Annotated in this window: 59 protein-coding genes, 5 tRNA genes and 3 pseudogenes (1 of these 67 only partly in view); 27 read left to right on the top strand and 40 right to left on the bottom strand. The window is 55.2% G+C overall.

The features are described from left to right. The first annotated feature begins 154 nt into the window (after nt 1-154). Nucleotides 155-379 carry a DUF2594 family protein gene (locus V3W49_RS02200; protein WP_138098100.1) on the top strand — a complete coding sequence of 75 codons (225 nt, stop codon included), beginning with the start codon at nt 155-157 and terminating at the stop codon, nt 377-379. A gap of 163 nt (nt 380-542) precedes the next feature. On the opposite strand, the gene tcyN is transcribed toward V3W49_RS02200, so the two are convergent. From tcyN to yedD, 5 genes and pseudogenes are all read right to left on the bottom strand, one after another. Further along, entirely contained in the window at nt 543-1,295 is a 753-nt protein-coding gene (gene tcyN / locus V3W49_RS02195) for an L-cystine ABC transporter ATP-binding protein TcyN (RefSeq protein WP_500143403.1), read from the bottom strand. Beyond that, entirely contained in the window at nt 1,292-1,960 is a 669-nt protein-coding gene (tcyL, locus tag V3W49_RS02190) for a cystine ABC transporter permease (protein ID WP_500143401.1), read from the bottom strand. Before tcyL ends, tcyN begins: the two co-directional genes overlap by 4 nt. Before the next feature lie 21 nt (nt 1,961-1,981). Beyond that, the gene (gene dcyD / locus V3W49_RS02185; RefSeq protein WP_500143400.1) at nt 1,982-2,968 is read right to left on the bottom strand and encodes a D-cysteine desulfhydrase; all 987 of its coding nucleotides are present in this window, start codon (nt 2,966-2,968) and stop codon (nt 1,982-1,984) included. Between the two features lie 182 nt (nt 2,969-3,150). Next, nucleotides 3,151-3,951: a cystine ABC transporter substrate-binding protein gene (gene tcyJ, locus V3W49_RS02180; RefSeq protein WP_500143399.1), complete on the bottom strand. Its 801-nt coding sequence runs from the start codon at nt 3,949-3,951 to the stop codon at nt 3,151-3,153. 250 nt (nt 3,952-4,201) lie between these two features. Then, nucleotides 4,202-4,609, bottom strand: a pseudogene (gene yedD / locus V3W49_RS02175) (lipoprotein YedD); the annotation flags it as partial. A gap of 185 nt (nt 4,610-4,794) precedes the next feature. Between yedD and yedE the strand changes: the two are divergent. Both yedE and yedF read left to right on the top strand, forming a co-directional pair. Next, complete coding sequence (gene yedE, locus V3W49_RS02170) at nt 4,795-6,006, top strand: selenium metabolism membrane protein YedE/FdhT (protein WP_500143398.1); 1,212 nt, start codon at nt 4,795-4,797, stop codon at nt 6,004-6,006. Continuing rightward, complete coding sequence (yedF, locus tag V3W49_RS02165) at nt 6,003-6,239, top strand: sulfurtransferase-like selenium metabolism protein YedF (protein WP_500143397.1); 237 nt, start codon at nt 6,003-6,005, stop codon at nt 6,237-6,239. Before yedE ends, yedF begins: the two co-directional genes overlap by 4 nt. On the opposite strand, the gene V3W49_RS02160 is transcribed toward yedF, so the two are convergent. From V3W49_RS02160 to V3W49_RS02140, 5 genes are all read right to left on the bottom strand, one after another. Then, the gene (locus V3W49_RS02160) at nt 6,236-7,276 is read right to left on the bottom strand and encodes a C45 family autoproteolytic acyltransferase/hydrolase (RefSeq protein WP_500143395.1); all 1,041 of its coding nucleotides are present in this window, start codon (nt 7,274-7,276) and stop codon (nt 6,236-6,238) included. The genes yedF and V3W49_RS02160 overlap by 4 nt on opposite strands. Beyond that, on the bottom strand, nt 7,273-7,842 hold the full coding sequence (locus V3W49_RS02155; RefSeq protein ID WP_500143394.1) for a carboxymuconolactone decarboxylase family protein: 570 nt from the start codon (nt 7,840-7,842) through the stop codon (nt 7,273-7,275). Before V3W49_RS02155 ends, V3W49_RS02160 begins: the two co-directional genes overlap by 4 nt. Further along, nucleotides 7,842-9,182: an aspartate aminotransferase family protein gene (locus V3W49_RS02150; RefSeq protein WP_500143393.1), complete on the bottom strand. Its 1,341-nt coding sequence runs from the start codon at nt 9,180-9,182 to the stop codon at nt 7,842-7,844. Before V3W49_RS02150 ends, V3W49_RS02155 begins: the two co-directional genes overlap by 1 nt. An 819-nt stretch (nt 9,183-10,001) precedes the next feature. After that, nucleotides 10,002-10,208: a hypothetical protein gene (locus V3W49_RS02145; RefSeq protein ID WP_500143391.1), complete on the bottom strand. Its 207-nt coding sequence runs from the start codon at nt 10,206-10,208 to the stop codon at nt 10,002-10,004. A gap of 419 nt (nt 10,209-10,627) precedes the next feature. After that, entirely contained in the window at nt 10,628-11,497 is an 870-nt protein-coding gene (locus V3W49_RS02140; protein ID WP_500143390.1) for a MurR/RpiR family transcriptional regulator, read from the bottom strand. Nucleotides 11,498-12,083: 586 nt separating this feature from the next. Between V3W49_RS02140 and rcsA the strand changes: the two genes are divergently transcribed. Further along, the gene (gene rcsA / locus V3W49_RS02135) at nt 12,084-12,707 is read left to right on the top strand and encodes a transcriptional regulator RcsA (RefSeq protein ID WP_500143388.1); all 624 of its coding nucleotides are present in this window, start codon (nt 12,084-12,086) and stop codon (nt 12,705-12,707) included. Nucleotides 12,708-12,888: 181 nt separating this feature from the next. On the opposite strand, the gene dsrB is transcribed toward rcsA, so the two are convergent. Further along, a complete protein-coding gene (gene dsrB / locus V3W49_RS02130) occupies nt 12,889-13,077 on the bottom strand; it encodes a protein DsrB (protein ID WP_500143387.1) in 189 nt (62 codons plus the stop codon). Nucleotides 13,078-13,318: 241 nt separating this feature from the next. Here dsrB and V3W49_RS02125 point away from each other — a divergent pair, with 241 nt between their 5' ends. After that, a complete protein-coding gene (locus V3W49_RS02125) occupies nt 13,319-13,531 on the top strand; it encodes a YodD family protein (RefSeq protein WP_500143386.1) in 213 nt (70 codons plus the stop codon). A gap of 397 nt (nt 13,532-13,928) precedes the next feature. Here V3W49_RS02125 and dgcQ read toward each other — a convergent pair whose 3' ends face one another. The 8 genes from dgcQ to V3W49_RS02085 form a co-directional block, all read right to left on the bottom strand. Next, nucleotides 13,929-15,593, bottom strand: a complete 1,665-nt coding sequence (gene dgcQ, locus V3W49_RS02120; RefSeq protein ID WP_500143384.1) for a cellulose biosynthesis regulator diguanylate cyclase DgcQ — start codon at nt 15,591-15,593, stop codon at nt 13,929-13,931. Nucleotides 15,594-15,849: 256 nt separating this feature from the next. Continuing rightward, nucleotides 15,850-16,035: a YodC family protein gene (locus tag V3W49_RS02115; protein ID WP_500143383.1), complete on the bottom strand. Its 186-nt coding sequence runs from the start codon at nt 16,033-16,035 to the stop codon at nt 15,850-15,852. Between the two features lie 90 nt (nt 16,036-16,125). Continuing rightward, nucleotides 16,126-17,040 (bottom strand): DUF808 family protein, encoded by a 915-nt coding sequence (locus V3W49_RS02110; RefSeq protein WP_500143382.1) that lies wholly within the window; start codon nt 17,038-17,040, stop codon nt 16,126-16,128. 97 nt (nt 17,041-17,137) lie between these two features. Beyond that, on the bottom strand, nt 17,138-17,626 hold the full coding sequence (locus V3W49_RS02105; RefSeq protein ID WP_500143381.1) for a very short patch repair endonuclease: 489 nt from the start codon (nt 17,624-17,626) through the stop codon (nt 17,138-17,140). Continuing rightward, entirely contained in the window at nt 17,592-19,043 is a 1,452-nt protein-coding gene (locus V3W49_RS02100) for a DNA cytosine methyltransferase (protein WP_500143680.1), read from the bottom strand. Before V3W49_RS02100 ends, V3W49_RS02105 begins: the two co-directional genes overlap by 35 nt. A gap of 104 nt (nt 19,044-19,147) precedes the next feature. Further along, the gene (gene drpB, locus V3W49_RS02095) at nt 19,148-19,411 is read right to left on the bottom strand and encodes a cell division protein DrpB (RefSeq protein ID WP_500143380.1); all 264 of its coding nucleotides are present in this window, start codon (nt 19,409-19,411) and stop codon (nt 19,148-19,150) included. 141 nt (nt 19,412-19,552) lie between these two features. Next, nucleotides 19,553-19,726: a GhoT/OrtT family toxin gene (locus V3W49_RS02090; protein WP_500143379.1), complete on the bottom strand. Its 174-nt coding sequence runs from the start codon at nt 19,724-19,726 to the stop codon at nt 19,553-19,555. 293 nt (nt 19,727-20,019) lie between these two features. Continuing rightward, nucleotides 20,020-20,208 (bottom strand): YdiH family protein, encoded by a 189-nt coding sequence (locus V3W49_RS02085; protein ID WP_500143378.1) that lies wholly within the window; start codon nt 20,206-20,208, stop codon nt 20,020-20,022. A gap of 352 nt (nt 20,209-20,560) precedes the next feature. Between V3W49_RS02085 and tssD the strand changes: the two genes are divergently transcribed. Next, on the top strand, nt 20,561-21,070 hold the full coding sequence (gene tssD / locus V3W49_RS02080; protein WP_500143377.1) for a type VI secretion system tube protein TssD: 510 nt from the start codon (nt 20,561-20,563) through the stop codon (nt 21,068-21,070). 33 nt (nt 21,071-21,103) lie between these two features. On the opposite strand, the gene V3W49_RS02075 is transcribed toward tssD, so the two are convergent. The 4 genes from V3W49_RS02075 to V3W49_RS02060 all read right to left on the bottom strand — a co-directional run bounded on the left by V3W49_RS02075 (nt 21,104) and on the right by V3W49_RS02060 (nt 22,921). After that, on the bottom strand, nt 21,104-21,367 hold the full coding sequence (locus V3W49_RS02075; RefSeq protein ID WP_500143375.1) for a hypothetical protein: 264 nt from the start codon (nt 21,365-21,367) through the stop codon (nt 21,104-21,106). Continuing rightward, nucleotides 21,348-21,863: a DUF2778 domain-containing protein gene (locus tag V3W49_RS02070; protein WP_500143374.1), complete on the bottom strand. Its 516-nt coding sequence runs from the start codon at nt 21,861-21,863 to the stop codon at nt 21,348-21,350. Before V3W49_RS02070 ends, V3W49_RS02075 begins: the two co-directional genes overlap by 20 nt. Before the next feature lie 75 nt (nt 21,864-21,938). Further along, on the bottom strand, nt 21,939-22,466 hold the full coding sequence (locus V3W49_RS02065) for a tail fiber assembly protein (RefSeq protein ID WP_500143373.1): 528 nt from the start codon (nt 22,464-22,466) through the stop codon (nt 21,939-21,941). A gap of 365 nt (nt 22,467-22,831) precedes the next feature. Further along, nucleotides 22,832-22,921: transfer RNA gene (locus tag V3W49_RS02060), tRNA-Ser, on the bottom strand. A 91-nt stretch (nt 22,922-23,012) separates the two neighbouring features. On the opposite strand from V3W49_RS02060, the gene mtfA reads away from it, so the two are divergent. Beyond that, nucleotides 23,013-23,798 carry a DgsA anti-repressor MtfA gene (gene mtfA / locus V3W49_RS02055; protein ID WP_500143372.1) on the top strand — a complete coding sequence of 262 codons (786 nt, stop codon included), beginning with the start codon at nt 23,013-23,015 and terminating at the stop codon, nt 23,796-23,798. 100 nt (nt 23,799-23,898) lie between these two features. Then, nucleotides 23,899-23,974: transfer RNA gene (locus V3W49_RS02050), tRNA-Asn, on the top strand. A 55-nt stretch (nt 23,975-24,029) separates the two neighbouring features. Here the strand turns inward: V3W49_RS02050 and V3W49_RS02045 are convergent. Both V3W49_RS02045 and V3W49_RS02040 read right to left on the bottom strand, forming a co-directional pair. Next, on the bottom strand, nt 24,030-25,454 hold the full coding sequence (locus tag V3W49_RS02045) for a heavy metal sensor histidine kinase (protein ID WP_500143370.1): 1,425 nt from the start codon (nt 25,452-25,454) through the stop codon (nt 24,030-24,032). Beyond that, nucleotides 25,451-26,122, bottom strand: a complete 672-nt coding sequence (locus tag V3W49_RS02040; RefSeq protein ID WP_500143369.1) for a heavy metal response regulator transcription factor — start codon at nt 26,120-26,122, stop codon at nt 25,451-25,453. Before V3W49_RS02040 ends, V3W49_RS02045 begins: the two co-directional genes overlap by 4 nt. A gap of 138 nt (nt 26,123-26,260) precedes the next feature. Between V3W49_RS02040 and V3W49_RS02035 the strand changes: the two genes are divergently transcribed. Genes V3W49_RS02035 through V3W49_RS02025 form a run of 3 tightly spaced genes read left to right on the top strand, consistent with a single transcriptional unit; the run spans nt 26,261 to nt 28,264 of the window. Next, complete coding sequence (locus V3W49_RS02035; protein ID WP_500143368.1) at nt 26,261-26,884, top strand: hypothetical protein; 624 nt, start codon at nt 26,261-26,263, stop codon at nt 26,882-26,884. 14 nt (nt 26,885-26,898) lie between these two features. Beyond that, nucleotides 26,899-27,507, top strand: coding sequence for a cytochrome b/b6 domain-containing protein (locus V3W49_RS02030; protein WP_500143367.1), 609 nt, complete (start codon nt 26,899-26,901; stop codon nt 27,505-27,507). After that, entirely contained in the window at nt 27,497-28,264 is a 768-nt protein-coding gene (locus tag V3W49_RS02025; RefSeq protein ID WP_500143366.1) for a molybdopterin-dependent oxidoreductase, read from the top strand. Before V3W49_RS02030 ends, V3W49_RS02025 begins: the two co-directional genes overlap by 11 nt. Nucleotides 28,265-28,404: 140 nt before the next feature. Here the strand turns inward: V3W49_RS02025 and V3W49_RS02020 are convergent, their stop codons facing one another. Next, nucleotides 28,405-28,536 carry a hypothetical protein gene (locus tag V3W49_RS02020; protein ID WP_500143365.1) on the bottom strand — a complete coding sequence of 44 codons (132 nt, stop codon included), beginning with the start codon at nt 28,534-28,536 and terminating at the stop codon, nt 28,405-28,407. 431 nt (nt 28,537-28,967) lie between these two features. On the opposite strand from V3W49_RS02020, the gene V3W49_RS02015 reads away from it, so the two are divergent. Further along, complete coding sequence (locus V3W49_RS02015) at nt 28,968-29,906, top strand: LysR family transcriptional regulator (protein ID WP_500143364.1); 939 nt, start codon at nt 28,968-28,970, stop codon at nt 29,904-29,906. A 46-nt stretch (nt 29,907-29,952) separates the two neighbouring features. Here the strand turns inward: V3W49_RS02015 and V3W49_RS02010 are convergent, their stop codons facing one another. Next, nucleotides 29,953-30,309 carry a hypothetical protein gene (locus tag V3W49_RS02010; protein WP_500143363.1) on the bottom strand — a complete coding sequence of 119 codons (357 nt, stop codon included), beginning with the start codon at nt 30,307-30,309 and terminating at the stop codon, nt 29,953-29,955. A 126-nt stretch (nt 30,310-30,435) separates the two neighbouring features. After that, on the bottom strand, nt 30,436-31,386 hold the full coding sequence (gene cbl / locus V3W49_RS02005) for an HTH-type transcriptional regulator Cbl (protein WP_500143362.1): 951 nt from the start codon (nt 31,384-31,386) through the stop codon (nt 30,436-30,438). A 252-nt stretch (nt 31,387-31,638) separates the two neighbouring features. Here cbl and inaA point away from each other — a divergent pair, with 252 nt between their 5' ends. Next, nucleotides 31,639-32,289, top strand: coding sequence for a lipopolysaccharide kinase InaA (inaA, locus tag V3W49_RS02000; protein WP_500143361.1), 651 nt, complete (start codon nt 31,639-31,641; stop codon nt 32,287-32,289). Nucleotides 32,290-32,334: 45 nt separating this feature from the next. Here inaA and nac read toward each other — a convergent pair whose 3' ends face one another. Next, a complete protein-coding gene (nac, locus tag V3W49_RS01995) occupies nt 32,335-33,252 on the bottom strand; it encodes a nitrogen assimilation transcriptional regulator NAC (RefSeq protein ID WP_500143360.1) in 918 nt (305 codons plus the stop codon). A gap of 302 nt (nt 33,253-33,554) precedes the next feature. Here nac and V3W49_RS01990 point away from each other — a divergent pair. Together V3W49_RS01990 and V3W49_RS01985 are read left to right on the top strand one after the other, a co-directional pair. Continuing rightward, nucleotides 33,555-33,630, top strand: a tRNA-Asn gene (locus tag V3W49_RS01990). Nucleotides 33,631-33,791: 161 nt separating this feature from the next. After that, nucleotides 33,792-34,202: pseudogene (locus V3W49_RS01985) on the top strand (Arm DNA-binding domain-containing protein); the annotation flags it as partial. Between the two features lie 39 nt (nt 34,203-34,241). Here the strand turns inward: V3W49_RS01985 and proR are convergent. The 3 genes from proR to V3W49_RS01970 all read right to left on the bottom strand — a co-directional run bounded on the left by proR (nt 34,242) and on the right by V3W49_RS01970 (nt 36,586). Further along, entirely contained in the window at nt 34,242-34,544 is a 303-nt protein-coding gene (gene proR / locus V3W49_RS01980) for a transcriptional regulator ProR (RefSeq protein WP_000533827.1), read from the bottom strand. A 4-nt stretch (nt 34,545-34,548) separates the two neighbouring features. Next, nucleotides 34,549-34,902: a type II toxin-antitoxin system RelE/ParE family toxin gene (locus V3W49_RS01975; RefSeq protein ID WP_500143358.1), complete on the bottom strand. Its 354-nt coding sequence runs from the start codon at nt 34,900-34,902 to the stop codon at nt 34,549-34,551. A gap of 715 nt (nt 34,903-35,617) precedes the next feature. Next, nucleotides 35,618-36,586: a hypothetical protein gene (locus tag V3W49_RS01970; protein ID WP_500143357.1), complete on the bottom strand. Its 969-nt coding sequence runs from the start codon at nt 36,584-36,586 to the stop codon at nt 35,618-35,620. Nucleotides 36,587-36,948: 362 nt separating this feature from the next. Here V3W49_RS01970 and shiA point away from each other — a divergent pair, with 362 nt between their 5' ends. Beyond that, a complete protein-coding gene (gene shiA, locus V3W49_RS01965; RefSeq protein WP_500143356.1) occupies nt 36,949-38,268 on the top strand; it encodes a shikimate transporter in 1,320 nt (439 codons plus the stop codon). A 39-nt stretch (nt 38,269-38,307) separates the two neighbouring features. On the opposite strand, the gene V3W49_RS01960 is transcribed toward shiA, so the two are convergent. Then, nucleotides 38,308-39,393, bottom strand: coding sequence for an NAD(P)-dependent alcohol dehydrogenase (locus V3W49_RS01960; protein ID WP_500143354.1), 1,086 nt, complete (start codon nt 39,391-39,393; stop codon nt 38,308-38,310). Between the two features lie 161 nt (nt 39,394-39,554). Here V3W49_RS01960 and V3W49_RS01955 point away from each other — a divergent pair, with 161 nt between their 5' ends. Together V3W49_RS01955 and V3W49_RS01950 are read left to right on the top strand one after the other, a co-directional pair. Next, nucleotides 39,555-41,012, top strand: coding sequence for an AMP nucleosidase (locus V3W49_RS01955; RefSeq protein ID WP_500143353.1), 1,458 nt, complete (start codon nt 39,555-39,557; stop codon nt 41,010-41,012). A 123-nt stretch (nt 41,013-41,135) separates the two neighbouring features. Further along, nucleotides 41,136-41,211, top strand: a tRNA-Asn gene (locus V3W49_RS01950). A gap of 171 nt (nt 41,212-41,382) precedes the next feature. Here V3W49_RS01950 and V3W49_RS01945 read toward each other — a convergent pair. Next, a complete protein-coding gene (locus tag V3W49_RS01945; RefSeq protein WP_500143352.1) occupies nt 41,383-42,846 on the bottom strand; it encodes an EmmdR/YeeO family multidrug/toxin efflux MATE transporter in 1,464 nt (487 codons plus the stop codon). A gap of 191 nt (nt 42,847-43,037) precedes the next feature. Between V3W49_RS01945 and V3W49_RS01940 the strand changes: the two genes are divergently transcribed. Continuing rightward, nucleotides 43,038-43,113, top strand: a tRNA-Asn gene (locus tag V3W49_RS01940). Between the two features lie 16 nt (nt 43,114-43,129). Here the strand turns inward: V3W49_RS01940 and V3W49_RS01935 are convergent. Continuing rightward, a pseudogene (locus V3W49_RS01935) lies at nt 43,130-43,376 on the bottom strand (hypothetical protein); the annotation flags it as partial. A 98-nt stretch (nt 43,377-43,474) separates the two neighbouring features. Between V3W49_RS01935 and V3W49_RS01930 the strand changes: the two are divergent. Both V3W49_RS01930 and V3W49_RS01925 read left to right on the top strand, forming a co-directional pair. Continuing rightward, nucleotides 43,475-43,813, top strand: coding sequence for a carboxypeptidase-like regulatory domain-containing protein (locus V3W49_RS01930; protein WP_500143350.1), 339 nt, complete (start codon nt 43,475-43,477; stop codon nt 43,811-43,813). 182 nt (nt 43,814-43,995) lie between these two features. Further along, nucleotides 43,996-44,715 (top strand): 4'-phosphopantetheinyl transferase family protein, encoded by a 720-nt coding sequence (locus tag V3W49_RS01925; protein ID WP_500143349.1) that lies wholly within the window; start codon nt 43,996-43,998, stop codon nt 44,713-44,715. A 36-nt stretch (nt 44,716-44,751) separates the two neighbouring features. Here the strand turns inward: V3W49_RS01925 and V3W49_RS01920 are convergent, their stop codons facing one another. Both V3W49_RS01920 and V3W49_RS01915 read right to left on the bottom strand, forming a co-directional pair. Beyond that, nucleotides 44,752-45,087, bottom strand: a complete 336-nt coding sequence (locus V3W49_RS01920; RefSeq protein ID WP_500143348.1) for a DUF496 family protein — start codon at nt 45,085-45,087, stop codon at nt 44,752-44,754. Between the two features lie 189 nt (nt 45,088-45,276). Then, nucleotides 45,277-46,335: an FUSC family protein gene (locus tag V3W49_RS01915; protein WP_500143347.1), complete on the bottom strand. Its 1,059-nt coding sequence runs from the start codon at nt 46,333-46,335 to the stop codon at nt 45,277-45,279. Nucleotides 46,336-46,603: 268 nt separating this feature from the next. Between V3W49_RS01915 and V3W49_RS01910 the strand changes: the two genes are divergently transcribed. From V3W49_RS01910 to V3W49_RS01900, 3 genes are read left to right on the top strand one after another with little or no spacing between them, the layout of a single operon-like run. Then, the gene (locus tag V3W49_RS01910) at nt 46,604-47,356 is read left to right on the top strand and encodes a gluconate 2-dehydrogenase subunit 3 family protein (RefSeq protein WP_500143346.1); all 753 of its coding nucleotides are present in this window, start codon (nt 46,604-46,606) and stop codon (nt 47,354-47,356) included. Nucleotides 47,357-47,362: 6 nt separating this feature from the next. After that, nucleotides 47,363-49,123, top strand: coding sequence for a GMC family oxidoreductase (locus V3W49_RS01905; protein WP_500143345.1), 1,761 nt, complete (start codon nt 47,363-47,365; stop codon nt 49,121-49,123). Further along, nucleotides 49,120-50,340 carry a cytochrome c gene (locus V3W49_RS01900; protein ID WP_500143344.1) on the top strand — a complete coding sequence of 407 codons (1,221 nt, stop codon included), beginning with the start codon at nt 49,120-49,122 and terminating at the stop codon, nt 50,338-50,340. Before V3W49_RS01905 ends, V3W49_RS01900 begins: the two co-directional genes overlap by 4 nt. 30 nt (nt 50,341-50,370) lie before the next feature. Here V3W49_RS01900 and sbmC read toward each other — a convergent pair whose 3' ends face one another. Next, the gene (gene sbmC, locus V3W49_RS01895; RefSeq protein ID WP_500143343.1) at nt 50,371-50,844 is read right to left on the bottom strand and encodes a DNA gyrase inhibitor SbmC; all 474 of its coding nucleotides are present in this window, start codon (nt 50,842-50,844) and stop codon (nt 50,371-50,373) included. Nucleotides 50,845-51,026: 182 nt separating this feature from the next. Beyond that, nucleotides 51,027-52,187, bottom strand: coding sequence for a serine-type D-Ala-D-Ala carboxypeptidase DacD (gene dacD, locus V3W49_RS01890; RefSeq protein WP_500143341.1), 1,161 nt, complete (start codon nt 52,185-52,187; stop codon nt 51,027-51,029). A 383-nt stretch (nt 52,188-52,570) separates the two neighbouring features. Between dacD and V3W49_RS01885 the strand changes: the two genes are divergently transcribed. Beyond that, nucleotides 52,571-52,846, top strand: a complete 276-nt coding sequence (locus V3W49_RS01885) for a hypothetical protein (RefSeq protein ID WP_500143339.1) — start codon at nt 52,571-52,573, stop codon at nt 52,844-52,846. A gap of 2 nt (nt 52,847-52,848) precedes the next feature. Here the strand turns inward: V3W49_RS01885 and V3W49_RS01880 are convergent, their stop codons facing one another. After that, entirely contained in the window at nt 52,849-53,853 is a 1,005-nt protein-coding gene (locus V3W49_RS01880; protein WP_500143337.1) for an acyltransferase family protein, read from the bottom strand. A gap of 223 nt (nt 53,854-54,076) precedes the next feature. Between V3W49_RS01880 and sbcB the strand changes: the two genes are divergently transcribed. Together sbcB and V3W49_RS01870 are read left to right on the top strand one after the other, a co-directional pair. After that, on the top strand, nt 54,077-55,504 hold the full coding sequence (gene sbcB, locus V3W49_RS01875) for an exodeoxyribonuclease I (protein ID WP_500143336.1): 1,428 nt from the start codon (nt 54,077-54,079) through the stop codon (nt 55,502-55,504). A 54-nt stretch (nt 55,505-55,558) separates the two neighbouring features. Continuing rightward, nucleotides 55,559-55,589: the 5' portion of a putative quinol monooxygenase gene (locus V3W49_RS01870; RefSeq protein WP_500143335.1), read on the top strand. Its footprint extends 263 nt past the window's final position; only the first 31 of its 294 coding nucleotides appear in the window; its start codon is at nt 55,559-55,561; the stop codon falls past the right edge of the window.

Here is a 55,589-nt window from a genome sequence, read left to right as displayed (position 1 = left end):
CCCACCAGCGGCAAGGCGTAAAGTGCGATCGCCCCCCTGCCCGCCTTCGCTTCGCCCCGCGCCTCGCATGGTTTCATCTGAGTTTGTGGTATACTCAGGGGCTTGCGTCGACCGCCGTTAAGCGCGGTATCAATCGAAAGAAAGAGGAATAGAAATGAGCACGCCGGATTTTTCTACCGCGGATAACGCCCAGCAGCTGGCCCTTGAAGTGAGCTGCCTGAAAGCGCTGTTTACCCAGATGCTGAAAGCAATGGGTCAGGCAGACGCAGGAAAAGTCATTATCAAAATGGAAAAAGAGATTGCGCAGATGGAAGATAAAGCGCATGCCGAAGTGTTCACCAATACGGTTAACCAGATAAAACAGGCGTACCGTCAGTAACCTTATCGTTGCGCTGAAGGCGTTTCGCCTTCAGCCTTTACCATTAGTTACAAATAAAAACCGATTTATTTCCAGATAAGGAAAAATAACAAATCGTATTTTCCTTTCCCGCCCTTACGTCAAATCAGTAAAATCGGAGCCGCCTGCAGACGGCTGCCACCATTTATTGCATCAGAAATTTTTCCAGAAACTGCTGAGTACGCGGCTGTTGCGGACTGGAAAATAACTGCTTCGCTGGCCCCTGTTCAATAATACGCCCCTGATCCATAAAAATGGCGCGATCGGCTACATCCCTGGCAAAGCTCATTTCATGCGTCACAATAACCATGGTACGTTTTTCTTCGGCCAGCTGACGCATCGTACTCAGTACCTCACCCACCAGTTCGGGATCGAGCGCCGACGTCGGTTCATCGAACAGAATGACTTCCGGGCGCATCGCCAGCGCACGGGCAATAGCCACCCGCTGCTGCTGGCCACCGGACAGTCGCCGCGGATAGCTCTCTTCTTTACCGCTCAGCCCCACCTTCGCCAGCAGTTCCCGGCCCCGGGCACAGGCATCCTGCTTTGATTCCCCTTTAACGATGACCGGCCCTTCAATAATGTTCTCCAGTACAGTACGGTGCGGGAACAAATTAAAATTCTGGAATACGAATCCGACGTGCTGGCGCAGCAGACGCACCTGCTCACGCTGTTTACCGAGAGAGCGTCCGATATCTATGGCAATATCCCCCACCCGAATGCTACCGCTGTCCGGCTGCTCCAGCAGATTGATGCTGCGCAGCAGCGTGGTTTTACCTGAACCACTTGGGCCGATAATCGCCACCACTTCGCCGCTTTCTACTTCCAGATCGATGCCGTGCAGCACCCGCTGGCCGTGGAAGGATTTGACCAGCGCTTTGACCTCTATCGCACTCATTTCGGTTCTCGCTCCTGACGGTTAAGCTGATTTTCAAAGTAGTTCTGCAGCGCGGACAGCGCCGTCGCCATCACCCAGTAGATCAGCGAAGCCGCCAGGTACATGGTGAACACCTCCAGGGTACGTGAAGTAATCAACTGCGCCTGGCGGAACAGCTCCGGTACCTGAATGGTGGCCGCCAGCGAGGTATCCTTCACCAGGCCGATAAAACTGTTACTGAGCGGCGGCAGCGCCACGCGCCCCGCCTGGGGCAGAATCGCCCGGCGCATAGTCTGCCAGCGAGTCATCCCCAGGCTGGCCGCCGCTTCCCACTGCCCTTTCTCAATGGAGGCAATAGCGGCGCGCAGCGTTTCAGAGGTATAGGCCGCGGTATTCAGCGACAGGCCAATCATCGCCGCCGGCATCGGATCCAGTTCGATACCGAACTGCGGCAGGCCGTAGTAGATCATAAACAGCTGGGCGATAAGCGGCGTGCCGCGGAAGATCGAAACGTAAAAACGCGAAATCCACGACAGGGGCCAGAAGCTGGACAAGCGCATCAGCGCCAACAGGAATCCCAGAAGCAGCCCAAAGAACATGCCACCCAGGCTCAGTTGCAGCGTAAAGACGGCGCCTCTGAGCAGAAACGGCAGCGATTCAATGACCAGATGAAAACTTTCTTGCATTGTTATGTGATTTCCTGAGTGTTAAATGTGGGGATGATAGGCGAACAAGGCGGGCGCTCCACCGGTATGAACGAACAGGATGGGCCCATCGTCCGGAAAGCGTCCCTGGATAATGCCGTCGATCAGTCCCGCCATTGCTTTCGCGGTATAGACCGGATCCAGCACAACGCCTTCCAGGGCGGCAAGCAGCTTGATCGCCTCCTGCCCGGCATCGTTTGGGAATCCGTAGCCCGGGGCGAAATAGTCATCCCACAGGTGAATCGGCGCCTGCGGTACCAGTTCCAGGCTGGCGCCGATATCATGCTGAAGCTGTACCACTTTCGGCAGCTGTTGCTCGACGCTGCGCGACACGGTAATGCCGATCAGCCAGGTTTCCGGCATCAGCTGCTCCAGCCCTACCGCCAGACCCGCCTGAGTGCCGGCGCTACCGGATGCCACCACCACCGAGGAAAGAGACACCGCGCCTTCGCACTGATCGGCTATCTCCCGGGCGCAGGCCACATAGCCCAACGAACCCAGCGCGCTGGAGCCGCCGACTGGTACCACATAAGGGCGAAATCCCTGAGCTTCGATGCGCGTCGCCAGTTCATCCAACTGCGCTGCGGGATCGTGCAGAGCATCGCACATTTCTACCTGGACCTGGAACAGATCCAGCAGCAGGCGGTTGCCGTTGGTCAGGTAGTTATCCTGACGGGTAGCGATGGGGTTTTCCAGCAGCGCCACGCAATGCAATCCCAGTTTGGCTGCCACCGCCGCCGTCTGGCGAACGTGATTAGACTGAATGGCGCCAGCGGTGACCAGCGTGTCCGCCCCTTCGCGCAGCGCCTGGGCCGCCAGAAACTCCAGCTTGCGCAGTTTATTGCCGCCCATGGCCATCGGCGTCACATCATCACGTTTAATATAGATCTCCCGACCCAGGTGGTCGGAAAGACGCGGCAGGAACTCCAGCGGCGTTGGCGCGCCAACCAGTTCCAGGCGCGGGAAAAGGGCGAGTTGATCGATGGACATGTTTCCTCCGCAGGCGCGCTTTGATCGCGGCTGGCAGCCGGGTTCGTCGGCCTGTATAACTTGCGAATAAGGTAAAAAACGCGCGCTACTGTAACCCAGTCCCGGCCAGATGAAAAATCAGCGCGCGCCATATGCGGCTACAAAAAAGGCGCTGTACCAGCGCCTTTTGTTCTGTGTGGCGATTATTTGGTCACGTCAGTGCCAAACCACTTATCAGAGATTTTCGCCAGACTTCCGTCCTGTTTCATCTCTTCGATAGCCTTGTTAATGGCCGCCAGCAGTTCCGGGTTTCCCTTACGCAACGCCACGCCGGACTCCAGACGCGAGAACGGCTGACCAGCCACCGCCAGCGTATTGTGCGTCTTTTTCACCAGATCCAGCGCCGCCAGGCGATCTACCAGAATCACGTTGATACGACCGACGCGCAGATCCTGATATTTGGTAGGATCATCATCGTAGGTGCGCACATCCACGCCGGGTACGTTTTCACGCAGCCAGACTTCGTAGTTGGTGCCAAGGCCCACGCCGACTTTTTTGCCTTTCAGATCCGCAGGTTTGGTTACGGTTCCTTCATTACCCTTTTTCACCAGCGCCTGAATGCCGGATACAGTATAAGGGGTAGAAAAATCATACTTCTTCTGGCGTTCCGGGGAGATAGTTACCTGGTTTATCGCCACGTCAATACGCTTCGAATCCAGCGAAGCCAGCATACCGTCCCATTTAGTGGGCTTCAGCGAGGCTTTAACCCCCAGATGCTTCGCCAGATCCTCAGCAAATTCAACTTCAAAGCCGGTCAGCTTGCCGTCATCGCCCTGGAAACTGAAGGGAGGATAAGTCCCTTCCAGTCCAACAATCAGACTACCGCGCTCTTTGACTTTATTGAGCAGATTTTCCGCCGCGAAAGCCTGGGTATTGATACCCGCGACCAGAGCAACCGCCATCACGCTCATCAGCGCCCGGCGGCCAAAGTGTGCAAATGTCATATTCACCCCTACAAAAACAGAATGGTTACATTGTCGAAGGTAACGCGCAGAAATCAAAATCACCGCGGGTTATATGTTATTCCATTACGAACTAAGGGACTCAGGGGCCAACGCTCTGCACATCGTTCTCATCGTCGGGCTGGCTGGTAGCCGTAGCGCTGTTGCGACCGCCGCCCAGCCCCAGGGTTCCACCAGACTGCACCGCCGCCGGTTTAGTCGCCTCGATGGCCGCTTTGGCATCCTGTTCGCCAATCGGCTGGCCCAGCGGGTGCTTTTCCAGGTAGTCGGCGCACTCGTCGGTTAGCCTCTCCACCCGTCGCAGCGTCATACCGGCATATTCCAGCGTATCGCCATGGCGCTCCACGTCATAGACTTCTCGCTTAATCGTCACGTTATAGAGCGAATCCGAATGCTGCATCAGCTTGCCGGGTAGCGCGATCAGCCGCTGCCACTGGCGGCACTCCAGGGTGTCCCCTTCCGGCGTCACCACCAGGCTCGCGATAGCCTCCGGACTCACCATCTCGCTTTGCGGCCCCTGAGACTGCCAGTAACCCGCCAGTCCAGCCGGCGCCGGGTGTTTGATCACCTCGTTGTAATTATCCACCTGCACACAACCGCTCAACGCCACCAGCGCCAGCGGTAGAAGTAACTTTTTCATGATTCGTCCCGAATGCGGCAAAATTTCATTTTGGCATTAAAGCGTTAGCCCTGCCAGCCCCAACCGCGCCGGGATAAAAATTGATCGCGCGCGGCTTTTTTTCATTTTTTACTATATCAGCGTCGCCACCGGCGTATGATGCACTGCTTTTAGCAAAATCCTTCTGAGTTCAGAGGTTATTGACTATGTCATGGCACGACTTTCGACAACATTATCTGATCAAATTCTGGTCCCCTTTCCCCGCCGTTATTGCCGCCGGCGTCCTGTCGACCTGGTATTTCGGTATTACCGGCACCTTCTGGGCCGTAACCGGCGAATTTACTCGCTGGGGCGGAGAACTGCTGCAGCTGTTCGGCGTTCACGCCGAAAACTGGGGCTACTTTAAGTTAATCAGCCTCGAAGGCACTCCCCTGACCCGTATCGACGGTGTGATGATTATCGGCATGTTCGGCGGCTGTTTCGCGGCTGCGCTATGGGCCAATAACATCAAGCTGCGTCTGCCTCAGCACCGGGTGCGCATTATTCAGGCGCTGCTGGGCGGTATTATCGCCGGTTTCGGCGCCCGCCTGGCAATGGGTTGCAACCTGGCCGCCTTCTTTACCGGCATTCCGCAGTTTTCGCTCCACGCCTGGTTTTTCGCGGTGGCGACGGCTCTTGGCTCCTGGGCCGGCGCCCGCTTTACGCTGCTACCGATATTTCGCGTGCCGGTGAAGCTGCAAAAAGTCAACGCGCCCGCTCCGTTAACTCAGCGCCCTTACCAGGCGAAACGCCGCTTTTGGTTCGGGATGCTGGTGTTTATCGGTATGCTGGGCTGGGTCGGGCTTACGGCCATGAATCAGCCGAAACTGGGGCTGGCGATGCTGTTCGGCATCGGGTTCGGCTTACTGATCGAACGGGCGCAAATCTGTTTTACCTCCGCTTTCCGCGATCTGTGGATAACCGGCCGCACTCAGATGGCGAAAGCCATTATTCTGGGAATGGCCGTCAGCGCCATTGGCATCTACAGCTACGTGCAGCTCGGCGTGGCGCCGAAAATTATGTGGGCCGGCCCCAATGCCGTGCTGGGCGGTTTGCTGTTCGGTTTCGGCATTGTACTGGCGGGCGGCTGCGAAACCGGCTGGATGTACCGGGCCGTAGAGGGACAGGTGCATTTCTGGTGGGTCGGTATCGGCAACGTGTTGGGTTCAACCCTGCTGGCGCTGGTCTGGGACGATATATCCCCTACCCTTGCCACCTCATGGGATAAAGTGAACCTGCTGACGATCTTTGGCCCCCAGGGCGGGTTGGTGATGACCTGGCTGCTGCTGTTTGTCGCCCTGATGTTAGTTATCGTTTGGGAAAAACGCTTTTTCCGCCTTCAGAAGGCCGGCGCCCGTCCGGCTAAGGAGAGCCTGTGAGTCAGTCAATCATTCCCGACTACCGTCTGGATATGGTAGGCGAACCCTGCCCTTATCCCGCCGTCGCCACCCTTGAGGCAATGCCCCAGCTCAAGAAAGGTGAAGTGCTGGAAGTGGTAAGCGACTGCCCGCAGTCAGTCAATAATATCCCGCAGGATGCCCGAAATCACGGCTATACCGTGCTGGACATCCAGCAGGATGGTCCAACGATTCGCTATCTGATTCAGCGCTAATCTTCTCGGGCCGCCGCCACTCTACCGCTCAGCGTTGGGGTGGCGCGGTCGCTTTCCCAGATACTCCAGCTTACCGCCTCCCCGCTCAGGCTAAAAATCGCCGTCGCCAGGGTATTTTCCTCATCGGGATCGTCCGGCGCCTGGCGCCATATCGGCAGCGAAGGATTCGCGGTATCGCTTAACAACGCCAGCGCCTCCTGCTCGCTGAATTCCTTTTCCGTACGGGCCGCCAGCCAGGCGTCTACCCGCCGCTGGCGCGCGGCGGAACTGTCGGTAATACGCTGTGCTACGCGCCCCTGCGCACAGTGCGTCAGATGGTTGGCGTGACCGCCCACATCGACCACTTCTTCAACCGAGCAGCTCTCGCCACAGGCCTCCACGCTGTAGAGCAAGGGCGAACCCGCCTGTGCCAGAGTGTGATGGAAAGCACCGGCCCGCGCCTCGCTGGTCAGGATCGCCAGCGCGCCGTTCAGATCCCGGGCGTTTAGCGCAGCCCGCCCCAAAACCTGGCGCGGCAGCCCCTGGGGGCGATAGCTGGCGCGAATATTATTGACGGTATTCACCAGCCCGGCATCATTGACCGCAAAGGTATGACCGCATAGCGAGCCAGGATAAGCAAAGCTGGTAAAACCGATCCCTGCCGTGGGCTCGACCCTGACCAACGCACAGTCATCGCGCAGCGGCGGCAGGCCGTCTTCATTGTGCGCAACGATAATCCGCCCCTGCCCATCGCGCCCGAACACCGTGGTACAACCATCGGACGTTGACGGCAGCAAGTCGCCGCGACAGTTCCAGGCAAAAACCGCCTGCGGATCGGCCTGCAACCCTTCAGCCATGCCCTCCAGCTCGGCCATGATTTCCGGAAAGCGCGCCCGGGTGACCGCCGCCATCGCTATCGCCTGGGGCGAGCCAATTACCGGCATGATTCGCTGCCACAGCCCGGTCGCCACGATCTTCTGATGCCAGGCATCGCGCCCAAACTCACCGAGCCGGCGTCCGATCTGATAGCCCGTTCCCCGTATCCGCAGTTGTTTCATTTCCCCTCCTCTACAATCAGCGGCGCCGCCGTACTGGCGGGAGCGGGCGTCCGGGCGGCGTTCATCACCATTGACAACAACGCGTAATAGCCACACAGACCGACCAAATCCATCACCCCTTTTTCATCAAACTGCTCCACTGCCTCCTGCCAGGTCTCGTCGCCAATGCGCCGCTCCCCGTGCAGCTCCTGACAAAAGCGCCATACCAGCCGCTCGTCGGCCTTCAGCGTCTGCGGTTCCCGTCCGGCGTTGATAGCATCGATAGCCCGGGCATCAATGCCCTGCGCTTCGGCAATCGGGGCGTGAATAGCCCACTCCACCTGCTGGGACCAGTGACGCGCAGTCACCAGGATAGCCAGTTCCGACAGGCGCTGGCCAATGGCGCTGCGGTAGCGCAAATATTCCCCCATCCGCTGGGCGTGGCCCATCAGTTCCGGGCTGCGCAGCAGCGGTTCAAACGGTGGCAACAGCGCGCCGCGTGGGCCGTTAATTATCTCCTGCGCCAGCGCGCGCTGTTCATCGCTCCACGCGTTTTCCACCAGCGCTGGCATACGGTTGGTCGTCATTATTGCCCCCCGGCTGCTTTCTCTGTCTCTTCGTGGATCGCCGCCGTCAGATGCATAACCACCAGCTCGATTTGCTGCGGCGAAATAATAAAGGGCGGTGCCAGCAGCACGTGATCCCCCTGTCGACCATCCACCGTGCCGCCCATAGGGTAGACCATCAGCCCCCGGGCCAGGCAGTTACGTTTTACCGCAGCGTGCAGCTTCAGTGCCGGGTCGAACGGTGTTTTAGTCGCGCGATCCCGTACCAGTTCTACCCCCATAAACAGCCCGCGTCCGCGGATATTCCCCACCCAGGGATTATCGCCCAGCGCAGCGCGCAGCGAAGCCGCCAGTTGGGCACCGCGCTCCTGCACCTGGGTCAGCAGGCTATCGCGCTGGATCACCTGCTGAACCGCCAGGGCCGCCGCTGCGGCGGTGGGATGGCAGATATAGGTATGCCCGTGCTGAAACAGACCGCTGCCGCTGCGCAGCGGCGCCAAGATCCTGTCGCTGGTGAGCACTGCCCCAATGGGCTGATAGCCGCCCCCCAACCCTTTGGCGATCGCGACAATATCCGGCACCACGCCATCCTGTTCAAAGGCGTACAGCGTGCCGGTTCGCCCCATCCCGCACATCACTTCATCGGCGATATAGAGGATACCGTATTTATCGCACAGACGACGCACACCCGCCAGATAGCCCGGCGTCGGCGGTACCGCCCCGCAGGTCGCCCCCACCACGGTTTCGGCCACAAACCCGATAATGGTCTGCGGACCGGCGTCGAGGATTGCCTGCTCCAGCTCATCCAGTAGACGCGCCGTATACTGCTGCTGGCTCTCATCCACTACGCGATCCCGATACTCATTACAGGCGGAGACCCGCACCACATCCATCAGCAGTGGAGCAAACTGGCGACGACGCCATTCGTTGCCGCCCACCGCCAGCGCTCCGAGGGTATTACCGTGATAGCTCTGACGCCGGGCGATAAAGGTAGTACGTTCAGGCTCGCCGATTTCGACAAAATACTGACGCGCCAGCTTGAGCGCCGTTTCTATCGCCTCGGATCCGCCGGAAACAAAGTAGCAATGGGACAGTTTCCCCGGCGCATGGGCAGCCAGATGTTCCGCCAGCCCTTCAGCCGCATCGCTGGTGAAAAAGCCGGTGTGAGCGTAGGCGAGCTTGTCTATCTGAGAATGCAGCGCCGCCAGAACATCCGGGTGTCCGTGCCCCAGACACGAAACGGCAGCGCCGCCGCAGGCATCCAGGTAGCGTTTTCCGTTAGCATCGGTTATCCAGACGCCCTGCGCCGCGGCGGCGACTGGCGGTACGCCCGCAAGAGTGCGATGAATGATGTGAGACATAGTGGTATCCGTTAAGACAGATAATGGGTTCGTCTTATATCCTGAAGGATACATATGGACTCGGTCAATTTAATTATGATTCATATGAATCATGATTACAGAATAAAAGAGGTTCACCGCGCTTTAGCGTGGAATGGTTGAAAGCGGGAAGCTAAAAAGCGGCAGAATATGACGATGCGGCGGGTGTTCCGTTCATTGCCGGGCAACTCCCTCTCCCGTTTCGGGAGAGGCCGGGGTGAGGGTGACAGACGGCTCTGCCACCCGGTTTCAGCATAAAAATGGCAGAATATGACGATGTGGTGGGTGTTCCGTTCATTGTCGGGAAACTCCCTCTCCCATTTCGGGAGAGGGCCGGGGTGAGGGTGACAGGCAGCTTTGGCGCCCGCTTTCAGAACAAAACCGGCAGAATATGATGATGCAGTGGGCCAGGGAAACTCCCTCTCCCTTCAGGGAGAGGGCTGGGGTGAGGGTGACAGGCGGCTCCGGCGCCCTGTTTCAGAACAAAAGCGGCAGAATATGATGATGCAGTGGGCTGTTCCGTTCACTTCAGGTAACTGCTTCTCTGTTAATCCACCACAGGTGAACGGGCCAGGGGGGCTCAGTCGCCGCTCCCCTGGCGACCCGGGCTCCCCGGCGGTAAAAAACGCCGCTGACGCGGGCCCCTTCGCTTATCACTCCGGGCTTTTCGGAACGGGCAAGAGTCGCCATCCCTGGCGACCTCGCCCTGTCGCGACATCCTGTCGCTCCTCCGGCCCTGCGTGAACGCTGCGGCGTTTTTTAAGCCGGGATGTAACCCCCTCATCGCTTCAGTCTGTTTTTTTAAATGATACCGGCTCTGATTAATCCAGGCAGATGATCAAAGGTGGTGACATTCTCCGGCCTGAAAATCGCCGGAGTATTCCCGGTGGCCAGGGTCAGCCCGACAGGACGTCGGGCTGAGGGCGTGCGGCACAGGGAGGTGCCGTCACGCCCGACCCGTCCGGCGGACGGGAATACGTAGGAGCCCGCGATAGCGGCGATTTTCACGCCGGAAAGCCAGGTTGTCAGAAGGCGGCATTTGAGCCCATGACCCGTTCACCGGTTCCGCAACCGGCATAAGAGAAATCACCTTAAGGTGAACGGAACCTCCGCCAGCGCGGCATATTCCTCCAGAACACGGTATAGTCGCAAAAATAGTGCAACCGGCATGACCACGTACAACACCGCTGCCCCGGCCTGCATCTGAAAGGCCATCAGTTGTTCCGTCAGGATGACGATTAAGCCAGGCAGAATAAAGAGTTATCCGAAGTAAACGCGATATCCCGAATTCACGGGTGGTAAGCAGCGCGTCCCTCAACGCAATATACTCAGCCCAAAGTGTACCGCTCCCAGGTTAGCTCCGGCTTCATGCTAATCTGTAATGAACCATAAAAAAGCCGCTGCTTCACGACAGCGGCTGAATTGGCTTAAACCGGGTCGTCAGCGTTTTTTCCCGGCGCCACATAGGCGCCCGACTCAAATAGCCAGCGTTCGGTTTCTTCAATACGCTCTACCGCTTCACTGCCATGACGCGCCACCAGCATTGCCAACAGACATTCAACAATACTGATGCCGGATACTACCGAAGGAAAAAACGACAGGCTATCGGTGGAAAAATAGAGCCGCGCATCCGCCTGCTGCGCCAGCGGCGACAGCGGTGAATCGCTAAGGGCAACCACTTTCGAACCAGCGCGTTTTGCCGCTTCAAGCACCTGCAGCGTCTCTCGTGAATAGGGTGCAAAGCCGATAATTACCAGCGTATCCCCGGCAGCAAAGTCCCGGGTGAACATCTCATCATTATTGGCAAAGCCGTCAATTAACGACACCCGACGATTAAACAGTCTCCAGACATAATACAGTGACCAGGCGACGGGGAAGCTGGCACGAAAGCCGCAAATATAGACCCGGTGAGCCGACTCCATCAGTGATACCGCCTGCTCCATAGCATCACGATTTTGTTCACGCGCCAGTGCCAGGTTTTGAGCCTGAGCGCCAAACATTTGCTCACACAGGCTGTCTGTGCCGTCGCGCACCAGCTTCTGGGCCCTGGCGCCATAAGTCTCTGGCCCTAGTCCCAGCTCGGCGATAAAGCTTTTCTTCAGCTCCACCCAACCGTCAAATCCCAGACGCTGAGCCAGGCGCAACAGCGTGGCCGGACGAACCTCTGCCTGAACGGCAAAGGCGCGCATCGAAAGTACCACCAGTTCGTTAACATGCTCCAGGGTAAAGGCGGCGGCGCGCTGTAATTCGGGCGTCAGTTGCTGATAGTTGTCGATAATAATCTGCCGGGGATCCATGCGCATTCTCTGTCAGGTGCCACCGGGAACCCACTTCCCGGCTCAATTCCTCCCAATCTAACGGATTTTACGCCAGGAATTAAGCTTAAATCCCTGCTATACCTATGATTCTTCCACCAGATACGACAATGCACTATCCATCTTCCCAATAAAAATTAGCCATCGTTTTAGTTTATTTTTCGAATATCAATAGCAATCATTTTGTAATATTAACCCACTACATTCATATGGTCTTGATCGTCACACATGAGGAAAATCCTAAAGTTGTTTTTTAATAACACTCCCCAGGATATATCTGACGGGGATTAAATGATTCAAACCCCTTCACATAACGCAACATTTACTTTACTTTGAGAACTTTCCTGGCAAATTATACGTAACTTTACGGGATAGTGTTGGCGCCTGAAATGCTTCAGCACCGTGTGCTACGGTTCCCTGTGCTGGTGTCTGGATCCATATTTAGCGGCCCCGTTCATCATTCCTGGTTTTTCGCCGGTGTCTGAGGATCTCAGGTATGCGGATTAGGTGAAACATTATCCCGGTATCGTGGTGCTTTAACGGATAACGCGTTTAGTGAGGGTTTGCTATGTCAACGATTATTATGGACTTATGCAGCTACACCCGGCTGGGGCTCACCGGTTACCTGGTCAGTCGCGGGGTGAGGAAACGGCAGATAGTCGACGTGGAAACGGTTAACGAGCTGGAGGAAACCTGCGCATCACGACATCCTCACGTGGTGTTTATAAACGAGGACTGCTTCATCCACGACTCTGAAAGTAGCCGGCATATCAAGCAGATCATTAATCAACATCCAGAAACACTTTTCATTGTCTTTATGGCAATTGCCAATATTCATTTTGATGAATATCTGCTGGTACGCAAGAATCTACTAATTAGCTCAAAATCGATTAAACCTGAATCACTTGATGAAATTCTTGGCAATTATTTAACAAAAGATGAGCAGTGTATACGGAATATCAATTTGCCGACTCTGTCTTTAAGTCGAACTGAATCCAGTATGTTACGAATGTGGATGTCGGGTCAGGGAACTATCCAGATTTCCGATCAGATGAATATTAAGGCAAAAACGGTCTCGTCGCATAAAGGAAATATAAAGAGGAAAATTAAAACCCATAACAAGCAGGTTATCTATCACGTCGTGCGCCTGGCTGACAACGTCACTAACGGGATCTTCGTCAATATGCGCTAAAGACAATCGCCACTCTGCTCATACCCTGGGCCCTATCGCCGTGCCGCAAGCACGGATGCGATATCAAAGGACTTAGCTGGCATCACTTCTTCGACACGCCAGGCGGTCACTTAAAACACACAGCCCAGGGATTTACGAATGAATACAGAAAGCTGTCGCTACTCGGGTATATCGGGCGGAATTACTCCGCCTTTTCAACAAAAATACCGTCCGGGTGCCCTTTCTCATTGAAGAACCAGATGCCCATCGGGTAATCTTCCAGCGCAACCAGATACATGGTGCCTTCACTAAACTCTTCGATAGCCAGAACCTGCCCCGGGCGGCGCGGGCCACCGTCAGTTTTTACCGTTACCCGATCGTTAACCTGCATAATCCTCACCTCTTGAGTCGTCACCACGTCACTCATCTGTCCAGATACGATTTTAACTCGCGTCACCCAATTTGCACAGGCGGCCCGGACGACCACACCACCATCCGCGCAAAGACTCGCCACATTGGGAGTCGGATCGCAGATACCACAATCGACCCCAACATTCAGACGATCGGACAGGCGGCAATATCCATGCTGGCTATACTGTTAATTGGGTGAACCGGCAAATCAGGAGTCATGCATGAAAAGTGCGAAAACCGATTCTGACGTCGACGTTGATGCCCTGCTGGCGGCCATCAACGAAATCAGCGAAAGCGAAGTGCGCTTTGCCGGTAGCGCCGACGACCCGCAGCGCGTTAGCGTAGACGGCAGAATGTCACACACCTGGGGTGAACTGGCGGAAGCCTTTGAACTGGATATTAAGGATTTTAGTATTACCGAAATTAACGGCTGAAAGAAAAACATCCCGGCCAGAGGCCGGGATGAAAACTTGCAGTTATGCAAGAAAGCACTTGAAAATTCGTCACACCAGGAAATCTGATGTGCGACAAACATATCTGCAAATTTTTTGTAAAACAAGAATATGTTTCCACAAAAAAATAGATTGACTTTTCACATAATCGGGAATGGCTGGATATTCCCCAAGCTTCATGCAGGTTTACGCCGCTATAACCAGTTTTTTATCCTGATAAGCCCCGCCCCTGTTTAGGAATATTCTTAGTCATAGTCTTGCGCACTGACCTTTGCGCCGTCACTATCCAGCATGAAAGGATTCAGCCAGTGGCCGCAAACGGCAGGAAAAGTTTTATCATCACGAAGCAAAACAGGCGTACCCCCTGTAACATAGGGTGTTAACCGCTATCACAAACCCGATTGCGGCCGCCCGCTTTGGCCTTGTACAGGCGACCATCAGCAACAGACTGCAGATGTTCAAAGTCATAGTCGCCATGCTCCTGAGAGGCGCTCACACCGAATGAGGCACTAATACGCAATGTCTGCCCACTGCGCACCAGTATCTCTTTATCGCTGATGCGTTCTCGTATCCGCTCAGCCACCCTTCGCGCCTGACTTAACGACGAGCCCGGCAGCACAACACAGAACTCTTCGCCGCCAATACGCCCGGCAATATCGCCGCCACGCAGCGAGGCGCTCAGAATGGCGCCTGCGCTGGCCAGTACCCGGTCGCCGGAGTCATGGCCGAAGCGATCGTTAACGCTCTTAAAGTGATCGAGATCGAGCTGAATCACCGAAAGGGGCTGACCATTCTGGCGGCAACGGTTCGCCAGATACTGCGCCTGTTCGAAAAAGGCGCCGCGATTGAACAGACGGGTCAGCGTATCGTAGTTGGCGCGCCAGCTCAGGGTGCTTTGCAGATTCACCATATTTTTCACCAGCCGATGAATCAGTAGCCAGGAGCCGCCCAACATCAGACTGAACAACAGCCACAGCAGCCCTAATACCACGCTAATTCGGCCAAACTCGCCGCGAATACCTTCATCCAGAGAATGAATCTTCACCAACACGCCGTCGAAATTGTTAAGCTTATCCCATGTCACAACGCTATGTGACATGCGAATCTCGCCTTCGTTTTTATTTTCCATAGCGCTGGCCAACCGAGCCATCTGCGTCGGAGTAAAGAGTTTGCCTTTCGGCATCACATCGGCGCTGGTAGCGATCACGTTAAATTTACGGTCATAGAGCAACACCACGCCGTCGTTTTCTTCCTGAATCGCGTGCAGCAGAAACTGATGCATGGAATCGATGGTGAAGTCCATTGCCAGCGCGCCGTACCAGCGCTGTTGGTAATCGAGCGGCACGCTGGCGGTAATCACCTGATCGCCACTGCGGGTGGGATCCCAGGTATGCTCCCATATAACCCCCCTGTCCCTGTTGTGGAATTCCGAATTCTGGGAAAACCAAGGGCGCGCCACCTGACGATAGTAGCGAGCCACCAGTTGTTCATCATCCTGCGGCGGACGGCTGGAGATATAAAACCCGGCCCGGGAGACATAATAAGTACGGTGCTGAAGGTCGCGGTTGTTATCAGACAACTGCAGAATGTAGCTAAATTCCAGGGCTGCGCTCAATTCGCCATGCAGATAGTCGGCGTCGCGTACCAGCAGCCCGCTGCTATCCACAAATTCATCAGAAACGCCATTGAGCGGCATACTGCGATTCACATCCAGCTTTATCTGCCAGTGTTGACGCCTGCGCTGGCGCTCAAAATCAGCCATAGCCTGACGGGTCTTATCCGTGGAGATAGGATATTGCAGCGCATAGCTCATGATGTTGCGGTAAAACAGCAGATTGTCCACGCTATGCTGAAGCTGCCTGTCAAGTGCGGAGGCGACGTTATCAAGACTGTTGCGCTGGCTTGATATCCAGGCGTCTTCCAGCACCGCCATTTCACGCCATGTGAGAAGCGTCGAGCAGATAAACACAAAGGAAAAACAAATGTTAACAACCCGGCGCGGATTTTTGAAAAACGACTTTCGCTGACTGCGATCCGCTAACACGACAGCACTCCCTGATTTGAGTGGGGCTCCCGAACGCAATTTATCGATTTCTGTTGAACGGCTCGAAAACGCGGGGGATCATTATGTCAGAAACATAGCGCACTAATGACAAGAAATTTCTTATGCACAAGCACCAGAAATGCAAAGTTTTGTAGGATTCGTCAACCACAAGGGCTGTCAGCCTGACATAATAAACACACATCAGCGCGGCGCCAGCAACCCGGCGCCGCGCTTACAACACAATGTAAAGGCAGACTCAGGCGCGCACTTCTACCCTCGATTCCAGCGACTCAGACTGCAGTTCACCCTCATGGAAGGCTTCACGCCTGACGCTACGGCCATCATACCAGCGGCACTCCACCATTCCGCTGGAGAGTCCGGTTACGATCATCCGCTGGCCGCCGCTTTTATGTCTGACCTCATCTCCGATCATAAAAAGCATTGCCGTCTCCTGTTTGAAAAAAGTTATTCAGGTATAGCCAGGAAAAGCGGCTTTTGCTTAGGGAATATTCCCTAATTTTTTTCTGCTTGATTAATGGTCGGACTTACCGCGCATCCGGTTTACCAGCGAAACCAGCATCATCAGCGCCAGGCCAAGAATAAAACCGATAACCAGATTCATCAGTTGCGGCAGCACGGCGGCCACCACGGCACCGCCCATAGCCCCCCACTGTTCGATGAGATGGTGCAGAGCCGGAATGCCGTGCACCACAATACCGCCCCCCACCAGGAACATCGCCAGAGTGCCGACAATAGTCAGCACCTTCATCAGCAGCGGCGCCAGAGCCAGTAAGCCTTTACCCAGCAGGCGTGCGGGTGCCGGTTGCCGCTCCACCAGCCAGTAGCCCATATCGTCAAGTTTCACGATAATCCCCACCAGGCCATATACCCCAATGGTCACCAGAATGGCGATACCCGCCAGTATCAAAACCTGATTGAGTAGCGGTGCATCGGCCACAATTCCCAGGGTAATGGCGACGATTTCCGCCGACAGGATAAAATCGGTGCGAATAGCGCCTTTGACCTTATCACGCTCGAAAGCGCGCGGATCGCCGGCGGCCACCGCCTCCAGCCGTTGCTGACGCGCTTCGGCGGACTTCTTATCACCGCGATGGGCAAAGCTGTGAATCACTTTCTCCGCCCCTTCAAAACAGAGGAACGCGCCGCCCAACATCAGGAGCGGCGTAATGGCCCAGGGCGCAAACGCGCTGATAATCAGCGCCAGCGGCACCAGAATCAGCTTGTTCAAAAATGAACCTTTAGCGACGCCCCACACTACCGGTAGTTCACGGTTGGCGCGCACTCCAGTAACCTGTTGGGCATTCAGCGACAGATCGTCCCCCAGCACCCCTGCGGTTTTCTTCGCGGCCACTTTCCCCATAACGGAGATATCGTCCAGTAGCGTGGCGATATCGTCCAGTAACGTTAACAGACTGCCTCCGGCCAAAATTACCTTCCTTATTATGTTGTTAAATTACGAATAATTATGGAGCAAAATGTCCATAGCGGAAATGAAAACGCAGAGATTCAGCGCAAACCCGCGTTTAGCGATCGGAGAGGGGCGGCTGCGAGGCGTGGATGCCGCGAGTATCGATCTCGGCATAGCTTCCCCCTTCACACAACCACTCTTCCAGCCGGCTTTCCAGCGCGGAGTCATCCAGACGCCGACGTCCGCGCAGAGCGCACTCCCAGATGACCATAACCCGCCAGCCTTCGTTCAGCAGACGTGAAATATCTCGCCTGTCCCGGGCGACGTTGCTGGCGATTTTCGTCATCCAGAATTCGGTGCGGGTCGCCGGCACCTTAAACAGATAACAGTCATGATGGTGCCAGAAGCAGCCGTGAGTGAAGAGAATGCAGCGATAGCTGTCGACAACAAAGTCAGGACGCCCGGCAAGCGCCGTATCCTGGGTATGAAATTCAACGCCCAGCGCGGTCAGTAACCGCGCCAGGCGCTGTTCGATGGCAGTATCGCGCGTGGCGATTGCCCGCATATTTTTACTGCGCGTTTTGCTGTCGTGAACATCCGCCATCGTTTTCCTCCTGGCGCATACGCGACGCCTGTAGGATGCGGCTTTCCAGCAGCCGGGCCACCGCAGCGAACGCCGGCACCACCACCGAATTGCCGAACTGCCGGTAAGCCTGGGTATCGGAAACCGGAATAGTAAACCGCGATTCGCCCGGTGCCTCAAAACCCATCAGGCGGGCACATTCCCGGGGCGTCAGGCGCCGCGGGCGCCGCTGCTGGTTTTCCGCGTTGCCGAAATCTTTCTCTCCCAACAGGCGATCCCAGCCGCGATCCACCAGAATTTCGGCGCCATCCTTGTAGTAGCGGGCGGAAAGCGTGCGCGCCACGCTGTCAGGATTAAGCGGATCCACCAGACCATATCCGAAACCATTGCCTTTCTCTTTATGCTTTCGGGCATACTGATAAAGGTAGCGCCACAGAGTCGGCGTCAGGATATATTTTTCTGCCACCCGGGGATCCAGCAGCTCGGCGAAGGCAGGACGCCGCTGTGGAAAGTATTGCGCCAGGTCGCGCAGGCTAAACCCCTGCTGCAACCCGGTATCGCGCCGAAACCCCACCAGTACGATACGTTCGCGGTGCTGAGGCAGAAAATGTTTGCCGTCGATAATTTTCGGATCGTCAGGGCCGCTGGCATCGGCATCCGCGACCTCATAGCCCAGTTCATCCAGGGTCTGCATAATGATGCGGAAGGTTTTGCCTTTATCGTGGCTCTTGAGGTTTTTGACGTTTTCCAGTACAAAAATGGCCGGGCGACGGGCGGCGATGATGCGGGCGACATCGAAGAACAGCGTCCCCTGAGTTTCGCAGGCAAAGCCGTGCGCGCGACCCAGCGCGTTCTTTTTCGACACGCCCGCCAGCGAGAAAGGCTGGCAGGGAAAGCCTGCCAGCAGCACATCATGTTGCGGTATCAGGCTGCGGATATTGTCGCTTGCCTGCTCATCGCTCACTTCCGGGCGATGGCTCAGGGTCACGTCGCGAATATCCTCATTGAAATGGTGCTTCAGCGGATCGCAGTACCAGTTGGCCTTATAAGTGCGCACCGCATATTTATTCCATTCGCTGGTGAACACACAGGCGCCACCGATGGCTTCAAAACCGCTACGGATACCGCCGATACCGGCAAAGAGATCGATAAAACGAAAGGCGGGGCGTTCATAATGGGCAGGCCGGGAGGGCAGAAGGTCACGCAATTGCTGAACTTCATTTTCCGTCAGCATGCGCCGAACGCTGGTGTCGCGCAACCAACGAACCAGTGATTCAGGACGCCAGTTTCCCCCCTGTTCGTTTAGCTTAGCGGTAAGAGCTTTTTTATCGAAGATATTCAGCAGCCGGGCTACCAGCGCCCGCTCTTCCTGCTGTCGTTCGCTATGCGATCGGGACTGATCCGCGGCCGCGCTGACAATCAAATCGGGTTGGTCCATCATAAGAGGATAAAAAGTCCACGCAATAAAGATGGCGTGACTTTATCACCCTTCTGGCTGGGATAGAACGCCGCAACCCGGCTGGCGCGACGAAAAAATCGATATTACCGGCTTCTGGGCCGGGTGTACCAGGCGATGGCGCCCAGCAAAGCCCCCACGGTTCCCAGCACCATAAATCCCAGCAAAGCGCCGAGTAATTTACCACTCAGGGTTCCCATATCCCCCGCAACGCCATTTCCTGGAGGAGGCTCCACCCCACTGACAACCCAAAAATAACGCAACATGGCCCAGACAAAATAAAAACAGAATACATAAAATGCCCACAGGGCAATTCGGCCTCCCAGGCCACGAACGGGTTTTTCTTCCATTGCTCTGATGATACCTACACTTATTTTTTGCTGTCGTAAAGCGCACGGGACACCACCCGAGCGATGTGATTTTTATCACACTTCTCGGGTGGTGTCTCTATCAAAGAGGTATGGGTTATGATATCGCGCGCGAAACCACCATCAGAACAGAGAAAAAAGTAACGCAACCGGAAAGCTCATGGGCCAGGTGGCGCCAACCAGTAAGGCACTCAAAAACTTCATGCTCATGCGATCCTTCGCCAGAAAAAAAGTAATAATGGCTGACAGCAGTGCCATCACCCCATAAAAAACCAGCATATGTTGATAAACAGTCATAATAAATGTGAAGAAACGTTACAAAGCGTGCGTACTATGCTCCTTTTTATGATGCAGATCAAATTACTCATAATGGCGTCATGTGATTTTTATTTTCCACCCCATCCCTTCCGATGGGCGCAGTTAATAAAAGCGCAAAAACGTTAATAAAAAGTGAATAAAAAGTAATATTAAATATAAATTTAACGTGTAAGGCAGGAAATGATTTCGGGCGGCACTCTATTTTATGGCTGGCAGCCTGCTATGCCGCCGCGTCAGAAATCAGATAATTACTGGAGTGAGCATTAAAGCGCTTAGTGGATGCCCAGACGGGAGGCGAAAGAGATCTCTTCGAGCAGTTCGGTGGACGTCAGTTCCATCAGATCGGCAAATTCCAGCTGCAACTGTCTGACGCGAGTCAGGTACTGGGCCGGAGTTAACGATTCCGCCTCACGGCGTAAATATTCGAAAGCCAGGGTGGCGGGAGTAAGCGCGTTATCCATAAAATCCTCTGTCAGATTGGTTGAGAGACTGTAGTTTACCATAGCACAGGAGAACAAAAAACAAACAGAATGAAATAAAACACCACTAAAAACGCCATTAATAGCAATTAAAAACCAATATAAAGCCAAAAACCCAGACAAAAACACCAATAAAAACGGCACTTACATTTATTTTTTCTCTAACGGAAACCCATGGTAAGGAAAAAATCACGCCGCCATCGCGCATCATCATCAGCACACCTACTTTTCGACTCTGTCCCCGGAAAACCAAAACCGAAGCGCCTCGTGCGGGTATACCTTTATCGCTTTATTAGCGCCCTGCGCAGCTTAGGTATCCTTCTGGCTATCAGGGATGATTTACAGTCTATCACCACCTTTTTCGGCGGATGCCTGGTCAATTCGCGCTGGTCTGGCCAGCGCCCCGGACAGGCCAGGATCTGTAGATGTCCATGACCGCGATGGGAGCATTGAAGTGGTGGGATTCAGCCACGGGCTTAATCTCCCCGTAGACAGCAATACAGGAAAAATCACCGGCGCCCGTAGCCACTCGCCAGTGATGATCGAGAAAGAATTCGACTCATCAAGCCCATACCTCTATAAAGCGGTTTCGAAAGGGCAGACGCTGAAAAGCGCCGAAATAAAATGGTATTGCATCAATCATGCAGGCCAGAAAGAGGCATACTTCGTAATGCTGTTCGAAGGCGTGAAAATTACCGGCGTTAACCCGGGTATGCCGAACGCTAAACTATCCGGCAACTCTCATATTAACCATATGGAATCCGCCTCGATGATGTATGAGCGCGTTACCTGGCGCTACGTGGACGGGAATATACAGCACACTGACGACTGGAATGAACGTTAATGACTATAACACATCTGGCGGGCTTCCCTCTGTTCATGCCTTTCTGATACGGCGAATGACATACATTACGACAGCATACACAAGACACGTCAGCACCAACACCGTAGTGATATTCATATAGAAAATGACATCCTCAGTGTTTTCTGCGGTGATATTACCGCTACCGTAGAGCCAGGCAGTGGCCTTTAAAACGAAACTCTCGCTAACATTAGCGGGGATGTTTGTTACCCGCCCAACCACCATCATCAGGACGATGAAAAAAATAATTTTCCCCACCCTACGGGCAAGTGTTGCCATTTGCGATTACCTCTATGCTGCCATACGCCATCATACTCTTCATGCACGGCACACTAATTTTCTGGGTGCGAAGAAGTGCATTGCGAATCAACGCGAAATCAGAGTTATGGGCTATGGTGATACAACCCTTCGAGATAGTACCCGGATGTAAACGGAACAGACCACGGGATACGTTGTTATACCAGGTCATGTCATCTATGCCGCGGTCATCACGGTACAGAGCAAACCATTCCGAACGACTGAACTGCGAATCGTTCACTATTTGGTTTACTTTATCGTATACAACCGCTTTAACTCGTGAAAAAGCACCGCCCCCGCCTCGCTCAACGATCCAGTATTTACCTGGTGGAATCGGGCCATTGTCGGGTATATGAGCACAACCGCCGTGGTTTCGGTATACACTGTTACCAGAAAACGCCATGAATGTTCCGACCCCGTAAAGTGTGAACGGTGAATAGTCCGCACCATTGATAATAAACTTTCCCTGCAATGCCATCTAAATAGCTCCATCGTTTATGGTTTCTAAACTATACAGGGACAAAACAGCCGAGTACACCCCGGCTATTTATGATTACTCAGGCTGTTCGGGCCACTCGATGTCCGGGGCTTTGCTGGTATCCACTCGGTTCAGCAATATCCGATATTTTTTCCACGCGGACAGCAGCGCGATTTCGTCGTCTGTAGCAGTATCCAGGTCTACAGCATCCTGTAACGGGGCTATTGCCACAGTGGCAACAGTCAGTCGCCACAATTTTTCAGCCTCAGCCTCAGCCTCAGCCTCAGCCTCAGCGGCATAATCGACGGGAATTTCGGTGATTTCACCATTTGTATACTGCCATTTACCATCTGCGCTAAAATCTGATGGAAGTGTCTCAACCTCTGCAACACTGCAATTCTCAGGAAATAACATCGACACTGAATAAGTATTATTTTCTGACGCAACAGGTTTAGTAACAGCAGAGGTAACAATACCGCTCGCATCATATATTACTTTATATCTTGAGTCTGAAAACCTGGACTGACACTCATACCAATCCTGTCCATCATCAGATATTAAAAATAAAACTTCAGCATCACATACAGCGTGTTTTCCCGGCAATTAACCTGGTGATATATATCGTTTAAAGTTTTTTATGTCTTGCATATTATTATCCATAAACACTTACTCAAGAGCCATTAACATTGCGTTGTATGGGTTTATAAAACATAGTGTTTCCTTTTGCCTTGTAGCTAGCGTCAAAGTTAATCACGAACCGGCAAGCCTGAGCCGCGTGTACGGGGGGATACGAACGGGGATATGTGAAAGGCCCCTCAGCAAAGGGGTAAGGAAATTTCCCCTACTCTCGATGTCTCTGTGATATCAAAAGTGGGATAATGAGGCCAGAATATGCCAGGTGAATATACCAACAATATACCAAGTGTGATGTGTATCGTTGAAAGGATGTGAGCTAAGTGTTTGAATAGTGGCGGAGAGAGGGGGATTTGAACCCCCGGTGGAGTTGCCCCCACTCCGGTTTTCGAGACCGGTCCGTTCAGCCGCTCCGGCATCTCTCCGTTGGGTAGCAATAATGCCAGGTAATTCGGCATTTTAACAGCCCCGGCCCTATCCTTTTTGTTTAAGTGACGACTTTGCGAGCAGGTTTCGATGATAAAGTGGCCCTGGAAGTTAAATCATGACCCTTCTCTTCCGGCATTTCCCTGGGAAGAGGCTCTTTCAATTCCCCTGCTGTCCGCCTTGTCACTCCAGGAACGTCAGGCGCTCGTCGAATCAGGCGAACGTTTTTTGCAGCAAAAGCGGCTGGTCGCACTCCAGGGTCTTGAACTGGATCCTCTGAAGCGCGCTCGCATCGCCCTACTGTTCTGTCTGCCGGTCATGTCTCTGGGGCTGGAGTGGCTGGATGGCTTCCACGAAGTGCTGATCTATCCCACTCCCTTCGTGGTAGACGACGAATGGGAAGATGAGCTGGGGCTTATTCACAGCCAGCGTCTGGTACAGTCCGGGCAGAGCTGGCAACAGGGGCCGATCGTTTTAAACTGGCTGGATATTCAGGACTCCTTCGACGCTTCCGGATTTAATCTCATCATTCATGAAGTGGCCCATAAGCTCGATATGCGCAACGGCGACCGCCCCAGCGGCGTTCCCCCTATTCCGCTGCGCGAGGTAGCCGCCTGGGAGCACTCTCTGCATGCCGCCATGGATAACATTCAGGAAGAGATCGATCTGGTGGGGGAAAATGCCGCCAGTATCGACTCCTATGCCGCCAGCGACCCGGCTGAATGCTTCGCAGTGCTCTCCGAATACTTCTTTAGCGCTCCGGAACTGTTCGCCCCGCGCTTTCCATCACTGTGGCAGCGCTTCTGCCACTTTTACGGGCAGGATCCTCTGGCCCGTCTGCAGGAGCGCAAATCCGACGGCGGACATGTCCATTAAACCGGCAAACTGATTTTTAATTAGTCAATCAAATCATAAAGTTGGATTTAATGTTGACAGCCAGCAGCGGCCCCATTACTCTACGCCCCGTTCACGCAATTCCTCTGTAGTTCAGTCGGTAGAACGGCGGACTGTTAATCCGTATGTCACTGGTTCGAGTCCAGTCAGAGGAGCCATTTTCAGAAAAGCCCGCTTAAGGCAACTTAAGCGGGCTTTTTGCTTTCTGCTGCATCACGTTTTAGCGACATCATGCGGGAAAATCAGGCTAAATACGATTTGAGCGGCGGGCGGCTGCGGGCGACACTGGGCGCGAACCTCGCCGCCGTGCAGGGTCATAATCGCGCGCACAATCGATAATCCCAGCCCGCTGGCGTGGCTGCTGCGCGCGGCATCTGCGCGATAAAAACGCTCAAACAGCTTTTCCAGGTGCGCCTCGGCAATCGGCGGCCCCTGATTCATCACCTGTACCACCTGGCGGTTTAGCTCTGTGTCGGCGCGTAAAATGATTTGGCTCGCTTCATCGGCGTAGCGTACCGCGTTAGCGACCAGATTACTTAATGCCCGCTGAAACAGCATGGGGTCGGCCCATAGTCGTCCTTCCCCTTCGCAGATCAGTTGAATGCCGCGCTCTTCCGCCAGCCCTTCAAAATAGTCGGCTACGCGCTGCAACTCCTGCGCCATATCCAGGCTGCGGTAATTCAGCGCCGATTGCGCATTACTGGCGCGCGCCAGAAACAGAATATTTTCCACCATGCGCGAAATGCGCTCCAGTTCCTCCATATTGCCGGATAACAGCGTTTCATACTCCTCGACGCTGCGCGGCTGGTACAGCGCCACCTGGCACTGCCCCATTAACGCCCCCACCGGCGTGCGAATCTCGTGAGCCAGATCGGCGGAAAACTGGGTCAGGCGCTGATAGCCTTCGTTGAGTCTATCGAGCATGGCATTAAACGAGACTATCAGCCGTTGTAATTCCTGCGGCGCGTCCTGCTCGCTTAGGCGAGTCGCCAGGGTACTGGGGGTGATAACCGCCGCCTCGGCGGCCATACGCCTTAATGGCCGTAGCTCGCGACGCATCACCCAGTAGCCCAATAGCGCAATTGCCAGAAAGGCCGTCGCCACCGCCGCTATGACACGCCACAGATAACGCGCCAGCATTTTCTGCTCGTTCACCATCACATGCGCGACGGAAATTTGCAGTACCCTGCCATCCTCCAGCTTCACCAGCCCAGACGCCACCCGTAACGGCACTCCCTGCCGGGTTTTCCCGGTTCGTACCGCGTTCAGCAGCTGCGGGCGATCGCTCGGCGTTGGCGTCACCGGCGGTAGTTGAATCCTGGAGGGATTGACGTTAATTAACGGCTCCTGCCCCTGAATCCGAAAAATTAACACGTCCTGCTCGTTGCCCAGCATATTTTCGAACATCCCGGTATTCGCCACCAGCCTGTCCAGCGGGAAGCGCTTGCCCAGCACATTCCGGTAATATTCTATTCGCCCGGTCACCTGCAGATCGCTACGATAAATCATCTCCTGGCGCATGGCGTTATACAGGTAGCCGCCAGCAGCGCTCACCACCAGCGCTGCGACCAGGGCGAACAGGATAGCGCTGCGCAGCGTCAGCGACGTGGCCTGCCAGCGCCGGGCCAGCAAACTCATGAACGCACCTCACAGACGTAGCCTATCCCGCGCACGGTATGAATGAGTTTGATATCAAACGGCCGGTCAATTTTGGCGCGCAGTCGCTTAATCGCCACATCCACTACGTTAGTGTCGCTGTCGAAATTCATATCCCATACCTGCGAAGCGATCATGGTGCGCGACAGCACCTCTCCTTCACGCCGAACCAGCAGATGCAGTAACATAAACTCTTTATTGGTCAGCGGAATCACCGTGTCCTGGCGGGTCACTTTGCGCCGCAGCACATCAATATGCAGATCGGCCAGAGTATAGCGATCGGATTCCCGCACCGTTCCACGACGCAGCAGCGTCCGTAGCCGCAGCACCAGCTCGGTAAACGAGAAAGGTTTGACCAGATAATCGTCGGCGCCCAGTTCAAGGCCGTGAATGCGATCCTGCACCTCATCGCGCGCGGTCAGAAACAGAACCGGCACATCGCTTTTCTTGCGCAAAACGTCAATAATCTGCCAGCCATCAAGCCCGGGCAGCATCACATCCAGCACAATCGCATCATAACGATACTCCAGCGCCCGGAATAAGCCGTCGGTACCGTCACGCGCCAGATCGACGCCATATCCAGCTTCTGTTAGCCCCTTCTTCAGGTAATTACCTGTCCCGGTATCATCTTCCACGACTAATATGCGCATTCTCGCCACCTCATTACTTTCGCAAACAGAGTAACAGTTTCCGCAGCGCCGTTTGATGACATTAATGTCATCAAACAGACATGGTGCTGTCCCAATCGTTCAGCCATGCTTAATCTGCAAACGACTACAGGAGGATTTATGCATACACGACATCGTCTCGCCGGTTTACTGCTGTCCACCCTGATGCTGTGCAGCGGCATCGCCGCCGCGCAGGCGCAGGGAAAGGCCATTGCGCCGCTGCGCGGCACCATCGATAAGGTTTCTGACGCCCAACTGCAACTGACCGACCGCAAAGGGGAAAAGGTCGACGTCAAACTGAACGACAAAACCCAGGTGTTCAGCGTTTCTAAGGGCTCGCCCGCGGATATCAAGCCAGACAGTTTTATCGGCACCGCCGCCGTTCCTCAGCCTGACGGCAGCCTGAAAGCGCTTGAGGTACACGTATTCGCCGCCAGCCTGCGCGGAACGGGCGAAGGCCACTCTCCCTGGGAATCCGCCGACGGCAAAATCAATACCATGACCAACGGCACGATTGGCAAGCTGGTGAACGCCAATGGTCGCACGCTGACCGTTAATTACGGTGACCAGCAAAAAAATGTCATCGTGCCGGACGATACGCCGATTGTGACCATCGATCCCGGCGATCGCAGCCTGTTGAAGCCCGGTACTCATATCGTCCTGTTCTCTGCCGCCGATGATGCAGGCGAGCGCGTCGCCACCCGCATTTCCGCTGGCAAAGACGGTACCGTACCGCCAATGTAATCCGGGAGGACGACATGAAAACCAACGCGTCGCGACCAGTGCATCGCTGGCCAGTCAGGCTTACCCACTGGGTCAATCTGTTCGCCATGGTCTGCATGTTTATGAGCGGTTGGGAAATCTACAACGCTTCACCGCTGTTCGACTTTCGCTTCCCCCCGGCGGTGACGCTGGGCGGCTGGCTGGGCGGCGCGATTGGCTGGCATCTGGCGGTAATGTGGCTGCTGGTATTCAACGCCCTGTGCTATCTGCTGTGGAGTCTGTTTAGCGGCCACCTGCGCCACGACCTGCTGCCGCTGCGCCTGGCAGCGCTGCGCCAGGATATCTGGCTGACATTAACGCTGCGGCTGCGCCATCGTCACGGCCAGTACAACGCGATTCAAAAGCTAATGTACCTGGGCGTACTGGCGCCTGGCCTGCTAGTGGTACTTTCCGGGCTGGCCATCTGGAAACCGGTACAGCTGTACTGGCTGGTAGCCGCCTTTGGCGGTTTTGATACCGCACGCTACGTCCACTTTTTCGCCATGGCAGGTATTGGGCTTTTTGTCGTCATCCATCTGTTGATGGTGATTATCGTGCCCTCCACCCTGTGGGCCATGCTGTCAGGAGGCAAACGTGAAGGATAAAACTCAACCCCGCCGCGCCCCCACACTGGAGCCGGATCAGAAAAAACAGCTGGTGAATCTACAACGGCGGTTACTACTGCGCTCCGGCCTGACGCTGGGTGGCGTGGCGATGCTAACCGGATGCGATATGCAGAGCGGCGATCGGGTCGACAAAGTGCTGTGGGCCATGTCGCGCTGGAACGACAGGGTTCAGTCCTGGCTGTTCAGCGGCCAGCGCCTGGCCCAGACTTACCGCCCGGATCAGATTACCGACCCCTTTCCGTTCAACGCCTTTTACCCGGAATACAATACGCCGGAAGTGGATCTGCTCGACTATCGACTGGAAGTCTCCGGCAAGGTCGAGAAAAAAGCGCCGTGGACGCTGGAACAGTTACAGCGCCTGCCGCAGCAAAGCCAGATAACCCGGCTGATCTGCATTGAAGGCTGGAGCGCCATCGGTCAATGGGGCGGCGTGCCGCTGAAGCTGTTTCTGCAACATATCGGCGCCGATCTTAACGCGCGTTACGTCGGCTTTAAGTGCGCAGACCGTTACTACTCCAGCATTGATATGGCCACCGCGCTGCATCCGCAAACCATACTGGCGCTGGATTTTGCCGGTAAACCACTCCCTGCGGAATACGGTTATCCATTACGGTTACGGGTGCCGACCAAGCTGGGGTTCAAAAACGCCAAACACATCGCCGCTATTTTCGTCAGCGATACTAATCCCGGCGGTTACTGGGAAGATCAGGGCTACAACTGGTTTAGCGGTATTTAACCCCTTAAGTAGAGGTAGCCTGTAGCGCGCCTTTACGCTTCAAAGTTAACTATTAATTAAAAACAAGCCTTTTTCCCTCTGAAAGTTTAGCGACACTTAACCACCTATTAAGTTGTCGCTTCTTTTTTCCCTTCGTATTCTTAGCCCCGACCCACCGCCAGCGCTGCCGGGTCGTCCGCCTTTATCAGGATCCGCTGCGGCGCGGCATCTCCAGTTACTACGCCGGCGACTATCCCCGGGCCGCAGCCACCTTTGCGCAGACCGCCGCCCACAATCGTTCCCTGGCTTGCCAATAGCTACGCGAAACCAAAAGCCAGGCAAAAGGCGCTGGACAGCTACGATCGGGCATTGAGTCTGGATTCGGAGTATCGCCCGGCAAGGAGAAAATACTACAGGCGGGAGAGCGTACTCCCTGGCCTATGCTGGCAGGCCTGCTGTTGTGTCTGGCGCCGCTAGCGGGCGGAATATACCTGATACGCCAGCGGCCAGGACTCTGGATTGTCAGGCTGAATATTCGCTGGCAGCGATTCTGGCAAGTCCGGCCCCTTCCCGGACTGGCGCCGGTCGGCAGGGTCAATAAACATGCTGACCGCCATCAAAATGCGATCTTTTCACCCCGCCAGATGCGACAACGCATCGGCTGAGCTAAATAACCGCTAATATGAACTTAACTAATTTCGCTACCCAATGAGAAACGCCAATAATGTCCGCACCCATTTCCGAATTTAAATTCGACTTTAATCAGCTTAAGGCGCTACACGCCATTATTAGTACCGGTACGGTGGCCGGCGCCGCTAAACTGCTTGGCGTTTCATCCAGCGCCGTTAGCCAGAATATGACCCGCCTGAAAACGGTACTGGAAGATCCGCTATTTTACCGCAGCGGCCAGCGGCTTAAACCGACGGCACTGGCACTGCAACTGGACGAACAGTTCCGGCCGTTAATCACCGAACTGGGTAATATCCTGACCAGCAATCCGCAAAACCCGGCGCCGGAAACGGCCTATACCTATAAAATCATCAGCAGCGAGCTGCTTGAATATATGATGGTACTGCCCTTCGCGACTCAATTACCGGCATCAGGATCGCGCCTGATGATGCTGCCAGAGTTAGCCAACAGCGAAGAGAACCTGATAAGCCTGCGCAACCGGGCGGCCGATATACTGCTGACGCTGGAGCCGGCTACCGAAAGTTCGTTTGTCACCGAACGTATTTTTAGTACGCCGCTGGTGGTGGTGAGCCGTATAAATCACCCCGGAATGACCCAATTCACCTCGCTGGATCAGATTCAGGAGATGTCATTTGTAGAGCGCGCCGGTATGAGTTCGCCGCTTAAATATGCCCACTATCTGGCCACGCCCTGGGGACATGAAAAAATCACGATCGACTTTACCCTTCAGTCCATCACTAATCGTCTGACCCTGGTATCTCAAACCGATCTGATTATCCTGAGTCCGGAAGTCATTGCCCGTCAGTTCTCGGAACATATTCCTGTTCAGATTCATCCTTTCAGCGATCAGGATATTCGCCCGGTACATGCCTACTGCGTCTATCTCAAATCACGGCGCAACGATACGGTCATCAAGAAATTGCGTGAAAGCTTTATGGCGACGGCAAATGCGCTCTCTCTGGCGCCGGAATAAAAAAACGGCGCTATCATGGCGCCGCCTTTAATCATGCCGGGATGAATCAACAGTTAGCGTTCTGGAAGTTTTCCGCCAACTGGCGACCGACATCACTCATTTCAAAAATGCCCATAAAGCCGGCATTTTTATCGCCATCCTTAATATAGATATTCTGATAACTAAGGCCGCGATCGCGCATTATCAGGCGATCGTTGCGCTGTAGCGGATAATTAATAGAGCGCAGCACCGAATAGTGTTCTCCGATGCTCACGACGTACAGAGGGCAGCTATCGACCGCCTTCACGACCGAAACAGTATCGGTCGTCGCCCGTGCGTATACCACGGGCAGCAGCAAAATGGCGGAAATAAAAGAAACCGTCATCAGAGCCCGTACAGACACATAACGCGAAGAGGCTTTCATGTTTCACCTGCCGGTATTTTATTGGAAAAGAGACCAGAGATACTGAAAAACGGACAACAAGGATATCGGTTAAGAATTGTGGCAGCGGCATATCGGCCACTCAACTTAATAGCGGGTTCAGCCAAGCTAAATCTGATAGTCCGGCGTGTAATCGTCCACGTTCAGCGCCCGCGCTTTAATTTCCTCCAGCGACAGGGAAGGATTACACAGAGCGATAAAACGCCAGATATAATTACGCTGCAGCTGGCCCCGGCGAACCCCAAGCCAGACCGTATTGGCCCCGAACAGATGACGAATGTCGCGTCGCACCAACTGTTCAGCGCAGTCGTCACTATCGGCCAGTTCCGCCACCAGCCCAACACCAAGCCCCAGCGCCACATAGGTACGAATCACGTCCGAATCCTGGGCGCTGAGCACCACATCCGGCGTTAGCCCCTGGCGGGAAAAAGCGTCATCGATACGCGACCGGCCGGTCACGCCCTGACGATAGGTAATCAGCGGCCATCGGGCAATAGACTCAAGGGTAAGCGGCATCTCATGGCACAGCGGATGTTCCCGGGGCAGCAGCAGACTGTGGTGCCAGCGCAGCCAGGAGAAGGCCGTCAACGCCGGATCGTGGTTCAGCCGTTCGCTGGCAATACCGATATCCGCCGCGCCGCTGTGCAGCAGCGCGCAAATTTCCTCCGGCGCCCCCTGAATCAGCGCCAGTCGTACGCCGGGATAAAATTCGCGGAACTGCTTAATCACCGCAGGCAGGCTATAACGTGCCTGAGTATGGGTGGTGGCGATGGTCAGCATGCCCGAATCATCATTACTGAACAGCTCGGCCAGGCGCCGCACATTACTGGCCTCGTTGAGAATGCGTTCGGCGCTGACCAGCAGCGCCCGCCCGGGCTCAGTCATTCCCAGCAGGCGTTTACCGCGGCGAATAAATAATTCAACGCCCAGCTCCTCTTCCAGCTCGCGAATATGGCGGCTGACTCCCGACTGTGAGGTATAGAGATTGCCGGCCACCTCCGTGAGATTAAAATCTCGCCGCGCCGCTTCCCGTATAATTTTTAATTGCTGAAAATTCACGCCCTTTCCCCTGTTACCGCATTTTCAGCCATTGTTCAGCGCTGCTGATAAAACAACAAATAATAAAAAAATAATATTTATAATATAAAGAAATAACAAATAAGGAAATTCTTATAGCTATCAGTCAGTTAGCGATTTACCATGGGTAACACTTTATTAATTAACATTTTTTGCCAAAAAGAAACGTATTCGCAGTGAGATAAACTAGGAAAATTATTAATACATAATAATTTTATTAAATTTGAGTTGATTATGTTAACGCAGCAAGAAATCGAAGAGTTTGACGCCTGGTGGGCCACCGAAGGTGACTGGGTTGAAGAGCCAAACCAGCGTCGTAACGGCATGAGCGGCGTACAACGTATCGAGCGCGACGGTAAGGTGTTGTACGTTAAGCGGATGACGCAGCATTTATTCCGTTCGCTGCGCTATCCGCTTGGCCGCCCCACCATCGTGCGCGAGATTCAGGTACTTAACGAACTGGAGCGGGCGGGCGTTAAGGTTCCGAAAATCGTTTACGGTAAAGCGATGAAGCACAACGGCGAATGGCGGGCGCTCCTGGTAACCGAAGAGATGCACGGCTTTTGCAGCATTGACCAGTGGTACAAACAGCATGCCGACCTGCCCTTCGAAGACCAGACCCGTCAGGAAATGCTGCGCCAGGTGGCGCTGGCGTTCCATGGCATGCACAGTATTAACCGTCAGCATGGCTGCTGCTATGTACGGCACATTTTTGTGAAAACCAGCGGCCAGATTGAGGCAGGTTTTTTGGATCTGGAGAAAAGCCGCCGCCGCTGGGTGCGCAGCAAGGCGATCAATCACGACTTCCGACAGCTGGAAAAATACCTTTCCCCGATCCCGCCCAAAGACTGGGAGCAGGTCAAGGCATTTTACTACGCGCTGTAACCAATGAACGCGGCCGCCGGTTATTCGACGGCCACCCGTTTCACCTTATCCCACCAGCATCAGCTCACGGTTTTCCAGCGGTGGCCGGGTCACCCGCGACATAAGAATTTCCTTCACCGCCTGCGCCTGCGGCGACAGCGGCAGGCGTGCCGATAAATTCAGCGACAGCGGCAGCGTCAGGGTGGGCGAAGTGATACGCGACATCCAGCCACCGGCGGCCCCCATCAGCAGACGCGCCGCCGATTCCGGCAATACCGTTACGCCCATACCGCTGGCTATGGCGGCCGTCAGGGTAGAGATAGACTCAATCTCACCGGCAATCTTCACCGTTAAGCGACGCAGCGAAAAGGCTTCGTCCACCCGGCGCCTGACGGCGCTATAGTCACGCGGCAGCAGCAGGTTCATTTGCGCCACCTGGCTCAGATCTACATTCGGGCCGGGGTTATTCTGAGTTCCCACCACAAACAGCGACTCCTTGCGCAGCGGCTGGCTGATAATACCGGCCGTGGGTGCCCTGTCATACAGCACCGCCATATCAAGCTGGCCGCTCAGCAGCTTGTCATTAAGCTGCCCGCCGCTGTTTTCATGCAGATAGATTTGCACATCTGGCAGCTCCGCCCTCACCGTCTGTAACAGCGGCATGGTCACGGAAGACGAGGCAGTTCCCGGCGCCAGACCAATGGAGACCGGGCCGCTTAGCGATTGCCCCACGTTATTCACCGCCAGCTGCGCCTGGTCGCACATCCGTAAAATGGTGCTGGCGTGGGCATAGAGCAGCTTTCCCGCCTCGGTAGGGGTCACGCCGCGCCGGGTTCGGATCAGGAGTTGCTGATCCATTTCGCCTTCAAGCGTGGCCACCTGCTGGCTCAGCGCTGGCTGGGCAATGTGCAGCACCTCGGCGGCCTGGGTCAGGCTACCGATATCGACGATTTTTACGAAGTACTTCAGTCGTCTGAGATTCATTTTGCCTCCTGAACGGGATACCAGTGCGAAAGGGTCTGGCTCTGCAGAAGGCATTGCAAGAAGGTTGCCAGATTGCATCCATCGCCAGATATTCGGGCTAACCTCATGGATAATAAGCAAATCTGATTTTTCAGCCGCGTCGAAAGCATGACTCCACCACGCTTGCCCCTGCCCCATAACAGGGTGATGTGCACTACGCTGGAGCAGCCGCTGGCGATTTTAGCGCCAAACGAACGCATTGCCGCGATTCCGCCTTTGACAAGCCGCCGATGCGCCGTTACTATGCGCCCCGTTCACACAATTCCTCTGTAGTTCAGTCGGTAGAACGGCGGACTGTTAATCCGTATGTCACTGGTTCGAGTCCAGTCAGAGGAGCCAGATTCTTGTTTTCAGGCGTGCTTATAAGTCCCTGTTCAATTAGGTTTCAATAAGTTAGCGTGAAAATCTTTCCCGATGCGTATCTGGTTTTCCCTGCGCATCCGGCGAAATTGGTGGTCTGATTTGGGGTCATTTCAGTTCGATAATGGAGTGACCACCATATGTCCCTGTCCGGCGCGAAAATCCGCAGTATCAAGCCTTCTGATAACCCCTGTAAACTGACTGATTCACAGGGCCTGTATCTGCTTGTCAATCCGGGCGGCTCACGCCTCTGGTATCTCAAATATCGCTTTAACCGAAAAGAATCCCGCATCGCGTTAGGCGCCTATCCGCAGGTCTCGCTTTCCAACGCTCGCCAGCAGCGCGACGGTATCCGTAAGCTACTGGCGCAGAATATCAATCCCGCGCAACAACTAATGACTGAAAAACCCGCCGCGTCACCGGAAAAATGCTTTGAAGCCGTGGCGCTGGCATGGCACAAAACCAACAAAAAGTGGTCGGCTGACTATGCAGAGCGCATCCTTGCCAGTATGAAAAACCATATCTTCTCGACAATTGGTCATATGCCCGTCATGAAGGGGTTGACGCTCAGGTTCAGGGAACGTCAGCGTTTACAGTACAAATCCGTAGTGAGAACCATCCGGCAGCTCAACATCAAGACGTAGCTTGCCGCCAGTCGCTTCAACGTAGCGTTTGAGAGTGGAAAGCTTCAAATCGCGCCCTGGTTTTTCCATTCCTGCAACGGTAGGTTGCCTGATGCCCAGCGCCTGTGCCATTTCCACCTGCGTTTTTTGTACCTTCTCACGCAGTTCGGCAAGGTGAATGTTGAGCAGGATGTCCGTCGCCATCGCCTGAGCTTCGGCCACGACTTCAGGTTTTTCATCCGCAATAAGCTGTTCCAGCGTTCTGCCCATCGCGTTACTCCTTCTCTTTTAATGTGTTCAGCCAGTTCGTGAATTCCCGGTCTGCGACCGGGAGCATCTCATCGTAAAAACGTTTTTCATTGCCGACCTTATTTCCGGCACAAAGCACGATACCAGTACGGGCCGGGTCAAAAGCGAAAAACGCCCGTATCGGATCGCCCCTGCTCTGAACGCGCAACTCTTTCATGTTGCTGTAGCGGGAGCCTCTGATCGTATCAGCATAAGGTCTGGACAACCCCGGCCCCTTTTCCCGCAGGACCAACAGCGCTGCCAGCACGCTGGCCCGATCGGTATCATTGAGCGAGGTAAACCAGTTATCAAACGTATCCGTTGTTTTAATTGTCCACACGGGACCTCCCAATTAATATAGGTTAAATGCTATATAGATGTAAAGCTATAAAGTAGATTATGAAGTGATGGGATGAGGGATTCATGCGTCATTACTGCAAAGATGAAGACGCATTCGGGTATTTCAGTGAATAACATGCAAGAGGGGGGAATTTGCAGGGAGGGTGTCAACGGTCAGGCTTTCAATAAGATGGGATGGGACAGGTTCTAACAGCGTGGGCTGAAGCAGCAACAGACAAGCATTAAGTCTGCCGCAGAGCGCCATTTTGAGTGTGGGATCGTTGCTCTCAATCAGGGTTTCGGCGAAGTTTTCGCAGTTTTAGATTTAGATTGTTAATCAGCCAGTTAATGGCAAAGGCGATCCCAGTCAGAGGAGCCAGATTCAAAAAATCCCGCTTAAGGAAACTTAAGCGGGATTTTTGCTTTTTATACGCGAAAAGCGCAAGACGCATTCAGTCTTTTCGTTAATGGCTAAAAGCGCTGCTATCCCCGGCAGCAGAATGCCGTCACCCGGACCAGGTAATCCCCGGATTATCATCATGAATTAACGGGTAATGCTGGAAAAGGTTGCCGGCGGACAACGAATATCCGGTCATTTTGGGGCTCAGCACCGGAAAAATAAATTCGTCGGGCAACCGCATCACTATGCATCCCCCCAATGACCAGATGCCGGAATCCTTATTAAAAAACAGATGAATGATGGTTTTCCCGATAAATTAAAACTCGGCATTCAGTCCAACACTCCAGCCATCCACGCCGTCACCGACAATGCCTGAACCGCGCAGGCTGACGCCTTCGATGCCCGGAATAACATCCTTATCCACCAGTTCGATACCGCCGCCAATCTCCATAAAATAGTCAAAGCCAATATTGTTGCGGGTATCAGGCATATAAGTACCGGTAATAAAACCAATCCAGCGTAGCGGTAGGCCAAACGGCGCGAGGTCGGTCGGGCCATTAAGCTCGGTAGCCCCCGTTAACACATTAAATTCGTTGCGCCCCTCCAGCGACGAATCGCTGGCGCTGTAAGTATCATCGACCAGATAGTCATAGCGCAGGTTGGCGGTGAGCTTCACATCATTGTCCCAGCGGTGGCGCTGCTCCAGCTCCAGCGCACCGCCATATAGCATGCTACGCATTTTAAAATCAGCCATAATGCCGCGCCCCGCTCTATAAAGGGTATCCCCCAGGAATCCGGCAGAAGAGGCGTCGTTCGAGGTATGCGAATAACCAACCAGCGCCATTGGGCGTAAAATGGTATTGCTGGAGATATCAAATTCCACCCCCACTCCACCCAAAGCGGAGAGCGTTTTGGTATCCAGTCTCAGGTAGTCACTGTCGCCTAAGTCGAGGTTCTGATCGCTTCTTACATAACCGAAGGTGCCTTCAATATAAGGTCGGAAACCGTCAATACCGATATCGAATGCGTAATCCGGCGCTAATTTCCATGAATCAATATCCAGAGGATCGCTGGCGTCATGATCGGCGCGAAAATTTGCCGCGCTGATGCCCGACGTAACGCTAATAATGGATAGCTCCTGATAAAGCCTGGCCAGATCGCCGGCCTCATTGCGCATTGAGTTACGTACTGGCTCCAGGTCTATCGGCAGCGGTTCAGCCATTGCCATTTCACTCCCGGCCCATAACAGCATGCCCGATAACACCAGAGAACGATTACCCATCATCTTTATCCGCCATTATTTAATCATCACCTTCAGTGACTGAAGATCGGTGCCCCTGCGAAACTTAATCATAATTCATTATTCAGATCCTGGCGGTTGTATAACCACAGGGAAATAAGGTGCGATGCACCAGGATTTTCTGCCAGCGATGAACGTTTACACGCATTAATCACGGGCTTCAGGCGAATTATCCCCCGCATTGCTCTTATTTTTCCCTTTATCCCGAATGAGGTTGATAAAATCGTTTTCACTCGCGGCCCATCACGGTAGTCTCACTGTTGCCGCCGGCAACGGACGGCGACTGCAATGCGAGCGATCCGCTCCCGATACTAATAAAAAAAACCAAATCAACAGACAGGACAACTATGGACTCCACGCTCATCTCCGCTTCCCCTGATAAGGAGACTGCATCTCTTCATCGCGCCCGTCGAGCCGCCTGGGGTAGCTTCGCTGGCGCCGTCGTAGACTGGTATGACTTTCTGCTCTATGGCATTACCGCCGCGCTGGTCTTTAACAGCGAATTTTTCCCGCAGATTGATCCCGCTATGGGTACTCTCGCGGCCTTCGCCACCTTTGGGGTCGGTTTTCTGTTCCGCCCGCTGGGCGGCGTAATCTTCGGCCACTTTGGTGACCGGTTGGGTCGTAAACGAATGCTGATGATGACCGTGTGGATGATGGGTATCGCCACCGCGCTTATCGGCATTCTGCCCTCTTTCGCCACCATCGGCTGGTGGGCGCCGGTGCTGCTGGTGACCCTGCGGGCAATCCAGGGCTTTGCCGTCGGCGGCGAATGGGGCGGCGCGGCGCTGCTGTCGGTAGAGAGCGCCCCCAAAAAGAAGAAAGCCTTCTACAGCAGCGGTGTACAGGTAGGCTACGGCGTCGGCCTGTTGCTTTCCACCGGTCTGGTTTCGCTGATAAGCCATGTTACTACCGACGTGCAGTTTCTGAGCTGGGGCTGGCGTATCCCCTTCCTGTTCAGCATTGTGCTGGTGCTGGCGGCGCTGTGGGTGCGCAATGGCATGGCGGAATCTGCCGAGTTTGAACAGCAGCGCCAGACCCGGCCGCCGCGCGTTAAGCAGCGCCTGCCGGTTATCGAAGCGCTGATTCGCCACCCGGGCGCCTTCCTGAAGATTATCGCGCTGCGGCTGTGCGAACTGCTGACCATGTATATCGTCACCGCCTTCGCGCTTAACTACTCGACCCAGAACCTGGGGCTGCCGCGCGAGCTGTTTCTGAATATCGGCCTGCTGGTAGGCGGCCTCAGTTGCCTGACCATCCCCTGCTTCGCCTGGCTGGCAGACCGCTTTGGCCGCCGTCGTATCTATATTACAGGCGCGCTGGTAGGAACACTCTGCGCCTTCCCTTTCTTTATGGCCCTGGAAGCGCAGTCGATATTCTGGACTGTCTTCTTTTCGATCATGCTGGCCAATGTCGCGCACGATATGGTGGTCTGCGTTCAGCAGCCGATGTTCACCGAGATGTTCGGCGCCAGCTATCGCTACAGTGGCGCAGGCGTCGGCTATCAGGTAGCAAGCGTGGTCGGCGGCGGCTTTACGCCCTTTATCGCTGCGGCGCTGGTCACGTTGTCCGGCGGCGACTGGCACAGCGTGGCGATTTATCTGCTGGCGGGCTGCCTGCTCTCCGGGGCGACGGCCCTGTTGATGAAGGCGCCACAACAGCACTGACGGCGCAGACGGAGAGCACCGGCTCTCCGTCTGCGCGGCTCAGGTCGTCAGCGCCAGCTTAATCACCCCGTCCCGCTTCTCTTCAAACAGTCGGTAGGCGTCGACTATCTGCTCCAGCCGGAAACGGTGCGTGACCAGCGACGCGAAATCCAGACCGCCATGCTGCACCACATTCATCATTCTGCGCATTCGCTCCTTGCCTCCCGGACACAAACTGGTACGAATGGTGTGATCCCCCAACCCGCTGGCGAAGGCGCTAACCGGCAGTTGCAGATCCTCGCTGTACACTCCCAGGCTGGACAGCGTTCCACCGGGCTTCAGCACCCGCAACGCCTGCTCGAAGGTCGTTCGGGTACCCAGACACTCAATGCTGGCATCCACTCCGCGCCCACCGGTAAGCTTCATGATCTCATCCACCACATCGACCTGCTTATAGTTCAGCAGCACATTAGCCCCCATACGGGTCGCCATCTCAAGACGCTCCGGCGCGCTACTGATAGCAATCACCACGCTGGCGCCGCGTAGTCGCGCACCGGCGGTGGCGCACAGGCCAACAGGGCCCTGGGCGAAAACCGCGACAATATCGCCGATTTTTATCGCCGCGTTTTCCGCCCCTTTGAAACCGGTGGACATCACATCCGGGCACATCAGCACCTGCTCATCGGAAAGACCATCGGGGATCGGCGCCAGGTTCGCCTCGGCATCCGGCACCAGCAGATATTCCGCCTGAGTGCCGTCAATCACATTCCCAAAGCGCCAGCCGCCAAAAGGCTTGTAGCCGTGGCAGCCGCACCCGGCAAGGTGGGAGCCATCCTGCGAGGAAACGCCATCCTGGCAGGGGTAAGAGGTAAAGGTCGGGCAGATCGCGCCAGCCAGCACCCGCTGCCCTTCCCGATAGCCCCGCACGTTGCTGCCCAGCTTCTCGATAATGCCAACCGGCTCATGCCCTACGGTCAACCCGGGAGCAACCGGATGGTCGCCATGCAGAATATGGATATCGGTACCGCAGATGGTGGTGGTGGTGATTTTCACCAGGGCATCGCCCGGACCAGGCGCGGGAATTTTCTTATCCACGATCTCGATTCGCCCTTTTTCAATAAAAGCGGCGGCTTTCATCATGCTCATTTAAGGATCCTTAAACGTCTGTGCGATGAATGGCGTTCGGGTGACTCTCAGCCCTTTCACAGTGTAGCCCGGGATGCGGAATTCAGACTGCCCCTTCTGTTCTGACGATGCTGTGACATACTATCGGCAATGCTTCCTGTACTACTCTGCAAGGAGAGACCATGACCCAGGATAACGCAGCCAGCCTGACGCCCGCTCAGGCGCTGGATAAACTGGAACAGCTATACCAGAACGCCGTCGCGGCACTGCGCGAAGCCATCGCACGCTACATCGAGACCGGCGAGCTGCCGTCCGCACAGGCGCGCAGCGCCGGGCTTTTCGTTTATCCCGAACTGCGGGTAAGCTGGGACGGCGAGCCGCGCAGTGCGCCGCGCAGCAGGGCCTGGGGACGCTTTACCCACCCTGGCAGCTACGCTACTACCATCACCCAACCTTCGCTTTTTCGCGGCTACCTGGAAGAACAGCTCACCCTGCTGTACAGCGACTATGGCGCGCAGATTAGCGTTGCACCTTCGCAGCATGAGATTCCCTGGCCTTACGTAATTGACGGCGCAGAACTGGGGCTGGATCGCTCAATGAGCGCAGGCCTGGCGCGCCACTTCCCCAATACCGAACTGGCGCTGATTGGTGATGAAACGGCCGATGGTTTGTGGCACCCAACCGAACATTACCCGCTGTCGCACTTTGACGCCCGACGGGTCGACTTTTCCCTGGCGCGCCTGCGCCACTACACCGGCACGCCGCCGGAGCACTTCCAGCCGTTTGTGCTGTTTACCAACTACACCCGCTACGTGGACGAATTTATCAGTTGGGGCTGCGAACAGATTCTGGATCCGGACAGTCCTTACGTCGCCCTCTCCTGCGCCGGAGGCAACTGGATCACCGCCGATACCGAAACCCCGGAACAGGAGATCTCCGATCTGGCCTGGAAGAAGCATCAAATGCCCGCCTGGCACCTGGTCACCGCCGACGGACAGGGAATTACGCTGATTAATATCGGCGTCGGCCCTTCCAACGCCAAGACCATCTGCGATCACCTGGCGGTGCTGCGCCCGGACGCCTGGCTGATGATAGGCCACTGCGGCGGTCTGCGTGAAAGCCAGGCCATCGGCGATTACGTGCTGGCCCACGCCTATCTGCGCGACGACCACGTGCTGGATGCGGTGCTGCCGCCGGATATTCCCATTCCCAGCATCGCCGAAGTACAGCGTGCCCTGTACGACGCTACCAAACAGGTCAGCGGCATGCCGGGCGTAGAGGTCAAACAGCGGCTGCGTACCGGTACCGTGGTGACCACCGACGACCGCAACTGGGAACTGCGCTATTCCGCCTCGGCGCTGCGCTTTAACCAGAGCCGCGCCGTGGCTATCGATATGGAAAGCGCCACTATCGCGGCCCAGGGCTATCGCTTCCGGGTGCCTTACGGTACGCTGCTGTGCGTTTCCGATAAGCCGCTGCACGGCGAAATTAAGCTACCGGGTCAGGCGAATCGGTTCTATGAGGGGGCAATATCGGAACATTTACAAATCGGCATTCGCGCCATTGACCTGCTGCGGGCCGAAGGCGAGCGTCTGCATTCACGTAAATTACGTACTTTTAACGAGCCGCCATTCCGATAAATAGCGCTAAAAAAGGCCTTGTTTTGCGCGTTTGCAGAAATTATCGGCAAACGCGCGCTTTTGGTGAAAACAGGCTTTGACAAGCCCAGCGCCCCCCGCTAATATGCGCCCCGTTAACCCAATTCCTCCGTAGTTCAGTCGGTAGAACGGCGGACTGTTAATCCGTATGTCACTGGTTCGAGTCCAGTCGGAGGAGCCAGATTCTGAAAGGCCCGCTTAAGGTAACTTAAGCGGGCCTTTTCTCGTTCAAACACGACGCACCCTGCGCCTGGTCACCATAAACACCGGCGGCAGCCCGACCTCCCAACGAGAGTGGACATGTAAGTTGGCTGGCTCTTCCAACAGCAGATACGCCGCCGGGTCGACAGCTTCATCCTAACCGGGTTTCCCCGCCTTTCTTACCCACCGCCTGCGCCCGTTCAGGGTGACGCGGATACTTCCACAGCCAGCGGCCACTCACCATACGCCAGTAGAAGAAAGCGGCGCGCACCGCCCAGTCCAGGAACATCCCCAGCCAGACCCCAACTACTCCCATGCCGAGCTCGATGCCCAGAATATAACCGGCAATCACCCGACAGCCCCACATGCCCAGCATGGTGACCCACATGGTAAAACGGGCGTCCCGCGCCCCTTTAATGCCCGCAGGCAGCACCCAGGAAGCGGACCAGATCGGCATAAACAACGCATTAAGCCAGATCAGATGCTTCACCACCTCTTTCACATCCGGATCCCGGGTATAGAACGCGGCCATCACCCCGGCAAAAGGCGCGCTCAGCCAGGCGATGGCGGTCATGCCGATGGTCGCCAGCCAGAAAACGTGGCGCAGCTGACGTTCCGCCTGGCCGCGCTGCCCTTTACCAAGGCGCCGCCCCACGATGATGGTCGAAGCCGAGCCCAGCGCGTTCCCCGGCAGGTTAATCAGCCCGGCGATGGAGAAGGCGATAAAGTTACCGGCAATCACGCTGGTGCCCATTCCGGCCACGAACATCTGGGTCAGCAGCTTACCACCGTTGAACAGTACCGACTCCACGCTGGCGGGCAGGCCAATCGCCAGCACCTCCCACAGAATCCCCACGTTGAGCGGTCGGAAATAGCTGCGCAGCGACACCCGCAGCGATTTATAGCCCTTCATCAGCACCCAAAGAATGCCCAGCGCGCCAATGTAGCGCGAGATGGTAAGCCCCAGCCCGGCGCCGATAAAGCCCAGCCCCGGCCAGGAGAAAAGGCCGTAAATCAGCACGCTGCTGATAATAATATTGAGGATGTTCATGCCGCCGTTCACCAGCAGCGGAATCCGGGTGTTGCCCGCCCCGCGCAGCGCGCCGCTGCCAATAAGCGCGATAGCCGCCGCCGGATAGCTCCAGGCGGTCAGCTCCAGATAGGTCAACGCCAGCGCTTTAACCTCGGTACTGGCGGCGCCGGCGATAATATCGATAATCTGCTGCCCCACCACGTGAATTAGTATCGCCAGCCCGATGGCGATAAGCGTCATCAATACCAGCGACTGGCGGGTCGCCGCCCTGGCCCGTTTCCCCTGGCGCTTGCCCAGGCTAAAGGCGACCACCACCGTGGTACCCAGATCCACCGCGGCGAAGAAGGCCATAATCACCATATTAAAGCTGTCGGCAAGCCCGACGCCGGCCATCGCCTCTTTGCCGATCCAACTGACCAGGAAGGTACTGAGCACCCCCATCAGCAGCACGCAGGTGTTTTCCAGAAAAATAGGCACCGCCAGCGGAGTGATCTCGCGCCAGAACAGCGTCCTGTAGCTTTTACGACGGGAGTACCAGGGGGTGCGCTCCACCGCCTGGCGCAATGCAGCATAGAGTCTCAAGGTGGGCCTGCATCAAAAAGTTGAAACAACATTTCAATCATGAGCCACAATCCCCTGCCCTGCAAAGGTTTTTTAATGAAAAATCGTTACGCTTTACGCCGCGGCGCTGAACTTTTCAGCAAACGATACGCCGGGCGCCTGCGGAGGTTTGACAAATTTATTTTCGCCGCTAAGATAGGCCTCCACACGATTCCTCTGTAGTTCAGTCGGTAGAACGGCGGACTGTTAATCCGTATGTCACTGGTTCGAGTCCAGTCAGAGGAGCCATATTTAAAGAAGCCCGCTAATTAGCGGGCTTTTTGCTTTTTACGCTCTGGCTACAAAATCCGTCGTGTGAGCCATCCGGCATCAACATCCAGCCACAGTTTACCGTCTGCGGCCCCAACGTAGCGTTTGAGGGGGGAAAGCTTCAGGTCGCGACCTGTTTTTTCCATTCCCGCTACGGTCGGTTGACTGTTACCCGGCGCCAGGGCCATGTCGACCTGCGTTTTCTGTACTTTCTCGCGTAGTTCAGCAAGGTGGATGTATAGCGAAAACCTGTGACCGGACAGAAAGCGACATCCCCTCCCGCATCGAGGCAGGATAGTGATAACATACTGCTACACGCACTCTGTCGGGCGATCCGGCCATGTATCACACCTCCAACAGAACGCTATCCATCATGGCGGCGCTGCCTCTGATGATTTCATTATCCGGATGCGTCTTTCATGACTATAACAGTCCGCATATCGAAGGCGTTATCCTCAACCAGGGGCAGCCTGTCGCCGACGTGCCGGTGGTGTTAACCGATGTGGACACACAGGTCCGCACCACTACCGATAGCCAGGGACGCTTTACGCTGGCACCACCGGGAGAGTGGCATCTGTTTATCCCCCACCGGCCCACAGGACAGGCTGTCCCGCTGGTTCGTTATAATAGAGCAAGGCCAGAAAACGTTTACCGGGTATACGGGATCCCGCTTCGGTAATGTATTCTCCGGATATTCAGGTAGCGACCGTATTCGCCTGGTTTGCGAGCTGTCACTGAAAAGCCATAATGCCTCACCGACAGGGAAGGCTCCTCTATGCCAGCTAAACAGCGATGACTCTGAATGAACAGGATCACCGAACGCTGTGGAAATAATGACCTCTATCTTCCGGGAACCCCGCTGTGTTGATTATCGATAAAGAGCGCTTTCACTCCCCCTTCCTGCCCCACATCTGCAGCGGCAGGCTGGCCAGTCAGCCCGGCGCGCTTTTCTGTGAGGCGACCTTCGATCGTGAACAGTATCAGGAGACGCTGTGGCAACGGCTGGCTATCCCCTTCCCTGATTCGCTGAGCACAGCCGTCACGAAACGACGCGCCGAATTTCTGGCCGGGCGCTGGTGCAGCCAGCAGCTACTGAATACGGCGGGCATTCACGCTCCTGTTCTGCGCACGGAAGATCGCGCGCCGCACTGGCCTGCGGACGCCTGGGGGAGCATCAGCCATTCCGGCGATCGGGCGCTGGCGCTAATGGTGGCTGATACCCTGCCATGGCGGGTGGGAGTCGATCTGGAACGTTTTGACGCCGAAGTGATGCGCAACTGCGGGCCAGAGATCATCAGCAATGCCGAAGTCATGCAGCTGGCTACGGCCGGTTATGGTGATGAGTGGGGCATTCTGCTGGCTTTTTCCGCCAAAGAGAGCCTGTATAAGGCGCTGTGGCCGGAGGTGCGACGCTATTTTGGCTTTCATGCCGCAGCCCTGGTAGCGGCAGACGAGGAACGTTTTGTACTGGAACTCAAAGAGAATCTAACGACAAATTTAAAAGCAGGCCTGCGTTTCCATGGCGAGTGGCGCTATGAGGCCCCCTGGATAACCACGGTAATCTGTCAGCCCACCCGTTAAAGATGCCTCCCCGCCATGGCGGAGAGGCCAGAAAACTCAGGCTTTATGGTCGCCGTTCACTTTCAGCTCACCCATGGTCTTCAGCTTGTCAGAAATTTCACGGCGCTCTTTAGAGAGATCGGCATTCTTGATGATGTAGTCATCCACGCGGTCTTCATAGTCGCTCTTCATACTGGCGATAATGCCCTGAATCGCTTCCACGCTCATGCCCGGCTTGATGTACTCGCTCAGGTTGTCCAGCAGCAGCACACGCTTCTGGTTGTCACGGATCTTTTTCTCAACGTCCTGGATTTCGCGTTTCAGTTTGTTCTTACGACGGAACAGACGGACGAACTCCAGTACATCCTGAAAAGAAGGCTTGCTATTTTCCATTTTTATACCCCTGCTAATTGTAAGACTCGGATTCGTTCAGACAACCGCTTCAGACCCAACACTAATGATAGCGGTCATGGCTAACAATGGTTTTTCGCCATTCAGCCTGGCTGAAAATAGTGTGGCTATCATACCCTTAAAATCAGCTGAATCGAAACAACCCGTGCCATCCGTAGCCCCGGTCGCAGATTATTTGCGCAATGCCCGGGCAATCAGCTGTGACAGCATCTCCAGCTGGCGCGCCAGCTCCAGACTAAGCCAGACATAGCCGTAGATATGCGCCTCGTAGCGGTTACCCGGTTCGCGCCCCTTCAGAAGCTGGCTGAGCTCATCGACAATCTCCGCCAGCGCTTCGCTGTTACGCTTAACCGGCGCCGGACTTCCCTCGTACAGCGCCCGACTCAGCGCTCGTAGCGTATTATGCGTCATCTGCTGGGTTTCCCGCAGCGTATGGGCGTTCAGCATCACAAAGTGGCTTTCGCGCGATGCCCACCAGGCGTTAATCTGCAATTCCAGGGTACAGACGATGTTACGACTAACGGTCTGAATCGCCTCCATAATCCCTTTATTGATATGGGTCTCTTTACTGGAAGGGCCAATCAACGCCCGCAGTTTCACCACATCGTTCAACAGTTTCTGGAGCGGCTTATCCAGCCGAGGCCGCTCCACCAGATTGGGGGAAAGCCCCGCCTGCTGCAACCGATCGAACGCGGTGAAAAAATCTGCCATCTGTATACGCCACAGCAAAAAGGCGCGCTGGGGCAAAATCACGGTAAACAGCATGGCCAGCAGGGATCCGAAAATAACGTCTCCCGCCCGCCACAGCGCCGTCCCCATTTCGCCGGTCGGCGCCCCCACCACCACCGACAGGGTAATCCCAATCAGTAGCGCCTGATAGGGCTTCTTACCCAGCGTCAGCCAGCCGCACAGAAACATCGAGATGGCGCACCAGAGCAACATCAGCGGCAATGACCAGAGTTCGAGCTGAAGCGCCACCAGCCCGAGCACCGCCCCCAGAATGGTGCCACCGATGCGATCCACCGCGCGCGGCAGAACATTGCCCAAAAACGAAAGCGGCCCCATCACCACCACCATGGTGATCAACGGCCAACTGCCTTCCGGCACATCCAGCAGACGCACCACCAGAAAGGTCAACACAAATGCCAGCGCGATCCGCACACCATGTACGATTCGGTAGTGGCGATAAAGGCGAATATCAAAGGGAGTTAATGATTTATCAGGACGCACGCCCGCACTCCGCGTAACGTAATAAAAGATTATTCTAACATGATGGTGTACGAGCCCCAAAAGACCAGTAAAACCGCCGCTTCGCCAGCAGACTGCAACATCTTTCGCCTAAAAACAAATCACACTCATTAATATTTTCTAACATTTGTATTTCAAAACCGCACTATTTTCCCTTATCTTTACAAAAGAAAGCCAACTACCCTTATCACACTTTATTCGCTGCGTAATCCATTCAGCGCGGCATTTTCTGCATTTTTAAGGAAGCAACATGCGCAAACCACAAAAAACGCTGCCAGGGGTTACCCGCCGGCAGGTTCTTGCATGGTCTGGCGCGGCGCTCGCTCTGGGTACCGGTTCCGCGAAAGCGGTTACGTTAACCGGCGCACCGGGCTGGGAGCCGTTTGCCGATAACTCCCCGGAAACATTCGACGGCAAAGGCTGGCTGTTTTTCAACGACGCCGAAATCGCCACTATTGAAGCCATCGTGGATCGCCTGATTCCCGAAGATGAATTAAGCGTGGGCGGGAAAGCCGCTGGCTGCGCTGTATTCATCGACCGGCAGCTCCACGGTTTTTACGGCAATTTTGAACGTCTGTATATGGAAGGGCCCTTTCATGAAGGCACTCCCGAACAGGGAGACCAGTCTCCGCTGACCCCACGCCAGCGCTACCGTATCGGGCTGGCGGCGCTGGATAAATGGTGCCAGAAGCGGCACAGCAAGCGTTTTCACGAATTAAGCGGCGACGATCAGGATAAGGTGCTGAGCGCGCTGGAAAAGGGTGAGATCGCCCTGGAAGGCATCAATAGCGCAGACTTCTTCGCACAGGTGCTGAGCAACACCACTGAAGGCTTTTTTGCCGATCCCATCTATGGCGGTAACCGCGATATGGTCTCCTGGAAGATGATCGGGTTCCCCGGCGCACGCTATGACTATCGCGATTTTGTTGAGCGTCATAACGAAGAGCTGAAATTTACCCCCGTCAGCATCACCGGCAGCGCGGACTGGATGAAGAAAGGATAATCAATCATGGCAAAAAAACTTCCTGAAACCGACGTGGTGGTGGTGGGCCTGGGCTGGGCTGGCTCCATCATCGCCAAAGAGCTGGCCGATGAAGGCCTGCGGGTGGTCGGTATTGAACGAGGCCCGTGGCGCGACACCGCCCGTGACTTTAACGTGGCCACAGTACCGGACGAACTGCGCTACGTGCAGCGCCAGGAACTGATGCTGCGCACCCGCCAGAACACCTGCACCATGCGTAACAACCCCTCCCAGACCGCATTACCTATGCGCAGCTGGGGCTCGTTCCACCCGGGCAACGGTACCGGCGGCGCGGGCAACCACTGGGCGGGTATCACCTTTCGTTTTCAACCAGAAGAGTTCCGTCTGAAGAGCCACCTGCAGGAACGCTATGGCAGTATTCCCGAAGAGCTGGTTCTGCAGGACTGGGGCACCACCTGGGAAGAGATGGAACCGCACTATATGGCTTTTGAACGGGTCGCGGGCACATCCGGTAAGGCCGGTATTCTGAATGGCGAGAAGCAGGAAGGTGGTAACCCCTTCGAAGGCACTCGCTCCGGCGAATATCCAACGCCGCCGTTAAAACAGCCCTATGGCCCCACGCTGTTCGCCGAGGCGGCCAAAGATCTGGGCTATTCTCCCTTCCCGGTTCCCTCTTCCCTGGTTTCCGAAGGCTACACCAACCCCTATGGCGTAGTGATGGGCCCCTGCACCTTCTGCGGGTTCTGCACCAACTACGGCTGTGCCAACTATTCCAAGGCCAGCGCTATCACCACCGTACTGCCGGCGCTGATGCGCCAGCCTAATTTCGAAGCCCGCACCTTCTGTGAAGTGCTGAAAGTCAATACCGACAGCAGCGGCAAACGCGCCACTGGCGTCACCTATATCGACTCCTCCGGCGATGAGTGGGAACAGCCCGCATCGCTTGTGATCGTTGCCGCCTTTACCTTTGAGAACGTGCGACTGATGTTGCTTTCGGGCATTGGTAAACCATACGATCCGGTCACCAATAGCGGTACCACCGGTCGTAACTACGCCTACCAGACCGCCAACGGCGTGACCCTGTTCTTCGACGACAAGAAGTTCAATCCGTTTATCGGGGCCGGGGCTGTCGGTATGGGCATCGACGACTTTAACAATGACAACTTCGACCACAGCGGCCTGGGCTTCTTTGGCGGCGGCAGCATTCGCGTGACCCCTATCGGCGGCGCGCCTATCGCCTATCATCCCACTCCGCCGGGTTCCCCGAAATGGGGTAAGGGCTGGAAGAAAGCCATGGTGGATAACTACCAGAGCACCATGTCTATCGGCTGCGAGGCCAGCAGTTACACCACTCGTACCAATTACCTCTCCCTCGATCCCAACTACAAGGATCGTCTGGGGAGACCATTGCTGCGCATCACCTTCGACTTCCCGGAAAACGATCTCAAGATGGCGCAGTACTGCACCAATAAAGTGGCGGAGATCGCCAAAGCGATGAACCCGCGCGAGATAGTCTCTAAGCCGATGACTGGCCACTGGAACAGCGTGCCTTATCAGTCCTCCCACGTGGTAGGCGGCTTCATTATGGGCGCCGACCCTTCCACCAGTTCCGTGAATAAGCATCTCCAGGTCTGGGATGTGCCGAACCTGTTTGTGGTGGGGGCGTCCGCCTTCCCGCAGAACCCGGGTTATAACCCAACCGGCACCGTGGGCGCGCTGGCCTATAAAGCCGCGTTCTCCATCCGCAATTTCTATCTGAAGCATCCGGGGGAGATGATTAACGTATGAAACGTTTAGCACTGTCGTTGCTCGCCGTCTCTTGCCTGGCAGCCTCTGCCCAGGCGCTGGCTCAGCCGGAATTTGATCAGGTTGAAAAAGGACGCTACCTGGCAACCATAGGTGACTGCGCCGCCTGCCACACGGCCGATCCCGACAAACCCTTCGCCGGTGGAGTGGCGTTAAAAACACCGTTCGGTACCCTGGTCGGCGCCAATATCACACCGGATAAAGAGACCGGCATCGGTAACTGGAGCTATGACGACTTCCGCCGCACCATGTCGGAAGGCATCGGCCACGGCGGTAAGCGACTGTATGGCGCCATGCCCTTTACCGCCTACACCAAAGTTTCCGATGAGGATAACCGTGCCATTTGGGCTTACCTGCAAACCCTGACGCCTGTGAAGCAGCACGTTGAAACCAACCAGCTGCCCTTCCCGTTCAGCGTACGTACCAGCCTGATTGGCTGGAACTGGCTGAACTTCGACAAAGGGGAATACCAGCCCGATATGTCGAAGTCTGCTGAATGGAACCGCGGGGCCTACATCGTGCAGGGCCTCGGCCACTGCGGCACCTGCCACACGCCTAAAAACGTGCTGGGCGGTGACAAGAACGACCAGTTCCTGCAGGGCGCCGAAGTGGAAAACTGGTGGGCGCCCAACATTACCGCCGCCAACCATGACGGCATTGGCCGCTGGAGCGTCCAGGACATTAAGGACTACCTGCGTACCGGAGTAAACCGCTACGACATCGCCTCCGGGCCGATGGCCGAAGAGGTGAAGAATTCTTCGCAGCACTGGAACGATGATGACCTGCAGGCCGTGGCGGTTTATCTGAAATCCCTTAAGCAGGATAACGAACAGCCGCCTGCCCCGCTGAAGCCTGAAGAGCCACAGATGGTCACCGGTAAAGCGATCTACTTTGATCGCTGCTCCGCGTGCCATACTTCTTCCGGCAAAGGCGTACAGCATATCTTCCCGCAACTGGCGGACAGCCCGCTTATCAACGCCAAAGAGCCGGTTTCTTTAATGCGCGTTGTACTGGCCGGCAGCCGCGGCGTGGATACGCCGCATCGCCCAACCGCACCAGCTATGCCGGCTTTCGCAGCTACCATGACCGACAGCCAAATTGCCGACGTGCTGACTTACGTTCGCAACAGCTGGGGCAACGCGGCGCCCGCCGTTAGCGCCAGCGACGTTCAGAAGATGCGCGAAAAGCTGAAAGAATAATACCGCCCCGGGGAGCTTCGGCTCCCCTCTTTATTCCGCCTGCGTTACCGCAACCGGAATATACATTTCGATATCCCATACGCCATTGCTTCCGTCGCTAAGATAAATTTCAAACACCGGCCCTTCTCTGAGCGAATGCGCTCCATCACCAGAAACCGCCGTGAAGAAGTTAAGCCATGGCATGCTAAAATCACCATCCGCGACCTGTACCCTGGCCACGGCAAACAGGCCCGCCGCCAGCCGGGTTTTAGTCACCCCTTCGCTATTGGGCGGCACCTCAAACGCTGGCTCAACCGATATCATGGTATCGCAGCGTAGCGCTTCCGGCGGCGTGAGCTCCGGGTTACCAAAGTAAACTGCGATCCACTCCCTGGGGACTAACTGCCTGGTGGCAACCCAGGCCTGGAGCTGTTCAAAGCCCTTCGGCACCGTCTTTTCCCAGGGGCCGACCAGATGAAATCCCGCCAGCGTACGTTCTGCAACCTGTTGAATTTGATACTGCATAATAGCCTCCATATATCACCACTGTAAATTTATACAGATCAATATCAGAGTCCAAAATAGCGTGCAAGACAGACCAATGGCATCCTGTGATGCCGATTCCATAATAGTGGTGAAAAAGCAGACAGAAGAAAAGCCAGAAGCAATATGGGCGGGAAGAATCCCGCCCGATAAGGCAATCCGAATCAGGGTTTACGGAACCAGTCGCTAATGCGTGAAAACAGGCCGCCCTTATTTACCGCTTCCAGCGTCACCAGAGGCATTCTGGCTACCTCTTTATCGCCGTTATAAAGTTCAATGTCGCCAATCTGCTGGTGAGCCTTGATTGGCGCTTCCAGCGTCGGCGTATCCAGCACGTACTTCGCTTTAATGCCGGAAACCTGGCTTTTCGGCAGCGCCATCCAGAAATCACGATCCGGCCCCACGCCGATCTTCTCTTTATCGCCGTACCAGACGCGCTCCTTACCCACCTGGTTGCCGCTTTGCATTACCCGAACCGTATCGAAATTATCCTGGCCCCAGTGCAACAGTTTGCGGGCCTGCTCTTCGCGCCCTTTCGAGCTGTCGGCGCCCATCACAACGGCAATCAGCCGACGGTGTCCATCTACGCTGGAAGCGATAATATTAAAACCCGCTCCTGAGGTATGGCCGGTTTTCAGTCCATCCACCTTCAGCGATTTATCCCATAACAACCCATTACGGTTGTACTGCGTGATGCCGTTCCAGGTCAGGCTTTTCTCGCTGTACATATGATAAAACTCCGGTTCTCCGTGGATAATCGCCCGCGATAGCAGGGCCAGGTCCCACGCCGAACTGTGCTGACCCGGGGCATCCAGCCCGTGTACGGTTTCGAAGTGAGTATCGTTGAGTCCCAACTTTTGAACATAGTCATTCATCATCCGCACGAACTGCTGTTCGCCGCCGGCGACGTGGTCGGCCAGCGCCACGCAGGCATCATTGCCGGAATCGACAATCAGACCGCGGCTGAGATCGCGTACCGTCACTTTATCGCCGGGTTTAAGAAACATCAGAGAGGAGCCATTAAACACCGGATTCCCCTGGGCCCAGGCGTCTTTACCAACGGTAACCACATCATCCGGAGAAATACGCTGACTATCGATAGCGCGATCCACCACATAGCCGGTCATCAGTTTGGTCAGGCTGGCGGGATTACGCTGCTGGTGGGGATTACCGGAAGTCAGCACCTGACCGGTAGTGTAATCCATCAATACCCAGGAACCGGCCTGGATTTGTGGCGGCAGCGGCTGTGCCGGCGCCTCCGCTGCCGTGGCGGACTGAACGCAGCAGGAAACAAAAGAAGCAGCAAGAATAAGGCGGAATTTCAACGGCATGTCCTCAGTGACTACAAAAAACGTCGCCTGTTTTACGGAACTTCGTATTACGGTGCAGCGGCAAATTGCAAGAAAGTATGACAGCAGTCTAAAAATTCAACGGTTACTGGCGGTAAGGCGGCAAAGATAGTAGGCGAGATACGTACAATATGGTTAGTCACTCAGCGCGTTATCCGGAATTATTGAACGATCGCCATATACTTAAAACCCTACCGGAAGTGTTATTTCAGCGTTTTGTTGCCATAAAATAACAAGCGGCGTGTTACATAAAGTGGCATAATAACCAACCTGATGATGCACAAATGGCCACAAATTCGCCGGTTGTTTGTTGTATATTGATGTCCGTTGTAGAAGTAGCGATAACGACAGGAATACCAATGATTAAAAAAATTGCCATTACGGCCTGCGCTTTGGCGCTTTGTGCATGCTCCTCTGCCGGAAAGATCTCTGATATTGATACCGGAATGTCCAAACAGCAAATAATCTCAAAGCTCGGAAATCCCGATAAGTCTTATTCCAAAAATGAACTGGAAGTGCTGACTTATTTAAATCGTAAACCCAAAACATTCAGTTTCGAGCGCGAAGATTATCAGGTGGTTCTGATTAACAATACCGCAGCAGAAATAACGCCCACCAGCAAACTGAACAAATAATCTTATCCTTTTGCTTCCTTCTGGCCGCGCGCTCTTTCCCGCGGGGCCAGAACCAACCCCACCAGCGCTATCCAGCCATCCACCAGCCGTTTTACGCCATCGCGCGACAGCAGCCAGGTCAGCACCGTTGCGGCCACCAGTGCAGCCAGTGCGACCTGCCAGGACATACTAAGTTTCTGAACAGCACCCCACAGCAGATATTTCACCACCAGACCGTGCAGGGCGTAGATAAATAACGTACGGGTGCCAATTTTCGCCAGCGGTCGCAGCCACCACGTCAGGGCGCAAAAGGCGTAGATGCACAGTCCGGCCAGCAGATAATGACCCATCCGCATTATCGCGGCTTCGCGTAACCCCTCGTCCAGCGCCGGGAAAGCGCTACTGCCGTACAGCAGCGCGGTGCCAAACCGGTCGCCGAACAGATAACTCAGCAACAGTATCAACGCGCCCGCACAGGCGGCTTTCAGGTTGAAGAAGTTCTCCAGCCGCAGACGTGAAGAGGCCGCGGCCTGCACGCCGGCAATATAAAACGGAAAGAAGACCAGGGTTCGCATAATGCCGAACACGTAACCGTCGAAGTCGACAAAAGAGACAGCCACCGATACAGCAACGGAGATGCCAAGCGCAAAACGTAACCGCATAAATAAAGGCGTTAACAACTTCCAGAAAATAAGGCTATACAGATACCACAGTATCCAGTTTGGCGCGCCGTTTTTAATATAGCTGGATACATCACGATAAATAATCAATTCGGCCAGTTCATAGAGCAAACTGAGCGCAACAAACGGAATTATCAGCTTATAGAAAATTGTCTGATAATTAACCGAAAAGCGTTCTTTGCTCACATAGCCATTCAGGAAGATAAACGCCGGCATATGGAACAGATACAGGAAATCGTAAATGCGGGACAGCAGCGGTGAATCAGGGGCTGCGGCTTCGATAATATGACCAAAGACCACCAGAAAAATAAGGGATGCTTTAATGCTATCCAGTCGATAATCCCGCATCACGCTCCCCCTCGCAGGCCCAATTTCACTCAGCATCTATCCTGGCACAGCCGTTTCACAATTTCACGGTACCCAGGGCATTATCCGTCGATTCCTGGTTTGGATTTAGCCAGGCGGAATAAATAGCGCTATTGCTGCCGCGACGGTTTCGGTTGCGGTGAGATCTGGTTTACCATACTCCAGTCTGATTTCAGCCGCGTACCCCCAGGAGCATAGCGATACCGTGGATAAAAAAGCCGAGCAGCCAACCTTCCTTTTTCATGACTATGAAACCTTCGGCACCCATCCGGCGCTGGATCGCCCGGCACAGTTCGCCGCTATCCGTACCGACGCGCAGTTCAATATTATCGGCGAGCCGGAGGTTTTTTACTGTAAACCGGCGGACGACTATCTGCCGACGCCGGAAGCGGTGCTGATCACCGGGATTACGCCCCAACAGGCGCTGACGCGTGGCGATAACGAAGCACAATTTGCGCAGCGCATCCACTCTCTTTTCACCGTGCCGAACACCTGCGTGCTGGGCTATAACAACATACGCTTCGACGATGAAGTCACCCGCAATATCTTCTATCGCAACTTCTTCGATCCCTACGCCTGGAGCTGGCAGCACAACAACTCACGCTGGGATCTACTGGATGTAATGCGCGCCTGCTATGCCCTGCGCCCGGATGGCATCATCTGGCCGGAAAACGACGACGGTCTGCCGAGCTTCCGGCTGGAACATCTGACCGCCGCCAACGGAGTAGAGCACGCCAACGCGCACGACGCGATGGCAGACGTTTATGCCACCATCGCTATGGCGAAACTGGTAAAAAGTCGCCAGCCGCGGCTGTTCGACTACCTGTACAGTCACCGCAATAAGCGCAAGCTGGCGACCCTGATCGATATCCCTCAAATGAAACCGCTGGTTCACGTTTCCGGCATGTTCGGTGCCTGGCGCGGCAACACCAGTTGGGTCGCGCCGCTGGCCTGGCATCCCGATAACCGCAATGCGGTGATTATGGTGGATCTGGCCGGCGACATCGCGCCGCTGCTGGAGTTAGATGTCGACACCCTGCGCGAACGCCTCTACACACCAAAAGCCGAGCTGGGCGATGTATCGCCAGTGCCGGTAAAGCTGGTGCACCTGAATAAGTGTCCGGTACTGGCGCCAGGCAGTACGCTGCGCCCCGAAGACGCTGAACGTCTGGGCATTAACCGTCAGCAGTGTCTGGACAACCTGAAAACCCTGCGCGCCTCGCCGCAGGTGCGTGAAAAGGTGGTGGCGCTGTTCGCCGAAGCGCCACCGTTTCCGCCCCAAAGCAATGTAGACGCACAGCTGTACGACGGTTTTTTCAGCGATGCCGATCGCACCGCAATGGCTATCGTGCGTGAAACCGCGCCGCAAAATCTGCCGGCCCTGGATATTACCTTTGCCGATCCGCGTATCGAGAAACTGATGTTTAATTACCGGGCCCGCAATTTCCCGGGAACTCTGGATGAAGCGGAACAGCTGCGCTGGCTGGAACACCGCCGGGAAATCTTCACCCCTGAAGCGCTGCAAGGCTACGCCACACACCTTCAGGAACTATGGCAACAGCACGATGGCGATACCGATAAACAGAACCTGCTGAAGGCGCTGTGGCAGTACGTTGAAGAGCTGGCCGGATAAAAAGCGGCTACGCTTATGACTGAGTCCTTCTTGATACCTGACAGGAGTATAAGAATGAGCGAAGTCAAAGTTGTGGCCCTGATCG

This window comes from Rosenbergiella sp. YN46 (assembly GCF_036620675.1).
Taxonomy (GTDB): Bacteria; Pseudomonadota; Gammaproteobacteria; order Enterobacterales; family Enterobacteriaceae; genus Jejubacter.
This window is presented reverse-complemented; position numbering and strand designations above follow the sequence as displayed.

Excerpts from the sequence above, each read along its gene's own strand:
- V3W49_RS02200 (WP_138098100.1), top strand. The coding sequence starts at position 155 with ATGAGCACGCCGGATTTTTCTACCGCGGATAACGCCCAGCAGCTGGCC.
- tcyN (WP_500143403.1), bottom strand. The coding sequence starts at position 1,295 with ATGAGTGCGATAGAGGTCAAAGCGCTGGTCAAATCCTTCCACGGCCAG.
- tcyL (WP_500143401.1), bottom strand. The coding sequence starts at position 1,960 with ATGCAAGAAAGTTTTCATCTGGTCATTGAATCGCTGCCGTTTCTGCTC.
- dcyD (WP_500143400.1), bottom strand. The coding sequence starts at position 2,968 with ATGTCCATCGATCAACTCGCCCTTTTCCCGCGCCTGGAACTGGTTGGC.
- tcyJ (WP_500143399.1), bottom strand. The coding sequence starts at position 3,951 with ATGACATTTGCACACTTTGGCCGCCGGGCGCTGATGAGCGTGATGGCG.
- yedE (WP_500143398.1), top strand. The coding sequence starts at position 4,795 with ATGTCATGGCACGACTTTCGACAACATTATCTGATCAAATTCTGGTCC.
- V3W49_RS02160 (WP_500143395.1), bottom strand. The coding sequence starts at position 7,276 with ATGAAACAACTGCGGATACGGGGAACGGGCTATCAGATCGGACGCCGG.
- V3W49_RS02155 (WP_500143394.1), bottom strand. The coding sequence starts at position 7,842 with ATGACGACCAACCGTATGCCAGCGCTGGTGGAAAACGCGTGGAGCGAT.
- V3W49_RS02150 (WP_500143393.1), bottom strand. The coding sequence starts at position 9,182 with ATGTCTCACATCATTCATCGCACTCTTGCGGGCGTACCGCCAGTCGCC.
- V3W49_RS02140 (WP_500143390.1), bottom strand. The coding sequence starts at position 11,497 with ATGGATCCCCGGCAGATTATTATCGACAACTATCAGCAACTGACGCCC.
- rcsA (WP_500143388.1), top strand. The coding sequence starts at position 12,084 with ATGTCAACGATTATTATGGACTTATGCAGCTACACCCGGCTGGGGCTC.
- dsrB (WP_500143387.1), bottom strand. The coding sequence starts at position 13,077 with ATGCAGGTTAACGATCGGGTAACGGTAAAAACTGACGGTGGCCCGCGC.
- V3W49_RS02125 (WP_500143386.1), top strand. The coding sequence starts at position 13,319 with ATGAAAAGTGCGAAAACCGATTCTGACGTCGACGTTGATGCCCTGCTG.
- V3W49_RS02115 (WP_500143383.1), bottom strand. The coding sequence starts at position 16,035 with ATGCTTTTTATGATCGGAGATGAGGTCAGACATAAAAGCGGCGGCCAG.
- V3W49_RS02105 (WP_500143381.1), bottom strand. The coding sequence starts at position 17,626 with ATGGCGGATGTTCACGACAGCAAAACGCGCAGTAAAAATATGCGGGCA.
- V3W49_RS02100 (WP_500143680.1), bottom strand. The coding sequence starts at position 19,043 with ATGGACCAACCCGATTTGATTGTCAGCGCGGCCGCGGATCAGTCCCGA.
- drpB (WP_500143380.1), bottom strand. The coding sequence starts at position 19,411 with ATGGAAGAAAAACCCGTTCGTGGCCTGGGAGGCCGAATTGCCCTGTGG.
- V3W49_RS02090 (WP_500143379.1), bottom strand. The coding sequence starts at position 19,726 with ATGACTGTTTATCAACATATGCTGGTTTTTTATGGGGTGATGGCACTG.
- V3W49_RS02085 (WP_500143378.1), bottom strand. The coding sequence starts at position 20,208 with ATGGATAACGCGCTTACTCCCGCCACCCTGGCTTTCGAATATTTACGC.
- tssD (WP_500143377.1), top strand. The coding sequence starts at position 20,561 with ATGATTTACAGTCTATCACCACCTTTTTCGGCGGATGCCTGGTCAATT.
- V3W49_RS02075 (WP_500143375.1), bottom strand. The coding sequence starts at position 21,367 with ATGGCAACACTTGCCCGTAGGGTGGGGAAAATTATTTTTTTCATCGTC.
- V3W49_RS02070 (WP_500143374.1), bottom strand. The coding sequence starts at position 21,863 with ATGGCATTGCAGGGAAAGTTTATTATCAATGGTGCGGACTATTCACCG.
- mtfA (WP_500143372.1), top strand. The coding sequence starts at position 23,013 with ATGATAAAGTGGCCCTGGAAGTTAAATCATGACCCTTCTCTTCCGGCA.
- V3W49_RS02045 (WP_500143370.1), bottom strand. The coding sequence starts at position 25,454 with ATGAGTTTGCTGGCCCGGCGCTGGCAGGCCACGTCGCTGACGCTGCGC.
- V3W49_RS02040 (WP_500143369.1), bottom strand. The coding sequence starts at position 26,122 with ATGCGCATATTAGTCGTGGAAGATGATACCGGGACAGGTAATTACCTG.
- V3W49_RS02035 (WP_500143368.1), top strand. The coding sequence starts at position 26,261 with ATGCATACACGACATCGTCTCGCCGGTTTACTGCTGTCCACCCTGATG.
- V3W49_RS02030 (WP_500143367.1), top strand. The coding sequence starts at position 26,899 with ATGAAAACCAACGCGTCGCGACCAGTGCATCGCTGGCCAGTCAGGCTT.
- V3W49_RS02015 (WP_500143364.1), top strand. The coding sequence starts at position 28,968 with ATGTCCGCACCCATTTCCGAATTTAAATTCGACTTTAATCAGCTTAAG.
- V3W49_RS02010 (WP_500143363.1), bottom strand. The coding sequence starts at position 30,309 with ATGAAAGCCTCTTCGCGTTATGTGTCTGTACGGGCTCTGATGACGGTT.
- inaA (WP_500143361.1), top strand. The coding sequence starts at position 31,639 with ATGTTAACGCAGCAAGAAATCGAAGAGTTTGACGCCTGGTGGGCCACC.
- nac (WP_500143360.1), bottom strand. The coding sequence starts at position 33,252 with ATGAATCTCAGACGACTGAAGTACTTCGTAAAAATCGTCGATATCGGT.
- proR (WP_000533827.1), bottom strand. The coding sequence starts at position 34,544 with ATGGGCAGAACGCTGGAACAGCTTATTGCGGATGAAAAACCTGAAGTC.
- V3W49_RS01970 (WP_500143357.1), bottom strand. The coding sequence starts at position 36,586 with ATGATGGGTAATCGTTCTCTGGTGTTATCGGGCATGCTGTTATGGGCC.
- shiA (WP_500143356.1), top strand. The coding sequence starts at position 36,949 with ATGGACTCCACGCTCATCTCCGCTTCCCCTGATAAGGAGACTGCATCT.
- V3W49_RS01960 (WP_500143354.1), bottom strand. The coding sequence starts at position 39,393 with ATGAGCATGATGAAAGCCGCCGCTTTTATTGAAAAAGGGCGAATCGAG.
- V3W49_RS01955 (WP_500143353.1), top strand. The coding sequence starts at position 39,555 with ATGACCCAGGATAACGCAGCCAGCCTGACGCCCGCTCAGGCGCTGGAT.
- V3W49_RS01930 (WP_500143350.1), top strand. The coding sequence starts at position 43,475 with ATGTATCACACCTCCAACAGAACGCTATCCATCATGGCGGCGCTGCCT.
- V3W49_RS01920 (WP_500143348.1), bottom strand. The coding sequence starts at position 45,087 with ATGGAAAATAGCAAGCCTTCTTTTCAGGATGTACTGGAGTTCGTCCGT.
- V3W49_RS01910 (WP_500143346.1), top strand. The coding sequence starts at position 46,604 with ATGCGCAAACCACAAAAAACGCTGCCAGGGGTTACCCGCCGGCAGGTT.
- V3W49_RS01905 (WP_500143345.1), top strand. The coding sequence starts at position 47,363 with ATGGCAAAAAAACTTCCTGAAACCGACGTGGTGGTGGTGGGCCTGGGC.
- V3W49_RS01900 (WP_500143344.1), top strand. The coding sequence starts at position 49,120 with ATGAAACGTTTAGCACTGTCGTTGCTCGCCGTCTCTTGCCTGGCAGCC.
- sbmC (WP_500143343.1), bottom strand. The coding sequence starts at position 50,844 with ATGCAGTATCAAATTCAACAGGTTGCAGAACGTACGCTGGCGGGATTT.
- V3W49_RS01885 (WP_500143339.1), top strand. The coding sequence starts at position 52,571 with ATGATTAAAAAAATTGCCATTACGGCCTGCGCTTTGGCGCTTTGTGCA.
- V3W49_RS01880 (WP_500143337.1), bottom strand. The coding sequence starts at position 53,853 with ATGCGGGATTATCGACTGGATAGCATTAAAGCATCCCTTATTTTTCTG.